This window comes from Alloprevotella rava (assembly GCF_014195585.1).
GTDB lineage: Bacteria > Bacteroidota > Bacteroidia > Bacteroidales > Bacteroidaceae > Alloprevotella > Alloprevotella rava.
The window spans coordinates 461,373-514,928 of the sequence record NZ_JACICA010000001.1 but is presented as its reverse complement, the minus strand read 5'-3'; the positions used below and the strand labels follow the sequence as shown (position 1 = coordinate 514,928).

The 53,556-nt window shown below is 42.1% G+C and carries 49 protein-coding genes, 1 tRNA gene and 1 rRNA gene (1 of these 51 cut by a window edge); 34 read left to right on the top strand and 17 right to left on the bottom strand.

Features of this window, described 5'->3' with window-relative positions:
- Positions 1–288 (bottom strand): 16S ribosomal RNA (locus FHS60_RS02025); the annotation flags it as partial.
- Between the two features lie 357 nt (positions 289–645).
- Here FHS60_RS02025 and FHS60_RS02020 point away from each other — a divergent pair.
- Genes FHS60_RS02020 through rd form a run of 3 tightly spaced genes read left to right on the top strand, consistent with a single transcriptional unit; the run spans position 646 to position 1,863 of the window.
- The gene (locus tag FHS60_RS02020) at positions 646–1,032 is read left to right on the top strand and encodes a hypothetical protein (protein WP_183694297.1); all 387 of its coding nucleotides are present in this window, start codon (positions 646–648) and stop codon (positions 1,030–1,032) included.
- A 25-nt stretch (positions 1,033–1,057) separates the two neighbouring features.
- Positions 1,058–1,657, top strand: coding sequence for a superoxide dismutase (locus tag FHS60_RS02015; protein WP_183694294.1), 600 nt, complete (start codon positions 1,058–1,060; stop codon positions 1,655–1,657).
- 41 nt (positions 1,658–1,698) lie between these two features.
- Positions 1,699–1,863 carry a rubredoxin gene (gene rd, locus FHS60_RS02010; RefSeq protein WP_009347521.1) on the top strand — a complete coding sequence of 55 codons (165 nt, stop codon included), beginning with the start codon at positions 1,699–1,701 and terminating at the stop codon, positions 1,861–1,863.
- A 64-nt stretch (positions 1,864–1,927) separates the two neighbouring features.
- Here rd and glsB read toward each other — a convergent pair whose 3' ends face one another.
- The 8 genes from glsB to FHS60_RS01970 form a co-directional block, all read right to left on the bottom strand.
- Entirely contained in the window at positions 1,928–2,923 is a 996-nt protein-coding gene (gene glsB / locus FHS60_RS02005; protein ID WP_183694291.1) for a glycine N(alpha)-acyltransferase GlsB, read from the bottom strand.
- A 17-nt stretch (positions 2,924–2,940) separates the two neighbouring features.
- Complete coding sequence (glsA, locus tag FHS60_RS02000) at positions 2,941–3,783, bottom strand: lyso-glycine lipid O-acyltransferase GlsA (protein ID WP_183694288.1); 843 nt, start codon at positions 3,781–3,783, stop codon at positions 2,941–2,943.
- A 287-nt stretch (positions 3,784–4,070) separates the two neighbouring features.
- Positions 4,071–4,781, bottom strand: coding sequence for a UMP kinase (gene pyrH, locus FHS60_RS01995; RefSeq protein WP_183694285.1), 711 nt, complete (start codon positions 4,779–4,781; stop codon positions 4,071–4,073).
- Between the two features lie 77 nt (positions 4,782–4,858).
- A complete protein-coding gene (locus tag FHS60_RS01990; protein WP_183694282.1) occupies positions 4,859–6,154 on the bottom strand; it encodes an MATE family efflux transporter in 1,296 nt (431 codons plus the stop codon).
- A gap of 10 nt (positions 6,155–6,164) precedes the next feature.
- Complete coding sequence (locus FHS60_RS01985) at positions 6,165–7,262, bottom strand: biotin--[acetyl-CoA-carboxylase] ligase (protein ID WP_183694279.1); 1,098 nt, start codon at positions 7,260–7,262, stop codon at positions 6,165–6,167.
- Positions 7,263–7,658 carry a YraN family protein gene (locus FHS60_RS01980; RefSeq protein WP_183694276.1) on the bottom strand — a complete coding sequence of 132 codons (396 nt, stop codon included), beginning with the start codon at positions 7,656–7,658 and terminating at the stop codon, positions 7,263–7,265.
- A 1-nt stretch (position 7,659) separates the two neighbouring features.
- Complete coding sequence (locus FHS60_RS01975) at positions 7,660–8,091, bottom strand: nucleoside deaminase (protein WP_183694273.1); 432 nt, start codon at positions 8,089–8,091, stop codon at positions 7,660–7,662.
- A 38-nt stretch (positions 8,092–8,129) separates the two neighbouring features.
- Positions 8,130–10,280, bottom strand: coding sequence for a Tex family protein (locus FHS60_RS01970; RefSeq protein WP_183694269.1), 2,151 nt, complete (start codon positions 10,278–10,280; stop codon positions 8,130–8,132).
- A 571-nt stretch (positions 10,281–10,851) separates the two neighbouring features.
- On the opposite strand from FHS60_RS01970, the gene FHS60_RS01965 reads away from it, so the two are divergent.
- Together FHS60_RS01965 and FHS60_RS01960 are read left to right on the top strand one after the other, a co-directional pair.
- Complete coding sequence (locus FHS60_RS01965; protein WP_244957393.1) at positions 10,852–13,593, top strand: TonB-dependent receptor; 2,742 nt, start codon at positions 10,852–10,854, stop codon at positions 13,591–13,593.
- A gap of 689 nt (positions 13,594–14,282) precedes the next feature.
- A complete protein-coding gene (locus FHS60_RS01960) occupies positions 14,283–14,483 on the top strand; it encodes a hypothetical protein (RefSeq protein ID WP_183694266.1) in 201 nt (66 codons plus the stop codon).
- Between the two features lie 73 nt (positions 14,484–14,556).
- Here the strand turns inward: FHS60_RS01960 and FHS60_RS01955 are convergent.
- Positions 14,557–14,630: transfer RNA gene (locus FHS60_RS01955), tRNA-Met, on the bottom strand.
- 171 nt (positions 14,631–14,801) lie between these two features.
- Between FHS60_RS01955 and FHS60_RS01950 the strand changes: the two genes are divergently transcribed.
- The 18 genes from FHS60_RS01950 (at position 14,802) to FHS60_RS01865 (ending at position 34,735) form a co-directional block, all read left to right on the top strand.
- Positions 14,802–16,754, top strand: coding sequence for an LptF/LptG family permease (locus FHS60_RS01950; protein WP_183694263.1), 1,953 nt, complete (start codon positions 14,802–14,804; stop codon positions 16,752–16,754).
- Positions 16,755–16,803: 49 nt separating this feature from the next.
- A complete protein-coding gene (locus FHS60_RS01945; protein ID WP_183694259.1) occupies positions 16,804–18,021 on the top strand; it encodes a bifunctional 3,4-dihydroxy-2-butanone-4-phosphate synthase/GTP cyclohydrolase II in 1,218 nt (405 codons plus the stop codon).
- Positions 18,022–18,056: 35 nt separating this feature from the next.
- Positions 18,057–18,752: a Bax inhibitor-1/YccA family protein gene (locus FHS60_RS01940; protein ID WP_183694256.1), complete on the top strand. Its 696-nt coding sequence runs from the start codon at positions 18,057–18,059 to the stop codon at positions 18,750–18,752.
- A gap of 43 nt (positions 18,753–18,795) precedes the next feature.
- On the top strand, positions 18,796–19,989 hold the full coding sequence (locus tag FHS60_RS01935) for a pyridoxal phosphate-dependent aminotransferase (protein WP_183694253.1): 1,194 nt from the start codon (positions 18,796–18,798) through the stop codon (positions 19,987–19,989).
- 179 nt (positions 19,990–20,168) lie between these two features.
- A complete protein-coding gene (locus FHS60_RS01930) occupies positions 20,169–21,638 on the top strand; it encodes a TolC family protein (RefSeq protein ID WP_183694250.1) in 1,470 nt (489 codons plus the stop codon).
- A gap of 36 nt (positions 21,639–21,674) precedes the next feature.
- Complete coding sequence (locus FHS60_RS01925; RefSeq protein ID WP_183694247.1) at positions 21,675–22,661, top strand: HlyD family secretion protein; 987 nt, start codon at positions 21,675–21,677, stop codon at positions 22,659–22,661.
- 10 nt (positions 22,662–22,671) lie between these two features.
- Complete coding sequence (locus tag FHS60_RS01920; RefSeq protein ID WP_183694244.1) at positions 22,672–23,832, top strand: ABC transporter permease; 1,161 nt, start codon at positions 22,672–22,674, stop codon at positions 23,830–23,832.
- Between the two features lie 52 nt (positions 23,833–23,884).
- Positions 23,885–25,117, top strand: a complete 1,233-nt coding sequence (locus tag FHS60_RS01915) for an ABC transporter permease (protein ID WP_183694241.1) — start codon at positions 23,885–23,887, stop codon at positions 25,115–25,117.
- 347 nt (positions 25,118–25,464) lie between these two features.
- The gene (gene trpS / locus FHS60_RS01910) at positions 25,465–26,553 is read left to right on the top strand and encodes a tryptophan--tRNA ligase (RefSeq protein ID WP_009347501.1); all 1,089 of its coding nucleotides are present in this window, start codon (positions 25,465–25,467) and stop codon (positions 26,551–26,553) included.
- Between the two features lie 115 nt (positions 26,554–26,668).
- The gene (gene rpmH, locus FHS60_RS01905) at positions 26,669–26,827 is read left to right on the top strand and encodes a 50S ribosomal protein L34 (protein WP_009347500.1); all 159 of its coding nucleotides are present in this window, start codon (positions 26,669–26,671) and stop codon (positions 26,825–26,827) included.
- Positions 26,828–26,943: 116 nt separating this feature from the next.
- A complete protein-coding gene (locus FHS60_RS01900; RefSeq protein WP_183694238.1) occupies positions 26,944–27,624 on the top strand; it encodes a PASTA domain-containing protein in 681 nt (226 codons plus the stop codon).
- Positions 27,625–27,665: 41 nt separating this feature from the next.
- Positions 27,666–28,724, top strand: a complete 1,059-nt coding sequence (locus FHS60_RS01895; RefSeq protein ID WP_183694351.1) for an RluA family pseudouridine synthase — start codon at positions 27,666–27,668, stop codon at positions 28,722–28,724.
- A gap of 15 nt (positions 28,725–28,739) precedes the next feature.
- On the top strand, positions 28,740–29,726 hold the full coding sequence (locus FHS60_RS01890; RefSeq protein ID WP_183694235.1) for a D-alanine--D-alanine ligase: 987 nt from the start codon (positions 28,740–28,742) through the stop codon (positions 29,724–29,726).
- Positions 29,727–29,805: 79 nt separating this feature from the next.
- The gene (locus FHS60_RS01885; protein ID WP_183694232.1) at positions 29,806–30,954 is read left to right on the top strand and encodes a 1-acyl-sn-glycerol-3-phosphate acyltransferase; all 1,149 of its coding nucleotides are present in this window, start codon (positions 29,806–29,808) and stop codon (positions 30,952–30,954) included.
- A complete protein-coding gene (locus FHS60_RS01880; protein WP_183694229.1) occupies positions 30,917–31,573 on the top strand; it encodes a NigD1/NigD2 family lipoprotein in 657 nt (218 codons plus the stop codon). The genes FHS60_RS01885 and FHS60_RS01880 overlap by 38 nt, the downstream gene beginning before the upstream one ends.
- A 63-nt stretch (positions 31,574–31,636) precedes the next feature.
- Positions 31,637–32,548, top strand: coding sequence for a DUF2156 domain-containing protein (locus tag FHS60_RS01875; RefSeq protein ID WP_183694226.1), 912 nt, complete (start codon positions 31,637–31,639; stop codon positions 32,546–32,548).
- A 41-nt stretch (positions 32,549–32,589) separates the two neighbouring features.
- Positions 32,590–33,633: a GNAT family N-acetyltransferase gene (locus tag FHS60_RS01870; protein ID WP_183694222.1), complete on the top strand. Its 1,044-nt coding sequence runs from the start codon at positions 32,590–32,592 to the stop codon at positions 33,631–33,633.
- A gap of 91 nt (positions 33,634–33,724) precedes the next feature.
- Complete coding sequence (locus tag FHS60_RS01865; RefSeq protein ID WP_244957392.1) at positions 33,725–34,735, top strand: esterase-like activity of phytase family protein; 1,011 nt, start codon at positions 33,725–33,727, stop codon at positions 34,733–34,735.
- 154 nt (positions 34,736–34,889) lie between these two features.
- On the opposite strand, the gene FHS60_RS01860 is transcribed toward FHS60_RS01865, so the two are convergent.
- Positions 34,890–35,150, bottom strand: a complete 261-nt coding sequence (locus FHS60_RS01860; RefSeq protein ID WP_009347491.1) for a membrane protein — start codon at positions 35,148–35,150, stop codon at positions 34,890–34,892.
- A 571-nt stretch (positions 35,151–35,721) separates the two neighbouring features.
- On the opposite strand from FHS60_RS01860, the gene FHS60_RS01855 reads away from it, so the two are divergent.
- The 5 genes from FHS60_RS01855 to FHS60_RS01835 all read left to right on the top strand — a co-directional run bounded on the left by FHS60_RS01855 (position 35,722) and on the right by FHS60_RS01835 (position 40,928).
- The gene (locus tag FHS60_RS01855; RefSeq protein ID WP_221189617.1) at positions 35,722–36,117 is read left to right on the top strand and encodes a hypothetical protein; all 396 of its coding nucleotides are present in this window, start codon (positions 35,722–35,724) and stop codon (positions 36,115–36,117) included.
- 58 nt (positions 36,118–36,175) lie between these two features.
- A complete protein-coding gene (locus tag FHS60_RS01850) occupies positions 36,176–37,258 on the top strand; it encodes a helix-turn-helix transcriptional regulator (RefSeq protein WP_183694213.1) in 1,083 nt (360 codons plus the stop codon).
- A gap of 51 nt (positions 37,259–37,309) precedes the next feature.
- On the top strand, positions 37,310–38,158 hold the full coding sequence (locus FHS60_RS01845) for a WG repeat-containing protein (protein ID WP_183694210.1): 849 nt from the start codon (positions 37,310–37,312) through the stop codon (positions 38,156–38,158).
- Between the two features lie 347 nt (positions 38,159–38,505).
- Positions 38,506–40,005, top strand: coding sequence for a reverse transcriptase domain-containing protein (locus FHS60_RS01840; protein ID WP_183694207.1), 1,500 nt, complete (start codon positions 38,506–38,508; stop codon positions 40,003–40,005).
- A gap of 5 nt (positions 40,006–40,010) precedes the next feature.
- A complete protein-coding gene (locus FHS60_RS01835; RefSeq protein ID WP_183694204.1) occupies positions 40,011–40,928 on the top strand; it encodes a hypothetical protein in 918 nt (305 codons plus the stop codon).
- A gap of 252 nt (positions 40,929–41,180) precedes the next feature.
- On the opposite strand, the gene cdaA is transcribed toward FHS60_RS01835, so the two are convergent.
- Complete coding sequence (gene cdaA, locus FHS60_RS01830; RefSeq protein ID WP_183694200.1) at positions 41,181–41,948, bottom strand: diadenylate cyclase CdaA; 768 nt, start codon at positions 41,946–41,948, stop codon at positions 41,181–41,183.
- A 6-nt stretch (positions 41,949–41,954) separates the two neighbouring features.
- Positions 41,955–42,791 (bottom strand): dihydropteroate synthase, encoded by an 837-nt coding sequence (gene folP / locus FHS60_RS01825; RefSeq protein ID WP_183694197.1) that lies wholly within the window; start codon positions 42,789–42,791, stop codon positions 41,955–41,957.
- A gap of 168 nt (positions 42,792–42,959) precedes the next feature.
- On the opposite strand from folP, the gene FHS60_RS01820 reads away from it, so the two are divergent.
- From FHS60_RS01820 to FHS60_RS01800, 5 genes are all read left to right on the top strand, one after another.
- Positions 42,960–44,255 carry a UDP-N-acetylmuramoyl-tripeptide--D-alanyl-D-alanine ligase gene (locus tag FHS60_RS01820; RefSeq protein ID WP_183694193.1) on the top strand — a complete coding sequence of 432 codons (1,296 nt, stop codon included), beginning with the start codon at positions 42,960–42,962 and terminating at the stop codon, positions 44,253–44,255.
- Between the two features lie 13 nt (positions 44,256–44,268).
- Positions 44,269–46,278: a M13 family metallopeptidase gene (locus tag FHS60_RS01815; protein WP_183694190.1), complete on the top strand. Its 2,010-nt coding sequence runs from the start codon at positions 44,269–44,271 to the stop codon at positions 46,276–46,278.
- 127 nt (positions 46,279–46,405) lie between these two features.
- A complete protein-coding gene (gene efp / locus FHS60_RS01810) occupies positions 46,406–46,969 on the top strand; it encodes an elongation factor P (RefSeq protein ID WP_183694188.1) in 564 nt (187 codons plus the stop codon).
- 125 nt (positions 46,970–47,094) lie between these two features.
- Positions 47,095–48,105: a phosphate acetyltransferase gene (gene pta, locus FHS60_RS01805; RefSeq protein WP_183694185.1), complete on the top strand. Its 1,011-nt coding sequence runs from the start codon at positions 47,095–47,097 to the stop codon at positions 48,103–48,105.
- Between the two features lie 13 nt (positions 48,106–48,118).
- Positions 48,119–49,318 carry an acetate/propionate family kinase gene (locus FHS60_RS01800; protein ID WP_183694182.1) on the top strand — a complete coding sequence of 400 codons (1,200 nt, stop codon included), beginning with the start codon at positions 48,119–48,121 and terminating at the stop codon, positions 49,316–49,318.
- Between the two features lie 211 nt (positions 49,319–49,529).
- On the opposite strand, the gene FHS60_RS01795 is transcribed toward FHS60_RS01800, so the two are convergent.
- Genes FHS60_RS01795 through FHS60_RS01785 form a run of 3 tightly spaced genes read right to left on the bottom strand, consistent with a single transcriptional unit; the run spans position 49,530 to position 52,092 of the window.
- On the bottom strand, positions 49,530–50,180 hold the full coding sequence (locus FHS60_RS01795; protein WP_183694179.1) for a hypothetical protein: 651 nt from the start codon (positions 50,178–50,180) through the stop codon (positions 49,530–49,532).
- Positions 50,162–50,782, bottom strand: a complete 621-nt coding sequence (locus tag FHS60_RS01790) for a hypothetical protein (RefSeq protein ID WP_183694176.1) — start codon at positions 50,780–50,782, stop codon at positions 50,162–50,164. Before FHS60_RS01790 ends, FHS60_RS01795 begins: the two co-directional genes overlap by 19 nt.
- A gap of 2 nt (positions 50,783–50,784) precedes the next feature.
- Positions 50,785–52,092 carry a hypothetical protein gene (locus FHS60_RS01785; protein WP_183694173.1) on the bottom strand — a complete coding sequence of 436 codons (1,308 nt, stop codon included), beginning with the start codon at positions 52,090–52,092 and terminating at the stop codon, positions 50,785–50,787.
- A gap of 117 nt (positions 52,093–52,209) precedes the next feature.
- On the opposite strand from FHS60_RS01785, the gene FHS60_RS01780 reads away from it, so the two are divergent.
- Positions 52,210–53,115 (top strand): IS982 family transposase, encoded by a 906-nt coding sequence (locus tag FHS60_RS01780; RefSeq protein ID WP_183694170.1) that lies wholly within the window; start codon positions 52,210–52,212, stop codon positions 53,113–53,115.
- Between the two features lie 21 nt (positions 53,116–53,136).
- Here the strand turns inward: FHS60_RS01780 and FHS60_RS01775 are convergent, their stop codons facing one another.
- On the bottom strand, positions 53,137–53,556 hold the 3' end of the coding sequence (locus tag FHS60_RS01775; protein ID WP_183694167.1) for an outer membrane beta-barrel protein. It continues 2,508 nt past the right edge of the window; the window shows 420 of its 2,928 coding nt (coding positions 2,509–2,928); the start codon falls outside the window, past its right edge — the gene reads right to left on this strand; the stop codon is at positions 53,137–53,139.

Here is a 53,556-nt window from a genome sequence, read left to right as displayed (position 1 = left end):
CGTCGGCTAGGTGGGCCATTACCCCGCCTACTACCTAATCAGACGCATCGCCATCCTTTACCAATAAATCTTTAGTTGCAACAAGATGCCTCATCACAACACTATCAGGTATTAATCTTACTTTCGCAAGGCTATCCCTGAGTAAAGGGCAGGTTCGATACGCGTTACGCACCCGTGCGCCGGTCGACGCCCATCAAAAGCAAGCTTTCAATGTCGTTTCCCCTCGACTTGCATGTGTTAAGCCTGTAGCTAGCGTTCATCCTGAGCCAGGATCAAACTCTTCATTGTAATTATGATTTTGTTTTATTTTCTGTTTTACTCAGAACGTCCGTATCTATAAGAAAATTAACGGTTGATTTCTACAATTCTACCCGAACATGATACATTTCTGCATCTTGTTCTTTCTTTTCTTGTACTTCTCTTCTTAAAAGTTTATGTCAATTCTTTCAAAGATCACAGTTGACAACCACAAGGAATAACCCCCGTTTCTCGGTTGCGGATGCAAAAGTACTACGAGATTTTGGAATAGCAAAGAATATACTGCACTTTTTTTCGAAAAAAGTTTCAAATCGGAGCTTTTCTGGGGGAAAACGACGGGTGCCTCAGAGGGGCTGATAAACCTCACAAATGCGTAAAATACTGATTATGTATATATTAACAAAACAAACAAGATTTCTGAAGCTTCTGGGCTTTTTATTACAACTTTTTTTGAAGAGGGCTACTATAATAATAGAAGTAAGCTTTGGTTTCCTTATTGCGTTTGAAAATACAATAAGGATGTCAGCTCACGCCCTTATTGCGTCAGCTCACAGGCTTATTGTGGTGAAGCTATATTATAAGGAGTGTGAGCTTTTGTGGGTAGGAACGCTCTCCTATGTATTTTTTGTTGGTAAGAGAATATTGAGTTTATTATATAACGAAAGGATAATATTAACGCATTTTGGGGATGAATCAAAAAGGAACAAAATTTCACCTACAATTATAAAAAGGCAGGAAAATATTTGGACGATAATAGAAAATGCTGTATCTTAGCATTCCAATATAAACGCCATAGTCTATGAAGCATGAAATGCCCAAGCTCAACTATCCTCTTGATGGATTGAAGCCTAGGATAAGTGAGGATACGATGAAGTTCCATTATGGCAAACATCTCCAAGCTTACACAGACAACTTAAACAAGCTCATCAAGGGAACAGAATTTGAAGATAAGAGTTTAGAAGAAATTGTTAGAACGGCCAATGGTGCCATTTATAATAATGCTGCCCAGGTATGGAATCACACATTTTTCTTTGAAACTTTATCTCCCACTGCAAAACCTATCAGCGGCACATTGAAAGCGAAATTGATAGCAACATATGGGAGTATAGATAATTTCAAAAACCAATTGATGGCAAAAGCTACGGGATTATTCGGTTCTGGGTGGATTTGGCTTACATACAACGAACGCAATCAATTAAACATTGAAGCGATGACAAATGCAGGTAATCCACTACAAAAGAACATGACTCCGCTTATGACTATAGACGTTTGGGAACATGCCTACTATCTAGACTACCAAAATCGCCGTGCGGACTTTTGCGAAGCCGTATGGGAGTTGACGGACTGGCAGCTAGTAGAACAGCGCATGGAGAAAAATCTTTTCAACATCTATTATTAATTACACGTTATTAAATTAACACTAAAGTAAGACATCACAAAATGAAAAAGTATCGTTGTACAGTATGTGACTGGGTATATGACCCAGAAGTTGGAGATCCAGATGCAGGTATTGAGCCTGGAACTGCTTTTGAAGATTTACCCGAAGATTTCGTATGCCCTCTCTGCGGCGTTGGTAAAGACGACTTTGAAGTAGTTGAAGAATAAAAGCTACAAACTAATACACATACTTATAGTAAAAGGAAGAATTCCATCAGGAATCCTTCCTTTTTTATTCATCACAATGATGTCGATTTATCATTAGAATCTGGCTTAAGTCGCGCTGCCAATCTGGATGTTCCTTTAAAAAGCTATCGATATGGCGTCTACGTTTCTCCTCTAGAATTTCATCTTCGGCAATCAAAATACCTGTCTCTTCCACTTCTCCAAAAGCATGATTTATCGCTGTACCAAAAAAGCGCATTGTCGGCGAAAGATTCATGTAAGCATTAACGAGAGGAGGAATATTATAACCTCTAGCACGAACATTCTTATTCAATATTTTGTAGTCTTCCTTAAAATCCTTTTCCACAAAGAGACGTTCTAAGAAGAAAGCGTCTGTTTCTAGTTTAATTGGGTTAGTTGGGATAATCAAATGATCTCTATCGCCAAAATGCTTATCTAGAAAGTAAAGTATCATATCACGAGCGGGTCGGTCGAAACTCGGATACATCGTCATTTTACCAAAAAAATATTTCAATTCAGGAATAATCACGGTAAGAGCGCCCAAACCATCCCAAAGATTATCCAATGCAAACAAACCTTTGGTCATTGCACGACTACTTTGATATTCCAGCGTTACGAAAGAACGTCCTAATTCCGTAGTACGCGGTGCATAGTCGCGAATGAACTCTTCTGAGAAATGAAACATGTGACTTGTTGCAAGAATAGGTTGTCCAGCATTGTCATATTTCCAATCGCTACCAGGAAGGAAACGATAGCCACCAAGAATCACTTCATTTTCTGGATCCCAAACAAGCAGTTGGTAGTAAGGGTGATCAGACATATCAAACTCGTCTAAATCACAACTTAATCCAGTTCCCCCTCCTGCAGTGCGGAAAGCAATCTCTCTCAGACGACCAATTTCACGCAACACATTAGGGGCTTGTTGCCACGTTACAACATAAATTTCATTGCCGCCTTTATTTGTTGAGCGTAACTTACGATCCTGTGTAAGTTCAGATTTCAACAAACGACGTTCAATAGGAGCTATGATTTCTTCTTCCATATACTTTTTCATACAACCTAAAAGGTTGTTTCTCTGTTCAAATTATAGACAACATTCTGCACATATTCAGCCCACTCAACAGGCTTGCGAGTTTTATCAAAGGTTTGCCATGGAATGGGTTTACCAATGGTGATTGTAAATGTCTTATGACGATTTTTCATCATCTCATCAACTAGATAAAGCATCGCAATATTAACCTTAAGATGTAGGGCTTTACAGATATTGGCGAGACGATAAAAGCGTTCACTATTGGAGCCGCTAAAATGAATAGGAATCACATCACGATGTGTCTCAACACTCTTTGTTACAAAAGTTTTCTGCCAAGCTAAATCGCGTACCACTCCTTTATTCTTCCTACTACACAAGCCAGCAGGGAACATTATGATGGCGTCATCTGAATGAAATCCAGCCTCTACCATAGCAGGGAAATTCCGACTCTGTAAACCTGTTTTATTTATTGGAATACAAAGAGGAGCAAGTCCATGAAGATTCATGAGTAAATCGTTAACTAGATACTTCACATGACCTTCAAAATGTTCTCCTAAAACAGCACCTAGTGCCACACCATCTTGCCCCCCTAGCGGATGGTTACTGACAAAAGTATAGCGTCCAGCTTCGGTTGCTGGAGGAAGATTCTCACGCCCCACAACATTAAGGTTCATATCCAAAAAACGAACACAATCCCAAAGCCAAGGTACTCCCTGTTTTTCTCCTTCATCCTTCAAATACACATTGAGTTCATCTTGATGGATAATCCGCTTCAAATAATTGATAAGAAAACGGGGAACAAAACGGGCCTTCTCACCCATCTTGTCGCGTATAACCTTATCAAGGTCAATCAAATAAATATGGTCAGACATAAATATCTTTACAACTTCTAACATCAACGAACACCATTATTGCTCGTTTAGTTTTGCAAAAATAGTAATAAAATCTTCAGATTAACGGGTATGGACAATAGAAAGTTTACTTCACTTGAAAATAAGATATGCCGTATCAAGACGGTAAAAAGAAGAAATGTACTAAAAAGGAAGCATGATCGAAGTTACGATGATCCCACTTTTTTCAAGCAAAACCTTTACTCTCTTTCCATGCTTCCGCTTTAGCACATTTCCATATTAAATGCCTAAACTATATTAGGAACATTTTAGGCATGTACAAATGTTCCGAGATTTTCTCCTTCAAGAACTTTTTTAAGATTACCCACTTTATCCATATTGAAAACATAGATAGGTAAGTCATTATCTTTTGCCATTGCAATGGCGGTAGTATCCATCACTTTCAATCCACGCTGAAGCACTTCATCGTAACTAATATCATCAAACTTTGTTGCCGTTGGATCTTTCTCAGGATCTGCTGTATAAACGCCATCAACACGCGTACCTTTCAGCATGACATCAGCTTCAATCTCTATACCACGCAGAGTAGAACCAGTATCTGTTGAGAAATAAGGATTTCCCGTTCCTGCTCCCATGATGACTATTTCATTACGTTCCAAGATGCGCAAAGCCTTCCATTTATTGTAAAAATCACCTATCGGTTCCATACGAATAGCAGTCAGAACTCTACTCTTTACACCAATTGCACCTAATGCACTGCTTAGAGCGAGAGAATTGATAACCGTAGCACACATCCCCATTTGGTCACCCTTTACACGGTCGAAGCCTTTACCTGCTCCCTGCAAACCGCGGAAGATATTACCACCACCGATAACTATTCCGATCTGTACGCCCATTTCATGGATTTCCTTGATTTGCTGAGCATATTCGTTCAAACGCTGTGTATCTATGCCGAAACCCTGTTCGCCAGCAAGACTTTCACCGCTCAATTTCAATAAGATTCGATTGAATTTTGCCATTCTATTCCAATATTTAATACTTCCAGAAGCGAAATTAAGGAATCCTATGATAAAAAGCCTCATCAAATGATCCTTATTTAGTTTTTTATGCCAAAAATTCGATGATAATAGATTGCCTGCACACCACCTCTTACTAACATAAAAGTCAAAAAAGCAAGCCATAAACCGCCATTACCAAACATAGGGAAAAGCAAAAAACGAAGAAGGAAGAAACTTGCAGCAGCTAGAGCGACAGCGATTAGCATCAGGCGCGATGACGTTGTGCCGATGTAAAGTCCATCATAGAGAAAAGCAGCAAAGCCAGTTAGAGGAATAAACACTACATAAGGCACATAATCTTGTGCTATGACTATTACGGCCCTCTTATCCGTGAGGAGTTGCAAAAGTCCGTTTCCTCCTATCACATATACTATAGTAAAAAGAAGCATCAGTCCTATTCCCCAAACAAAAAGGTAGCGAGTAAGACTTTGGAACATTGAGAAATCTTTAGCTCCATAGGCTTTTCCTCCAATAGCTTCCCCCGCATAGGCGAAACCATCCATCACATAGGAAAATAGGATATAAAACTGCAAGAGCAGAGCATTTGCAGCCAGAATCGTGTCACCTTGAACCGCTCCCGTTGCAGTAAAAAAGAGTTGCACAGCTACTAAACAAAGTGTTCGGAGGAAAATGTCTCGATTTACAGATAAAAACCGTCCCCATGGAAGTTCCGCCTGAGATGACAGCTTACGCCAAAGAACGTCTATAGGACGATGATTTGCAAGCGGGAAGAACATATACATAAAAAAAGCGATCCATTGCGACACTAGCGTACCGACGGCTATACCTTCCACTTTCCAGTCAAAATACATCGTTAGCAACATACTAACCAATATATTGATAACATTTTGCAGAATAGCTACCACCATTGGTACACGAGCGTTTTGCTGCCCCAAGAACCACCCAGTCAAACTGTAAATACCCAACATAGCTGGCGCCCCCCATATGAGGATTCGGAAATAAGAGCCAGCCATGATTGAAACGTCTGGAGAGCTTTTCATCACCCATAAAGAGAATCTAAGCAATGGTTGCTGCAACAGAATAAAGGCAAAAGCAAGACCGAAAGCCATTCGCAGCGAGCGCTGGAGAATATGATTTATCTCTTCCACATTGCCACGGCCATAGGCTTGCGAAGTGAACCCTCCTGTTCCCATTCTAAGGAAACCACAGAGCCAATACAACATATTAAAAATCATACCGCCCACAGCGATAGCTCCGATACAATCGGCGGATCCAATATGTCCAGAAATCCACAAATCAACTAAGCCGAGCAAGGGAACTGTAACGTTCGAAACAATACTTGGGATTGCAATTTTTAGAATTTGGCGATTCATAAAATTGTTGTTAGTGAAGAACAAACTGGATTTCCTTAAAAGTATAGCGCCGCAAATGCCCCTCTACGTCTCTCAGCAACAGTAGTCCATTTGGTTCTATATCGGCTATTTCTGCTTGAAACTCTCCACCTTCATCACGATAAGTATACACACCTTCACGACGATAGAGACAAGCCTTATACTCCTCATTGATAGCTTCTCGTTCTCCTTTTTCCAAACGAGAATAATAATGTAAAAAACTTTTAAGCCAACGTTCAAGAACAAGATATCGGTTTACTTCAAAACCTACAATCTGCGCCACTGAAACAGGATTAGGAGCATCACTTAAAAAACTCTGTTGATTCACATTGATACCAGGTCCCACAATGGTGTGGGCTACCATCGAACCTTGCAAATCATGCTCTAAGAGCATTCCACAGATTTTTTTATCGCCATAATATACATCATTAGGCCATTTCACTGTCGTCTCACAATAAGGGCGCAACGCATCAACAACTGCCAAAGCTGCAATTTCTGAAAGATAAAATTGCTCATCAGCCCGAAGGAAATTAGGATGTACTAACAAACCGAATGTCATATTCTTTCCGTTGTCAGATTCCCAATGAGTACCTCGTTGCCCCCTCCCTGTTTTTTGTTTATCAGCATCAACAAGCAGAAACTTTTCTGTTCGTTCTCGCACTTCAGGCGTTCGGAGATAGAGCATTATTGAGTCAGTCACATTGAGATGTACGTAACCTACTTCTGGCGGCAAACCTTCAGCAAAAAAATCGATATTGGCTTTTTTCGTTAACTTATGTAGTACCAGTTCATAAGATAAATCTATGAGTTGCAAAATGAGCTCATCGCTTACATCACGCTCCACATAGACTGCATTCCAATGCAGTTTCTCAAAATGAAATGCTTCATCCACACCTTCATAATGATCCCGAAGCTTTTGAGCATATTCGGGGTCACATTTCAGCACAATACAATCAGCGCGCTCCAGTGGTAATACAGCAAACATCTTATTACAAACCTTAAAGACTAAGGTTGTATCATCAAACGGAAGACTCTCAGAAGCCCCCCGCTTACTAAGACAATACTCACGCAGTTGTTCTATATTGATCATCTAATAAAATTTATGAATGTAATGTTTCCGCCGAGTAAGATCCACGGAATAAGCATCTATGTAGTGCGTCACTTCAAAAGGCTCTTGCTCACCCACCACCGTTATAATGTCAAATCGGTAAGAACAGTTAAGATAATGTTCCTGCATATAAGCTTCTGCAGCCACTGCTAGATTGCGCTGTTTGTGCACATCAACCGCCCCAAGAGCAGTAAACTCCCCTTCCCTACTACGCGTTTTTACTTCAACAAATACTAACTCACCATAATTATCGGCAATGATATCTACCTCTAGATGCCCCACACGCCAATTACGATCAAGTAGGCGATAGTCGAGAGAACTCAGATAGCGACAAGCCACCTCCTCACCCAGCGCGCCAAGCCTGTTGTGGTCAGCCATATCAACGCTTATTTTTGAAAAAATCTTTCATTAGAGCACTGCATTCTTCTGCTAGCACTCCACTGCATACTTCTGTTTTAGGATGAAGTGCTTCAGGAGCAAATTTAGAGAAACCTCTCCTATCATCGCTTGCACCATAAACTAGACGCCCCAATTGTGACCATCCCAAAGCTCCTGCACACATCACACAGGGTTCGAGAGTAACATATAGCGTACAAGGATCGAGATACTTTCCGCCCAAAGCATCAGCAGCAGCAGTGATAGCTTGCATTTCGGCATGAGCTGTCACATCGTGAAGCGTTTCCGTCAGATTGTGCGCCCGAGCAATAATGCGGTCTTTACAAACTACCACTACGCCCACAGGGATTTCCCCTTCTTCGTAGGCTTGTCGCGCTTCAGCAAGCGCTTTCTTCATATAATCTTCGTCGGTCATAATTCTAAAGATTCTAAGGTATAAGAAATAAGTATCTATTACTTTTCACTCGTCACCAATTTCAGCCCGATTCTTCCACGGCACTCATCAATTTCTAACACACGAACTACAACGCGCTGCTGTATATGTACCACCTCGGCAGGGTTACTCACGCGATGATTTGCCAAGTTCGACTTATGAATAAGCCCATCTTTATGGATACCCAAATTAACAAAACAGCCAAAGTCTGTGATGTTCGTTATAACACCAGGAAGTTCCATACCCACTCTTAAATCATCCAGGCTCTTCACATTTTCATCAAAGCGAAAAACAGTGGCATGACCTCGCGGATCTCTTCCTGGCTTCCCCAACTCGGAGATAATATCATTCAATGTTGGCAAACCTACAGCATTCGTACAGTATTTATTTAGATCTATCGCCTTGCGCTTTTCGGCAGAACGTATGAGTTCGGGCACATCGCAATGTTCGTCCTTCGCCATCTGCTCCACCAGTGCATAACGCTCTGGATGTACTGCCGTATTATCCAAAGGATTTACAGCATCAGGTATGCGAAGAAAACCAGCACACTGCTCATAAGCTTTCGCGCCAAGGCGTGGTACATTGAGCAAGTCTTTACGCGAAGAAAAAGGGCCATTTTCCGCACGATAATCCACGATATTTTGTGCTAATGCTGGACCTAATCCTGAAATATAAGTAAGAAGGCTCTTACTGGCAGTATTGAGATTTACGCCGACAGAATTCACGCAACTTTCAACTGTTAAATCGAGTGTTTTTTTCAGTTCGCTTTGGTCCACATCATGCTGATACTGCCCAACACCTATTGCTTTGGGATCTATCTTTACTAATTCGGCTAATGGGTCTGCTAAGCGACGACCAATGCTGACTGCCCCACGCACCGTCACATCGTAATCAGGAAATTCTTCACGGGCTAATTTCGAAGCAGAATACACCGAAGCACCATCTTCCGACACTAAAAAAACAGAAATAGCATCGCCAAGATTAAGACTATTTATAAATGTTTCAGTCTCACGCCCCGCCGTTCCGTTTCCGATAGCTATTGCGTCAGGCTTATACACTTCAACCATATTGCGCACTTTTCTCATGGCAGAACCTATCATCTGCTTAGGCGGATGAGGATAAATAGTCTCATTGTGGAGCAGATTTCCTTGTGCATCCAAGCAAACCACTTTACAACCAGTTCGAAAACCAGGATCTATCCCCATAACGCGCTGCTGTCCGAGTGGAGGAGCTAACAAGAGTTGTTTGAGATTACTTGCAAACACACGAATAGCATCTGCATCAGCCTTAGCCTTGCTCTGCCCTGCAAACTCTGTTTCGATAGAAGGACGAAGCAAACGTTTGTAAGCATCTACAGCAGCTAGATGAAGTTGTGAAGATTCTCGCACGAACTGTGGACGACCATGCTCAAAGAGATCGTCACATTTTCGCAACACAAAACCTATAGCTTGTTCCTCATCATGCGGAGCTATGCTCACGCGCAAACAGCCTTCTGCTTCTCCACGCCGCATCGCTAGCAAGCGGTGAGAACTACAACGGGAGAGCGGTTCAGCATTGTCGAAATAATCGCGATATTTCTGCGCTTCTTCTTCCTTTCCTTTCACTACCGTAGAGCGAATCCATGCTTGACGACTATAAGATGTACGCACAGTGTTTCGAACTTCTTCGTTCTCACTCACCCGTTCCGCAATAATATCACGCGCCCCCTGCAAAGCTGCTTCCTCATCCAAAACTTCATCTGTTAAGTATGGAGCAACGAGAGTATCCAATCGCGCATCGGGATGCTTCATCAGCAAATCGGCTAAAGGTTCCAAACCGCGTTGTCGAGCTTTCTCTGCTCGTGTGTGTCGTTTGGGTTTATAAGGCAAATATATATCTTCAAGAACTGTTGAGTCCCAACAATTCTCGATACGATTGCGAAGCTCATCTGTCAGTTTTCCTTGTTCATCAATGGTGAGCAAAATCGTTTTTTTACGATGCTGCATTTCAGAGAGCCTGTCATTCTCATTTTTCACTGCGGCCACTTCCACTTCATCCAATCCGCCCGTCACTTCTTTGCGATAGCGAGAGATAAACGGAATTGTAGCACCTTCATTAAGAAGTTTAATAGTTCTCAATACCTGCTGCTCGTTGACATTCAACCGCTGCGCTATTATATTAGCAATCTCCATTTGTCTATCCTTTTTATCGAGCGAAGATAACAATAAGTTTTGATAGGCCATTCAAAATAGATCACATCTATCATCTCTACACATTATAATCACAGAAAGAGAAAAATAAACAATACACTTAATCCAACATTTATAAAATAGAACAACGAGGAGCATTAGTATAGACTTTGGAGCTAAAAAACTTTCTTCAATACTATAAACGTAAAAGATATATAAATACCTAAAAATAGAAAACATAATAGTTTTTTGTACATTTGCTAGCGAGCTTTATGGAAGCATCTTTTATTTTTAACTAATTATTGACAACTATAAACATGTAAATCATGAAAGTAAATACAAAGAAACCCTATTTTTTCAACGTAAAAAAGGAGCAGAAATGTACACTTATACAATTAAAAGCACCATTTTACCCCCCAAAAAAACAAACGTAACAAAGTACTTTTCAACAATCTAACTTTTTTGGAAAAACATTTCAAAATTATTGATAGTGACAGATCTTTACAAAAGTCATAGATTTACAGAACTCCTAAGTAGACCATCCTTTATACAAGGCTTTTATCTTACAATATCAATGAAAACATTAATTCTTCTCACATTCTTTGCGCTATATAGCTCTATATCTATAGCACAACAAAAGGGAAAAACAGACAGCATCTATATTCATGGGCGTGTTGTTGAAAAATTGAGCCAAAGGCCGATAGAGGACGCATCAATTATGGCTATCAACACGCAAGGAGACATTGTTTCTTCCACCAAGACAGTTGATTATTATAAACTCTATGGCATAGACGGAGGAGGTGATGTTTTGATAGAATTTAGTTTGGCTGTGCCTAATTTCGGAAACTATACATTGCTCGTACAAAAAGATAAGTTTCTGGATTTGAGTTATCCTATTACTGTTCCTGAAAAGCAATATAGGAAAAGAACTACCCTCTATGAAGTTGGCGATCTCTCCCTAGAGCGCGTGATTGAGCTTAGCGAGGCAACGGTCAAAGCCTCAAAAGTGATGATGCTCGTAAAAGGAGATACAATTATCTATAATGCTGATGCTTTTCAGTTATCCAATGGCTCTCTCTTGGATAAACTCATAGAACAACTCCCTGGAGTTTCGCTAAAAAACGGCGGACAGATCTTAGTCAATGGAGAATTTGTAAGCAGTCTGCTAATCGATGGTAAGGATTTCTTCAACGGAGATGCAGCAGTGGCTCTACGCAATCTTCCAGCCTATGCAGTCAACAAGGTAAAGGTCTATAGAAGAGGCGCAGAAGACAGCTATTTAACCATGAAAGACACAACAGATAGGAGGCAAGACCCTTTGGTTATGGATGTGCGTTTGCGCAAAGACTATCATAGTCGTTGGCTGGGAAACATTAGCCTTGGCGGAGGAACTCATAGTCGCTACAATCTGCGAGGCTTTGCTATGCACTCAAGCGACATTTTACGATTCACAACCTATGGGCGCCTCAACAATGTGGGAGATACTCGCCGCCCTACTGAGGGAGACACTTGGAGCATAGAGGATTTTTCAACTTCGCCTACTATAGATAAGGAGGGAGGAGCTGACATTTATTGGCAATCCCTACGCTCAAAAGCCTATATAACAGCTTCGCTCAAAGGAGGACAGCAGATTGAGACAATAGGAAGCGGCACTATGAGTCACCATTACCTCACAGATGGCACTTCTTATGATGGACTGGAGAAAACTATTGGAGACAATCGCTCGCATAGCTTTGAATATAATGGTCGCTTTGTTTTGCCATTACGCAAAGTCTTTATAGAATTTAAATCCCTCCTTGAATATCAAAAGACTGAGCAAAACACAACCTCCCAATCAGCTCTTTTGAAAACACTCCCCTCTGCTATTACCATACCTATAGACTCTGTACGTTCTCCGATATATGCGCCCTATCTTATTAGCGACTCCCAATCAAAAGACGCGGGTATGACCAAAAATTTAACCACAGCGCTTGGAGGTTTGGTAAAATTCGTTTCTCCACTAACGGGAAACACTATCACACTAGACACAGATGCCTCTTTCTATGATGGAAAAGCGTCTAACCACTATCGAGGCGACCGCTTCACCTGGAATGTAAGTGACAGGATGATAAAAGAGAACAGAGCTTCACTTCCTTCTCAGACATACTCATTGGGAACTAAGATAGATTACGAAATCTCTTTAAAAGCCTTCCGATGGAAACTATCTTATGGTTATTCCTATCTTTACACAAAACAAGACAGAGACATCCCGTTTGATATTATCAACTCTTACAGCTATAATGCTCGGCACAATAGGCATAATTTACAGAGCGATTTGGAGTGGATAAAGGATAGTCACATCCTACTACTTCGTTTACCACTAAGTTTTGAAAAAAGGACGGCAAACGACACACGTGCCACACAAATACAGAAGCATTACACTCTTTTCACTCCCTCTTTCACGTGGTTGTCCCCCTTTGGACTATATGCTTATTATAACTTGAGCGTTGACCCTCAAAAAATGTCGCAACTTTTCGACATCACTGATACCTATAACATGCAACAAATCTATAAGGGAAATCCGCATTTAAAGCCCTCGCAGCAGCACACTTTCGAGCTGAACTATTCCTCAAAAGCAAAAAAATCTGCTCAAGCGTGGCATGCAAACACACGTTATTCAATAGGGCATAACGAAGTGGTTTATACCTCTCTGCTCAACACTGCCACGGGCGTCTATACCCTCACACCAAAAAACGTTAGTGGAAATTATCTTGTCAGTTTGGATGCTGGCTATAGCCGCAGCTTAGACACTCAAAACCACTGGATGCTTAGCTCTGAAGTAGGAGCTTGGATACAACGTCAAAGTTATTTTACCACAACCTCCCTAACCAATATGGAGCGAGGCTCGTCCAACTCTGAAAACTTCAAAGCCAACCTACGCTTAACATGGCGTCTGCCACAACTACAAATCAATCTAAAAACAGGTGTACAGACGCTCTCTGCAACCAATAATCGTGCTAACCATTATGGTGGAACAGACTGGGTCAATGGCATCCTTCTTAACTACAATTTACCCTATGACTTCCAAATAAACTCCGATTTCACGCTATTCTTACGGTCGGGGTATTCTTTGGCAGGCATTCGACACTGTAGCAGTCTATGGAATGCCTCCATCAGTAAATCTTTTGGCAAACATTTAGGTTTTCGTTTAGAAGCCTATGACTTACTCCATCAGTTGAACAGTATCGAACGAATAGCCACCGCCTCCTATTGGCAAGAAAAGAATAAACTGACGCTTCCAAAATATTTTATGCTAAATGCAACATGGATATTTTGAAGTGTTAGTAATACTTAACGTGAGTTCAACGAATTCAGAACAATGCAAGCTGCGTGTCAATGGTCTTTGTACATTGACACACGGCTTTTGGGGAGAAAGACTTCCTTAAACTGAATTGGGGATAGTAACTTACACCAGTAAAAAACAGTTTTTTTGTTGTCACGTTGTCACAGAGAACCGAACACACTAATAGACAGAAGCTTAGGTGCGTGACAACAAAAATATTTCCTCTTTTTGTTGTCACCCTGTTGTCACACGTGTAATAAAAACGTTTTCAATTGCTTACAACACAACTGTGACGACATGACGACGTGACAACACAAAAACAACATAGGAAGAGGAGGGTATATATCCTCATTGCTTAGCTCCCTTATCATGCGCGCCGCTACAATAAGGATGCTGGTTGACGGAATAAGGCTGTCGGCTGATAGGCTTATTGTATTCTCAAACGCAATAAGGATACAGACAACGGCAAACGTAAAAGAGGATACGACAAGAGGTGATTTGGTAAGACTCTTGAAATATTCAGAATTTCACCTATAGTAGAAAGCGAAAAGGATACTATATTTCATATCATAAAACATTTGCTACTTTTCTAATATTAGCAGACAAGAGCAAAATAAATACTTAATTTTGTGGACAGAAAACATCAATCGTCATTCTTAACTTCGATAAAAATTATTTCTATCATGATAGCTCCAAAAATTGACTTTTCAGATCGCGAAGAAAGACTTTTCTTTATCCACGAACGATATAAATGCCAATATCCAGACTGCGGAGGCTGTGGATCGTGCAATCTCCCCGACGGTATGCCTGCCATCGAGATGTTTGCTGATTATATTGACGGAAAAGTAGAATACGCTACGATCGCAGCCAAATTGTGGACATAAAAGTATACAGAAAAGAAAACGCAAAGAAAAAGGTCTTAATGCAGTTAAATAACTGAACTAAGACCTTTCTTTGTAGCGCGGCCCAGGATTGAACTGGGGACCTCATGATTATGAATCATGCGCTCTAACCAGCTGAGCTACCGCGCCAGGTATTGCTGATTTGCGAGTGCAAAAGTAGTGCATACTAATGATACTACCAAACGTTTCTTGAAAAAAAACAAAAAAAAGTGCTAAACGCCCCATCGCGCGGTTTTATTTTATATAAGATGAGTACACATGCGAAAAATATGCTACTTTTGCTCATACAAAGAATTTACGATGACTATATTAAAGAAGCTCGATATGTTCATACTGAAGAAATTCCTTTGGGTTTTCTTCGGTTCCTTCTTTATCACTCTTTTTGTTTTTATGATGCAGTTCACATGGCGCTATGTGGACGAGCTTATCGGAAAGGGGCTCACCGTTGACATTCTTGCTGAATTCTTTTGGTACATGGGATTATCCTTGGTACCAACCTCTCTCCCTCTTGCCATTTTGTTGGCGTCGCTCATTTCCTTCGGTAATATGGGCGAACAGTTGGAACTACTTGCGATGAAAGCTGCAGGTGTTTCCCTGCTACGCATCATGCGACCTATACTAGTTTTAGTGGTCTTTCTAACAGGAACTTCTTTCTATTTCCAAAACAAAACAGCTCCAGAAGCTCAGCTCAAGCTCCGCACTTTGCTGCTGAGCATGAAACAAACTTCTCCAGCACTGGAAATCCCCGAGGGGGTTTTTTATAATGGTATACCCAACCTAAATTTGTTCGTAGAGCATAAAGAAATATCAACAGGAATGCTCTACAACTTGATGGTGTATAAAACTGACGAAGGTTTTGATAAGGCACAAATTGTTGTAGCCGATTCTGGACGAATGGAGGTTACGGCTGATCGTATGCACCTCATATTAGACATTTGGAATGGTGAGCAATTTGAGAATCTTCAGAGCAATATGAGTGTGCTCAGTTCACCTAACGGCACGCCCTACGACCGCGAGACTTTTAAATACAAAAGATTTATCATTGATTTTGACAGCAACTTTGAGAAAATGGACGAGGAACAGTTGCGCGGAATGGCCTCAGCAAAGAATCTCACACGTCTTCGCAACGACATCGACTCGATGGAAACACAATTAGACAGTGTGGGAAAATCATACTATGCGGAAGCAGAATCTCGCTATTATCAACATCCCAAACTCAATGCTGCACAAAACAAACTGCTCAAAGTTGCGCTGGCATCACGCGGGCTCAACTTCGATTCTCTCCTAGCCCACAACACACCGGAACGCGTACAATCGGCACGCCAAATGGCCCAAGCCAATGCCGCAGCTTTTGCTGCTGACCTAGAATGGCGAAGTGCGGTGACCAACGATGGCGACCATTTCATCCGTACCCACTGGATTGAATGGCATCGCAAATTCACATTATCCCTAGCTTGCTTATTTTTCTTCTTCGTTGGTGCTCCTCTAGGAGCAATCATACGCAAAGGAGGCTTAGGCCTACCTACTGTGGTCAGCGTGATTATCTTCATTTTCTACTACATCATTGACACTTCAAGTATGAAAATGGCGCGCGATGGTTCGCTCAACATGACCTATGGTATGTGGATCAGTTCTGCTATTTTGGCACCCCTGGGAGCATACTTAACATATAAATCAAACAACGACAGCGTTGTATTTAATTGGGAAACGTACCAAAACATATTGATGCGCTTCTTCGGCTGGCGCACTCCTCGTCATCTCTTCCGCAAGGAAGTTATTATTGACACACCAGACTATGCACGATTGTCTACAGATATTCCAAAACTGCGCGAATACTGTCGTAACTACAAAGAGCTAAAGCGGCTACAAATGGCTCCTAATTATATTCGCGCCTTTTTCCGCCCACAAGTGGACAGGCATGCTGAACGCATTAGCAATGAGTTAGAGGCTATGATAGAAGAACTTTCAAATACTCGAAGCTCTCGCATCTTGAGTATTCTCAACACATTACCCGTTATTTACATTCACGCTCACACGTCACCTTTCATAAATCGAAAGTTGAATATCCTTTGTGGCGTTATCTTCCCTATTGGACTTCTTCTATGGCTACGTATATGGCGTTTCCGCTTTCGTCTAAACAAGGATATGAAGCGCATTGACGAAGCATTGAGCCTACTGGAACAATATGTAAGAGAACAAGTAAAGCAGCAAGAAAATTTACCACAAGATACAATTACAACTAATAACGAATAGAAACGTTGCTCGTACTAGAGATGAGTCAACATAAAATAGATTTCTCCTTATGGATAAAAATTTCAAATTGGCAACTATTGACGAAGCGCTAGAAGACTTCCGCACCGGAAAGTTCGTCATCGTAGTCGATGATGAAGATCGCGAGAATGAGGGCGACCTCATCATGGCGGCGGAGTTCGCCACTCCAGAATCTGTCAACTATATGCTCCGCTATGGACGCGGAGTTCTTTGCACCCCTATCACTATTGAACGCTGCAACGAACTAAAACTAGATCGACAGGTAAACGACAACACCAGTATGCTAGGCACTCCTTTTACCATTACGATCGACAAACTGGAAGGTTGCACAACAGGCGTAAGTGCGCACGACCGAGCAGCCACCATTCGCGCTTTAGCAGACCCCAAGAGTCGCCCCGAGACCTTCGGCCGCCCTGGACATATCAACCCGCTGTATGCACAAGATCGAGGCGTTTTGGCGCGCGCCGGACATACTGAAGCCGCTGTTGATTTAGCACGCTTGTCTGGTTTGCAGCCTGCCGCTTGTCTCATTGAGATTCTCAACGAAGACGGAACGATGGCTCGAATGCCGCAACTACAAGAGTTTGCTCAGAAAGAAGGACTAAAGGTGATAACAATAAAAGACCTAATTTCCTACCGCTTAAAAACTGAGTGCCTCGTCGAACAAGGTGAAGAAGTTAAAATGCCCACCGAATACGGCGACTTTCGCCTCATTCCTTTCCGTCAAAAAAGTAACGGAAAAGAACATGTAGCACTTATCAAAGGAAAATGGGAAAAGGACGAGCCCGTTTTGGTACGTGTCCACTCATCTTGCGCCACTGGAGATATTTTCGGCTCTGAACGCTGCGATTGCGGCGAACAACTTCACCGCGCCATGCGCATAGTGGAGGAAGAAGGCAAAGGAGTCATTCTCTATCTCAATCAGGAGGGCCGCGGCATCGGACTAATGGCAAAAATCGCAGCATACAAGCTACAAGAAGAAGGCTACGACACAGTGGATGCTAATATTCACTTAGGCTACGACCCAGATGAGCGCGACTACGGTGTAGGTGCACAAATCCTGCATCTCATTGGTGCGCACAAAATGCGACTTATGACTAACAATCCCGTGAAGCGCGTAGGCTTGGAAGCTTATGGTTTGGAAATCGTTGAAAATGTCCCCATCGAAATTCAACCTAACAAATATAATGAACGCTACCTCCGCACAAAGAAGGATCGTATGGGACACAAACTGCATTTCGAGAAGTAAGTAAACGTAATTCAGTAGATTAGTAAAACACTATTATGGAGAATAGGTATAACAATTATGGAGAGGTAACTGAAACGAAAGTTGCCTTCGGCACTCTTATACGCAAAGTGTATCTTTGGATGACACTAGCCTTAGCGATGACAGGACTGACCGCCGCTTGGGTTGCACAGTCTGGCGCAATTTATCATATTTCACAAGGCTGGTTCTTTGGTGCTATCGGCATTGAACTCTTACTCGTTATTTTTCTCTCCACTCGCATTTGGAAAATGTCGTTTGCCACAGCAGGTATTACATTTGGTCTCTACTCCATACTCAATGGCGTAACGATGAGTTTCATCTTCTTAGTATATGAGTTTAACACCATCGCCACTACTTTCTTTATCACAGCTGGAACATTTGGTGGTATGGCACTTCTAGGCTATATAACCAAGAAAGACCTGAGTATCACGGGCCGTATGTTCTATATGGCACTCATCGGACTCATCATTGCAGGTATTGTAAACCTTTTTGTAACAAACAACACTTTTGACTGGTTTGTATCAATCGCTGGTGTGCTCATCTTCTGCGGGCTCACAGCTTGGGACTCACAGCGCATCAAAATCATGCTACAAGAAATGGGCGATGAGGAAAATGAGAACACCTTGAAGTTAGCACTTATAGGAAGCTTGGAGCTCTACCTTGACTTTATCAACATCTTCCTTTATCTGCTCCGCCTCTTCAAGGACTATTAAAGAAAGCTGAAAAAACAGACTATCATATCTAATCCTAATATCAATGAGCGTACTATCAGATTGCGTGAACCGACTACAGCCTAGTGCAACACTGGCTATGTCGCAAAAAAGTGCTGAACTCAAAGCACAAGGTATTGACATCATTAATATGTCCGTAGGCGAACCTGACTTCCCCACGCCACAACACATCAAAGATGCTGCAAAACAGGCTATTGATGACAACTGGACGAGATACTCGCCCGTGCCTGGCTATCCTGATTTGCGCAAAGCTATTTGTGACAAACTCAAAAACGAGAATGGACTGGATTACGAGCCTGCCCAAATTGTTGTGGGCAATGGTGCCAAACAAGCTGTTTGCAATGCCATTATGGCCCTTGTTAATCCTGGCGATGAGGTTATTATTCCAGCCCCCTATTGGGTGAGCTATCCGCAGATGGTGCTGATGGCTGGCGGTACACCGACCTATGTTGGCGCAACCATTGAACAAGACTTCAAGATCACTCCCGACCAACTTGAAGCTACCATTACGGCACAAACCAAAGCTATCATCCTCTGCTCTCCCTGCAACCCTACTGGCTCTGTCTACAGCCAAAAGGAAATGGAAGCTTTGGCAGCAGTGCTTCGCCGCTATCCCCGCGTATTTGTCATTGCGGACGAAATCTATGAGCACATCAATTACAGTGGAATCCACGGCTCTTTAGCAAAATGTGAGGGCATGAAAGACCGATGCATTGTCATCAACGGTGTGAGCAAGGCTTATGCCATGACTGGATGGCGCATCGGTTTCTTAGCAGCAGCTCCTGAAATCGCGAAAGCTTGCTCTAAGCTTCAGGGACAATACACTAGCGGCCCATGCAGTGTGAGCCAAAAAGCAGCCGTAGTAGCTTTTGCTGGCCCACAGGATTGTATTGAAGAAATGCGCAAAGCCTTTGAGCGTCGCCGCGACCTTATCGTAAAATTAGCTAAAGAGATTCCGGGCTTTGAAGTGAATGTTCCAGAAGGAGCGTTCTATCTTTTTCCGAAATGTAGCTACTACTTTGGAAAGCGCGATGGAGATTACGTCATCAATAATTCTACCGACTTTGCGCTCTACCTACTCGAAAAGGCACATGTAGCCACAGTTGGTGGCGATGCTTTCGGTAGTCCCGAATGCTTCCGTATGAGTTATGCCACTAGCGATGAGAATATCATTGAAGCACTGAAGCGTATAAAAGAGGCTGTAGCTCTTCTGAAATAAGACGAACCTTTTTTAACAAAATAACTTATTAAAACTGCCGCTTACCAAGCTCAATACCGTAAGCGGCAGTTCTTTTTCTTTTTATGCTTTATTTGGTCAAAAAGTCCGATTTTTTATTCCGCCTATAAAAAACATTTTAACTTTGCAGAGTAATTTATAATAGGTAAAAACAAATACTTATGATTAAGCATTGTATCGTTTCTTTGGCAATTGCTCTTCTTTTTCTTCCGCCTTTACAAGCACAGCGCACGCTTTCTTTGGAAGAATGCCGAAAACTTGCCATAGACAATAATAAATTTTTAGCACAAAGCCGACTCAATCAAGAAGTGGCAGAATATACCCAAAAGGCAGCAAAGACCAACTATCTTCCAAAACTTTCGGCCACTGCTGGCTATATGCGCTCGGGAAAGGAGTTTTCTATTCTTAATAAAGAACAGAAAAATGCACTCACAGGAAACGGAACAGCTCTTGTAAACGGCTTTGGACAAACGGCCCAACGACTGTTACAACAGAATCCGAGTCTCGCGCCGCTCATTCAACAACTAACACCTATACTTCAGAGTGTGGGCAACATCATTGATGGAGCTGGCCAACGGGTCGTCGATGCTTTCCGAACAGACAATCGCAATATGGCAGCAGGAGCTGTGATTTTAACACAACCGCTCTATATGGGTGGAAAAATTCGAGCCTACGACAAAATCACACATTATCAGCAGGACTTAGCCAATGAAAAGCTACGCGGCGATGAGCAGGAAGTTTTGCTTCAAACTGACCAAGCCTATTGGCAAGTCGTTTCTCTGGCGAACAAACACAAGTTGGCCACGAGCTATCGTAACACATTAAAAAAGCTGGACGACGATGTGCGGAAAATGATTCGTGAAGGCATAGCTACAAAAGCAAATGGGCTACAAATAGCTGTAAAACTCAACGAAGCAGAAATGCTAGTAACGAAAGTAGAAGATGGATTGGCCCTGTCGCGGATGTTGCTCTGCCAACTTTGTGGTCTACCACTCGAAGAACAAGTAACAACGGAGGACGAGACCCAAGAAGATCTTAAGGTTTGCAATGAAAATGCAACTCCCGATGTTGAAACGGCTTTCAACAACCGCCCTGAACTCTGCCAGCTGCAAACAGCTCAAAACATCTACGATGAAAAAATCAATATCGTACGCTCAGAATTTCTTCCACAAGTAGCATTGCTTGCCGGATACGGACTCACCTACCCCAATGCCTACAATAGTTTTGAAAAGAAATTTCGCGGAGACTGGCATGTTGGTATCACGCTAAAAATGCCTCTCTGGAGCTGGGGCGAAGGACGCTACAAAGTGCGCGCCGCCAAGGCAGAAGCAGCTATCACGACACTGCGTGCCACCGAAGCACGAGAGAAAATCGAGCTACAAGTAAACCAAGAAACATTCCGTGTGAATGAAGCCAACAAAAAACTAATGATGGCGCAAAAGAATCTTGAACAAGCCAACGAAAACCTAAGAGTGGCAACATTGGGGTATAAAGAAGGCGTTATCACCATGACCGATGTTCTCTCAGCCGAAACAGCTTGGCTGCAAGCACATAGTGAAAAAATCGACGCAGAAATAGACTGCAAACTAACACAAACTAGCTTGCAGAAAGCCCTCGGTACGCTCAATTAAACAATCGTTCATTCATCTGTAATTTCATCAATAAATATGGCTACTAATAATAAAGGAAAAGTCAATTTAATTCCCGCAATCCTCATTCTTCTTACTGTGATCATTTTAGTGGTATTGGCAAGTCTCTACGCCTTCCGCAACGAAGACGAAACACTTGAGGGACAAGCCGACGTCACAGAATATCGGGTATCTAGCAAAGTGCCTGGTCGAATCAAGAAGTTCTATGTTACAGAGGGACAGTATGTTCACGCAGGCGACACTTTAGCTGTTCTCGAAGCGCCTGAAGTAACGGCCAAACTGGAGCAAGCTCAAGCCGTGGAGAATGCCGCAGCAGCACAGAGCCAGAAAGCGGACAATGGAGCACGCAAAGAGCAGATCCAAGGAGCCTATGATATGTGGCAAAAAGCCAAAGTTGGTGTTACGATTGCCGAAAAATCTTGGGCACGCGTTAAGCGTTTAGCCGACGAAGGAGTGCTCCCTGCTCAGAAGCTGGACGAAGTCACTGCACAACGTGATGCAGCCATTGCCACAGAAAAGGCGGCAAAGTCGCAATATGATATGGCGGTTAACGGTGCTCGCATAGAGGACAAAGAAGCAGCACGTGCACTTGTCAACCAAGCACGCGGAGCCATTAAAGAAGTGAGTTCATACATCAAAGAAACATATCTCTTAGCGTCGGCCGATGGTGAAGTAACCGAGATTTTTCCTTCTGTAGGAGAACTTGTTGGTACGGGTGCCCCCGTTATGAATGTTGCATTAATGAACGATATGTGGATGACTTTCAATGTGAGAGAGGACAATTTGAAGCTTTTCCGCATGAATCAAACGGTCAAAGTGAATATCCCTGCTTTGAACAAAGAGGTGGAAGCCAAAGTTTTCTATATGAAAAATTTGGGCAGTTATGCCACATGGAAAGCCACAAAATCCACTGGACAATTTGATATGAAAACCTTTGAAGTAAAGGTACGCCCCACAAAAAAAGTTGACGGCCTACGTCCTGGTATGTCCGTACTCTTAAAATAACAATGTTGTCATGAAGGAGATCACAAAAATAGCCAAACGGGAATACCATCGGATGAAGAATAACCCCATCTATTGGTTTTCCATCATCTTTGCTCCCCTTCTCTGCGTTGTCTTCTTCACAACCATCATGTGGCAGGGGCTTCCCACAAACCTTCCCATCGGACTTGTAGACCAGGACAACACCACCACAACGCGGAAGATTGCACGCAACCTTGATGCGTTTCAGCAAACAGCCATCATTCAAAACTACCCAGACGTGAGTAGTGCACGACGGGCTGTGCAGCGTGGAGATATTTATGCGTTCTACTATATCCCCAAAGGAACAACCGCAAAAGCCAATGCGCAGAAAATCCCTACGATCTCGTTCTACACAAACTATGCTTACCTCGTAGCAGGCTCACTCGTTATGCGCGATATGCGTATGATGTCCGAATTGGCCTCTGCCTCAGCAGGGCGTTCGGTTCTTTATGCACGCGGTGCTACAGAACAACAGGCTCTTGCTTTCTTGCAACCTATTGTTGTCGATTCTCATGCTATCAATAACCCTTGGCTCAACTACAACATCTATTTGAGTAATACGATTGTTCCTGGCATCCTAGGTATTTTCCTCTTCATGATGACTGTTTATAGCATTGGTACAGAAATCAAAGAAGGCACAGCACACGATTGGATTCTAAAAGCACGCGGCAATATGCACGTGGCTCTCATTGGAAAACTCTTACCCAATACTCTCCTATTTCTCCTTGTGGGGTGGACCATAGTGTTCTACTTCTATGGATATATGCACTTCCCCTGCAATTCAGGAATTACCGATATGCTGATTCTCATGACGCTCTTCATTCTTAGCTGCGAAGCGCTTGGCATTCTTATGATTACTATACTTCCCACACTAAGATTAGGACTAAGTTTTGCCTCTCTATGGGGAGTTCTCTCGCTGAGTATCTGCGGAATGTCGTTTCCTGTCATGGCAATGCACCCTGCACTCCAAGGCCTATCCTGGTTGTTCCCACTCCGTCACTATTTCATTCTGTATGTTAACTGCGCGCTTGATGGCTACAACCTCACAAATGCTTGGCTATACCTGGTAGCCCTCGCCGGCTTCATTCTCCTAGCTATCATCACAACCCCCATTTTAAAGCGTGAACTCCTCACTGTGAAATATGTACCATAACCTCTGACTCTACATTTACTCTTTTACAGGTAATTGTAAAACTTATATCATTATGTCAATACTGAAGAATGGACGACAAGCCTTAGATGATTGGAATTATATCTTCAAAGCCGAATTGAAGAAAGTATTCCAGGATAAAGGCGTGCTTATCTTCTTTATCTTAGTTCCCCTAGCATACCCGCTGCTCTACGCGTTCATCTATAATAACGAAGTGATCCGCGAAGTTCCCACTGCTGTTGTCGACTACGATAATACGGCTTTATCGCGACAGTATATTCGCAATGTAGATGCCACACCCGATGTTCACATTGTGGCTCATTGCACGAGTATGGCCGAGGCAGAACAGCTCATCAAGAATCGTGAAGTTTACGGCATCGTCCGTATTCCCTCTGACTTCACACGGAACATCAACACCATGCAGCAAGCTCATGTTGGTGTGTATGCAGATATGAGCGGACTTCTTTACTATAAAGCACTGCTTCTCGCCAACACCAATGTGTCGCTAGCCATGAATGCAGACATAAAGGTGCAAAGAAAACCTAGTACAACGGTTGAACAAGACAAAGTAACGCAAATGCCCATACGCTATGAGCAAGTAGACCTCTACAATCCTCAAACGGGCTTCGCAGCATTCCTCATTCCTGCCGTTCTCATCCTTGTGCTGCAACAAACACTCGTTTTAGGCGTTGGACTCTCTGCCGGAACAGACAACGAAAGTAACCGCTACCGCGAATTGCAGCCCATCAACAGTCATTTCAATGGTATGCTGCGCATTGTCTTCGGCAAAGGCTTTGCCTATTTGCTGGTCTATCTCTGGAACATCGCTTTTGTGCTCGAAGTAGTACCGCGCATCTTCTGCCTACCGCAGATAGGCAATCCCTTAGACCTATGGCTCATTGCCATTCCTTTCCTATTGGCCATCATTTTTATGGCTATGACGGTCACGTTCTTGATTCGCCAACGCGAAACAGGCTTCATGCTCATCGTCTTTGCATCTGTTCCACTGCTATTCCTCTCTGGTGTCAGTTGGCCAGGAGTAAGCATTCCCACATTTTGGAAATATGTATCCTACCTCTTCCCCTCCACTTTTGGAGTAAATGCCTATATCAAAATCAATAGTTTAGGTGCAGAAATGGGAGATGTAAAACCCGAATGGCACGCGCTGTGGATACAAACCTTTTTCTACTTCACCACCACTTGTATCATCTACACCCTCAACATTCGCCGCAGCCGTCGTCGCTTCATTGAGATGTATCGAGAAAGGAAAGAAAGAAAGCGCAAATAGAACAACATTTTGTCCTTATCACATCTCTTCCCCCTTTTATCTGCCTCGACTATAACTTAGCATAGCTCTACACACGAAGAAAAATTTCCTTATTGTGTCAGCTGACAGCCTTATTCTATCAGCTGACAGCCTTATTGTAATTTAAAATACAATAAGGATATTTATGGACAGAAAACTACGAGTTGTATTTATAGCGTTCTTTTTATAAAGAGATGCTTTCTAATGTAACAGAATTTGAAAGAGGCCAACTGGTATCATTCGCCCCCTGTTCCGTCTGCAAAGAACGGAAAGGTTTGTCTTGTGGCGAAAATATTGTACTTTTGTCACCGCAAAATACGTATTTTGATATGTCAGACAAAATTTATCTTACTGGCGACCGCCCAACAGGTCGCCTTCATATTGGACACTATGTAGGATCTCTTCGCCGTCGCGTGGAGATTCAGAATACTGATGATTATAAGGATTTCTATGTGTTTATCGCTGATGCTCAGGCGTTGACCGATAATATGGAGAATCCAGAAAAGGTTCGCCAAAACGTGATAGAGGTAGCCTTGGACTATTTGAGCGTTGGCTTAGACCCTAATAAAGTTACGATTTTTATTCAGAGTCAGATTCCAGAACTCACTGAGCTGTCCTTCTATTATATGGATCTCGTTTCCGTGAGTCGTTTGCAGCGCAATCCAACTGTGAAGACTGAAATCTCTATGCGCGGCTTTGATTCAAGTATACCCGTTGGATTTTTCACTTATCCCATTTCTCAAGCTGCAGATATAACGGCATTCAAGGCTACACATGTACCCGTCGGGGAAGACCAGAAGCCAATGCTTGAACAAGCCACAGAGATTGTGCGCCGCTTCAATCATATCTATGGCGACACCCTTGTAGAGCCGCAGATAATCCTGCCAACAAATGCAGCCTGTTTGCGTCTGCCAGGAACAGATGGCAAGGCCAAAATGTCAAAGAGTTTAGGAAATTGTATCTATTTGAGCGAAGATCCTAAGGACATGAAGAAAAAAATTATGTCGATGTACACTGATCCCGAACATTTGCGCGTGGAAGATCCAGGACATATTGAAGGCAACACAGTTTTTACTTATCTTGATGCTTTCTGCCGCCCCGAACATTTTGAGGAATTCTGGGCAGACTATAAGAATCTTGACGAAGTGAAAGAGCATTACCAACGGGGAGGATTGGGCGACGTAAAGGTGAAAAAGTTCCTTAACAATATCTTGCAAGCCGAACTAGAACCTATGCGTTTGCGTCGTGCTGAATTTGAGAAAGACATCCCGGCCGTCTACGAGATGTTGCGCAAGGGAACAGAACACGCTCGCGAAGCCGCAGCAGCAACGCTTTCGGAGGTAAAACGTGCAATGAAAATAAATTATTTCGACGATACAGCACTTATTGAAGAGCAAGTGAAGCGTTATGCAAAATAATTTTGCAGGCTAACTCTTTGAGAGTTCGAATATTCTTCTTAACTTTGCACCCCGAAACGCATAGACTGCGTCAGCTGAAAAGAACGAAACAAAAAATAAAAAAGACAAAATAAAAATGAAACGTACATTCCAGCCCCACAACAGAAAGAGAAACAACAAGCATGGTTTCCGTCATCGTATGCAGACCGCTAACGGTCGTCGCGTGCTCGCTTCACGTCGCCGTCATGGCCGCAAGAAGCTCACTGTTTCTGACGAAGTTCATGGTAAGAAGTAATTCTCTTTTTGAGACTTTGAGATTTACGAGAGAGGCAAATGCTTCTCTCGTTTTTTTATAGTACCTTTGCAAGAGAATACGAGGTTATACCCCATAAGTCAAAGATAACATCACCCATGACGGTTAAGGAGTTTTTCAAGAAAGTTTGCAGCAAGAGCATTGTAGGCAATATACTAGCTATGATACTGCTCACGGTGCTGCTGATAGTAGGCGTTTCCTCCTTCCTTGGAGTTTATACACGCCACGGACAAGAAGTAACAGTCCCCGACCTGCGCGGTAAGAGTTACGAAGTGGCTGTAGCAGAACTCAACGACATGGGACTCAAGGCAGAAGTTCGTGATACGGGCTATGTTCGCACACTGCCTCCTAATTCGGTCCTAGATCAATCCATCCGTCCTGGTGTGAAAGTTAAAGCAGGGCGTGTCATAGAATTTACTATCAATGCGGCTTCAGCACGTGCTGTTGCTATTCCCGATATTGCCGACAACTGTTCTCTTCGTGAAGCCGAGGCCAAGTTGCAAGTTATGGGCTTCAAGTTGACAGCTCCGAAGTATGTTACAGGCGATAAGGATTGGGTTTACGGCATTGAGGTGAATGGTCGAAATGTTGTGAAAGGGCAGAGAGTGTCGGTTGACGTACCCCTTACGCTTGTTGTGGGTGATGGAAATTCCCAAGACGAGTATAATGGTAACGACAGTCTTGACTATGTCATCAACGGACCGAGCGAAGCCGAACTCGACGCTATGCGTTCGCTCTATGAAAACAACGATTACGATTCAATCCATATTTCCGAATGACGGAGTTTTCAGCAGAAACAGAGGACACTCTTCTTCCAAATATGCCGGAAGAAGATAATAAAGAACTTCTTGACGAGTCAGAAGACGACTCGATGGGCGGAGGCCTCTACGAGCATTTCCGCGTGGTGGCCGATAAAGGTCAGCAACTTTTGCGTGTGGATAAGTTCCTAATGATTCATCTGCCCGATACGTCTCGTAATCGTATTCAGTTGGCAGCCAAAGCAGGCTTTATTCACGTCAACCAAAAGCCTGTAAAAAGCAATTATCGCGTAAAACCCTTCGATGTTGTTACGCTACTTCTTGACCATCCTCGCTATGAAAACAAAATAGAGCCCGAGGATATTCCGCTTGATATTATTTATGAAGACAGCGAACTGATGGTGGTCAATAAACCCGCAGGCCTCGTGGTTCATCCAGGGTGGGGAAACTACACCGGAACACTTGTGAATGCCATTGCCTGGCATCTGCGCGACGACACCAACTATGACCCCAATGATCCAGGAGTGGGGCTCGTCCATCGAATTGATAAAGATACTAGCGGACTTCTTGTTGTAGCCAAAACACCCGATGCCAAGACCAAACTGGGCTTGCAATTCTTCAACAAAACAACGCGGCGTCGCTATAATGCCCTTGTGTGGGGAAATTTCCAGGAGGAGGAAGGAACAATTGTTGGTAATATCGCCCGAAATCCAAAGGACCGATTGCAGATGGCAGTATTCCCTCCTGATTCGGAAATAGGTAAGCACGCCGTTACTCATTATCGCGTATTGGAGCGCTTTGGCTACATCACGCTTGTAGAATGTATTCTTGAAACAGGACGAACCCATCAGATCCGAGCCCACATGAAACATCTAGGACATCCGCTCTTCTGCGACGAACGCTATGGAGGGGACAAAGTTTTACGTGGCACACAATCAAGCAGCTATAATAGCTTTATCCGCAACTGCTTTGAAATCTGCCCGCGTCAAGCTCTCCACGCTCGCACACTCGGTTTTAAGCATCCCACAACAGGGAAAGAACTCGATTTTACGTCCGAAATACCTTGCGATATGGCCCAGCTCCTCGAGCGTTGGCGAACATATTTTAATGGAATTAAGTAAACATACAAGATAGCAATGAAAAAAGTTATTGCAATTGTAGCCGGAGGTTATTCCTCTGAGCATGATGTCTCTCTGCGTAGTGCAGAGGGAATTCTCTCTTTCATGGACAACGAGAAATATGATAGCTACGTTGTTGACATAGAAGAGAACAGTTGGACAGCACATTATGGTAGTGAGCTTTGTCCTATCAATCGCAGCGATTTCTCCTTTACGGCCAGTGACGGGCAGCATAAGTTTGACTTTGCATACATAACGATTCACGGAACGCCAGGTGAAGATGGTATCCTTCAAGGCTATTTCGATCTGATAGGAATGCCTTATTCCACGAGTGGTGTACTTGTCGAGGCAATTACTTTCAATAAGTTTGCCCTGAACAACTTTCTTCGTTCCTTCCCCGAACTGCACATTTCTGACAGCATCATGGTGCGCAAAGGCGACACAATGCCTGTGGAGACGGAAGTCGTAAGTCGTTTAGGGCTGCCGTGCTTTGTAAAGCCCAATGCAGGCGGTAGCAGCTTCGGCGTAACAAAGGTAAAGACTGCTGAAGCCCTCATACCAGCCATTGAGAAAGCAATGAACGAAAGCGATGAGGTGTTGATAGAGAAAATCATGGTGGGCACTGAAATCACTTGTGGTGCGTACAAACAAGGCGATGAGATCGTAACTTTCCCCATCACAGAGGTAGTGACTAGCCAAGAGTTCTTCGACTACGACGCGAAGTATAACGGCAAGGTTAGTGAAATCACGCCAGCCCGCATCGCCGATGAAACTGCGAAGCGCGTAAGTGAAATGACGAAGCGCATCTATAAAATTCTCGGTTGCTACGGCATCATCCGTATCGACTATATTCTGTCGGGCGAAGCAGGCAATGAGCAAATCAATATGCTTGAGATAAATACAACTCCTGGTATGACCGTCACCAGTTTTATCCCGCAGCAGATACGCGCTGCAGGGCGTAAGCCTGGAGATGTCCTTTCCGAGATTATCAAAGGTAAATTCTAATTTTCAACATATCGGCTCCATACCAACAACTCTTAAAGGCCTGTTGGCGTGGAGCTGTCTTTTTTAAAACCGAAACAATATGGAAACACCTGCAGAATATGACGATATTCGCTGCTATGAAGCGAAAGATTTGAAAGCTACGTTCGATGCGCTGCTCGCTGACGAACAGTTCTGCGGCATCCTGCAGCAACTCTTTCCCGAAATGGCATTTGAACAGCTCAAAGCTGGGATCTATTCGTGTAAAGAAGTGATCGATTTTCAAGAGAAATTTATCTATACGTACATAGATAAGTTGATGAGCAAAGTAAGTTTGGGCTACGACCTCAACTGTGAGAAAATAGAGAATAAGCGCAAAGCTTACACGTTCATTTCTAACCATCGAGATATTGTTTTAGACCCTGCGCTTTTGGCTATGTTGCTTATAAAGAATGGTTTCTCTACAACGCAAGAAATAGCGATTGGTGATAATCTCCTTATTTACCCTTGGATTAAGCATTTTGTACGTCTTAACAAAGCGTTTATCGTTCAGCGGAGTCTCGGTCTTCGTGAAATGCTTGCAGCAAGTAAGAAAATGAGTAGCTATATGCACTTCGTCATTCGCGAGAAGCAGAACCCTATTTGGATTGCACAACGCGAAGGGCGCGCGAAGGATAGTAACGATAAAACAGCTGAAGCCGTCTTAAAAATGGTAGCCATGGGTGGAACAGGAACTCCGTTGGGTAATCTGAAAGAAATGAATATTGTGCCAATGAGTCTTTCTTACGAATATGACCCTTGCGACTATCTCAAAGCACAGGAATTCCAACTGAAACGAGACAACGCAGATTTCAAAAAGAGTAAGCAGGATGATTTGCTAAATATGCAAACAGGAATCTTTGGCTTTAAGGGACACGTACATTTTGCTATGGGTACGCCTATCAATGATTGGTTAGACGAACTGGAAGATGCTCCTAAGGGAGAATTCTTTGGAGAAATAGCTCAGCGTATGGACCGAGAAATCTATCGCAACTATCGTTTATTCCCTGGTAATTATGTTGCTGCCGATCTGCTTCATGGAAATGCTGATCATGCCAGTCATTACTCAGCAGACGAAAAAAATCATTTTGAGAAATATTTGTCAGGCCAGTTGGCCAAGATAATTATCCCGAACAAGGATGAAGCTTTTCTGCGTGAACGCATACTGGAAATGTATGCCAATCCTGTTTTCAATCATGAAAGCGTGCTTTAGTGCATTTCTACTGCTCTGCACCTTGTTGTCGGCTTGTTCCGACGATGAGGGCAGACCTTTGCAGAATTATGAGCAAGGATTGGTTGAAGCAATGTCGCGAGGGGATAAAACAGTGTCTCAAATAGTCTTAGATAATGGCGATACCCTTTCAGTGACCAATCGGATTATGGCGGCGCAACCAGACTCAGCTTTTCGAGCCTATGCGCTTTATGTACGCACGGATAAGACAGTTGAACTGACGCGCCTTTCGCCTGTATTAACCTGTTCCATTCAGCAAATCCCCGATACTGTTCTCCGAACTGATGCCCTGCTACTGCGGTCGATGTGGCTGGGCGGTCGGTACCTTAATTTCTTTGTAGCGCTGCCCACTGGTCCAGCAAAGCGTAGCCATTATCTGGGTGTTGTTGATAAGGGATTTTCAGAAAACGGAGCGCACACGCAGACGCTGAATTTGCAGCTCTTTCATTTTCAGAATGGAGACGGAAAAGCCTACTATCGTGATACTTATTTTTCTTGCCGCCTTGATTCTCATCTCCCACACCTCTCGAAGGGGGACAGCATCCGCTTGTCCTATGTGGACGAGAAAGGTAGGCGAACCTCAATAACACAAGTTTATTGATTCAATCCTTTAGGCAGTAGCTTCTTTAAGTACTGCCATTTTAAACTAAACTACCAGAACTAAATGGATTTCCATCCTATAGAATTGGCTGATCGAGAACGTATTCAAGAGGTTGTTCGTGAGAGCGAATGCCGAAATTGTGATCTCAACTTCTTGAACTTGATGAGTTGGCGTTTTCTTTATGATACGCAAGTGGCCTATCATGATGATTGGCTGCTTTTCCGCTTTAAAGCCGAAGGACATAACGCCTATTTAGCCCCAGTGGGGCATGGGGATTGGGCCGCTGTTGTTGGCGATTTGCTCGAAGATGCTCGCCAACAGGAAGCCCCTTTCTTGATGTTGGGCTGCCCAGAAGCGCAGTTGGGCTATATTAACGCAGCTATGCCCGACTACTTTTATGCTACGGCTGACCGTAGTTATACCGACTACATTTATTATCGCGAGTCGTTGGCTACGTTGGCCGGAAAAAAACTCCAGCCAAAGCGCAATCATGCCAATAAGTTTGAAAAACTCTATCCCAATTATGAATATCTCCCCCTCACATCTGAGTTCATTCCAGAATGTTTAGAACTTCGCGAACAATGGGAGGAAGAGAAAGATGAGATTCCTTCGGGGCGGCTCTCAGCTAATGCCGAGCGGCGCAGTATTGAGTACGTCTTTTCTCATTGGGAAGAGTTGGGAGCCTTTGGTGGAGTGCTCCGCGTAGAAGGGAAGATCATCGCTTTCACCTATGGTGGGCCAGTCAACTATGACACTTTTGACACCTGTGCAGAGAAAGCCGATTTCAACTTTGAGGGAGCTTTTGCCATGATCAATCGCGAATTTGCGCGTCACCTGCCTGAGCAATACGTCTATATAAATCGAGAAGAAGATTTGGGGCTTCCAGGCTTACGCCGCTCAAAGGAGAGCTATCGTCCTGCCTTTTTGCTCAATAAATTTACCGTTATGGAACGACATCCAATGAAGATGGATTAAATTTGCACACATCTATTCATCGTAAAAATAATTCTTTCGATATGCTTCTTACTCCTGAAGAACTCAAACAACAGACTCGCGAACTTTGGAAAACTTGTTTTCCAACAGATAGCGAAGAGTTTCTAGATATTTATTTTGAGGATAAATATACCGATGCCTCCAACATAACACGCCGCGAGGGGACTCAAGTGGTTGCTGCAGGACAGTTGTTGCCCTATAGTATGAATTTCTACGGCAGTACTGTTCATACAGGTTATTTCAGTGGGGTAGGCACTTTGCCCGAGTATCGTGGGTATGGATTGGCTTCACAGATTATTAGTGAGGGTCATCGTCGACTCTATGAGCAGGGAGGCGTTTTGAGTTATCTCATTCCTGGTAATGAAGAACTACGCCATTTCTACGAACGGCCGCAGCATGGTGCTTTTTGGACCTCTACTTTCCGTGCAGAAGTGGAGCTTACGCCCACGGGCGAAGAAGATGCTCACATCGTGATTGAGGAGCCCGAAGAATGGGGAGAAAATCTTTATGTCTATTACCAACAACGCTGTCGTACTTATCCTTTTATTTTCAAATCATCTCTGAACGATTTTTTTGCAGCCTTAGAGACCTGCGATTTAGAAGGAGGATTTGTTCTTGTGGCTCGTAATAAGTCGCGGATTGTTGGTTTGTGCTGGGGTGTACAAGAGTCCGACGGTCGCGTGATGCTGCGCGACATTGTGGTGAGTGACTATCGGGTTCAGAACCTCTTTGTGACGTACCTCTGTCGTAAGTATGCAGTGGAGCACATCTACGATCGTGGTGCTTGCGCGGGAGCCATAAAGGGAGCACAACCTTATGCTATGGCTCGTGTTGTTAATGTTGTTAAATTCTTCAAGACCATTTTGCTCCAGCATCCTGGTTTTGAGCTGAGCATTGGTATTGATGGCGATCTAGATGTGCCTGAAAACAACGGATATTATATGCTGCGTGGCGGAGAAGTCTTTATTGTGGAGGATCGTCCCAGTCAGATTATTACCCCTGGTGGACTTGCTGCGATGTTCCTCGGCTCTCAGCCCGTGATAGTCAGAAATATGCTCGATGAGTAAGTAGGCAATATTTGAGGACATTATAGCGTTAGACAATATTATGCGACTCACAATATTTTTTTCAGCATTCTTTTTGACCGCGCTAGCAGTTATGGCGCAACCTGTGGTCCAACTCAAGCAACAACGCCTTTCAAAGTGGGGAGTGGGTACTGCCAATTTCAGTGGTATTGCTCCGATTCATGGCGATCGTTATGTCATGGTCAGCGACAAAGAACCTGAAGATGGTTTTTTTGAATTTCGCATTGTGCAGAATCCCATCTCAGGGCAAGTGGAGTATGTCGGTCTTTCTGAATTCAAAGGAAATCCCCGTCCACAACTCGACAGTCGCGGATTTACCCTGCGCGATTGTGAGGGAGTGGCCTATAATCCATCACTCAATACAGTTTTCATTAGCGGAGAAGGCGATCAGCAGATTCTGGAATATGGATTGAATGGTGTGCCAACAGGGCGCGGCTTGAATATCCCTGATGAGTTTGGCGTTCCTAATATTCGCCACAACTACGGCTTTGAGTCGCTCAGCTATGATGCAACAACTGGTCGTTTCTGGACTACCACCGAAAGCACATTGAAATCTGACGGCGACTATGTCCATTCTAGGAACATGACGGCCACAAACCTACTGCGCTTGCAGAGTTTTGGTAATGATCTTCAGCCTGTGGGACAATATGCTTACCGGATGGATGCACCTGGTTTGCAAGCAACAGGGAGATACTATTGTTTTGGGGTGAGTGATCTCTGTGCCTTGCCTGATGGTAGACTCATTGTAATGGAACGAGAACTCAATGTTCCTAACGATTATATAGGAGCAAAGAGTGTGAGCCGTCTTTATATTGTTAATCCGTCGCGCGAACATAAGATAGATTCATCCACACCTCTCTCGAAACTATCAGCGGACAAATTCGTGAATAAAGAGTTTTTGTGTAGTGTTGAGACGGAGATAACGCCACTTTCTTTTTCTTATGCCAACTATGAGGGTATGTGTCTTGGTCGCCGTCTCGATGATGGCCGACAGACTCTCCTGCTTGTCAATGACAGTCAAGCATCTGTTGGCAAAGGCATCTTTCATTTGAAAGATTACATCAAAGTTATTGTTTTACCATAGCCACAAATCCTGCATTTTCAATACTTTAATAACGAAAAGAGTAAGATCTTTTACGCTTAGAAATATAAAAGGCGCACATTTGTGCGCCTTTTGTTTTAGAAACATCTTCCTTTCCAGCACCGATAAAAGCTGCAGAAAGGGATATATTTATATATTAAAGTGCTGTGAAAGCTGCGGCAAAACCAAAGATAATACCTGGGGCATTGGCAATGGCTACTGGCCAATCGCGCTTTTCTTTGAAGAGCCCGTATGATACCCAAAGCACACAGTTGACACCTGCCATAAATGGTTGAATGAAGGTTCCTTTATGACCTGCTAAATTGTTCTCAATTTGCGGGAAATAGAATACATACATTAATACTGCTGTTACTGTACCAATCCATCCCATCATTTCAAAAAACTTTTCTTTCTTCATTAGTTCTTGCTTTGTTTTAAGAGTAAATAAAACTTAAGTTCTGGCAGTCCTAAAAACTTCATATTTTAAGCATTGTTATCCCGAACTACCGCAGCAAAGGTAGAAAAAGGATTTTGGAACGAAGAAAAAGAAGTGCCTAAAAAGCGTGTGCAAAGTAAAAAAAACATTGAAATCTTTTTGAAAAAAAACGGCGTTATAGAGCTATGCCTTTACCCAATAAGCAGTCTCAAAAATACAATAAGGATATCGGCTGACACAATAAGGAAGCCAGCTGACACAATAAGGCTGTCAGCTGACAGGCTTATTGTATTTTGCTCTGTACTGAAAAAGGTTGACAGTTCTGTTTGTTAAAATATATTTTGGTTGACAGCTCCTGAAATTAAGTTTATAGGAGGTTGTCATTGTTGTTTCCTAAATCTGTTTTAGGTTGACACTTGCCTTATGGTGGCAAAGATAAGGATTTTTAATTTATTTGGCTTTCTAGGTTATTTGCGGTGGCTGCTTGAGGAATGAAAAACACCGAGGGAGTGCTGTGCCCTTGCAGTCTCGCCTTTATGATGATGAGAAATATGTGGATAAGATTGTTGACTCCTTTACGGAACTTGCCAATATGTATAACACCGTTACAGCTAACTGCAATAAAAATGCAGAGACTCTTAATCGTAATATCCAACTGACGGAAAAGCGATATACTGCAATGATGAAGCTTATGCAAGCGAAGAAATCCAAGGTTATAGAGCCACCATCTATGCCAAAGACATTGAATGACTTACCACGCTTCATATTCATGACATATCCCTGGTATTGGATAAAAAGAATGTATCGAAGTAAGCACTTTTGTCAGTTCCTGATTATCTGCATGGCTTGTGCCCTTGCCGTTTCTGTGTTCTTGACGATATTCTTGGCGTATGATAATGCGCAGTTGAGGAAAGAAATAGATAGAAAAGATTATACTTCAACACAATAATACGAATATAGAGTTCGTTATATCTATGTATCTTTTGTACCATTAAAATGGAGAAGTAATGCCAGCTAATAAAAATGCGATGACTCGATATAAGATACTTGACGATCTGCTTAGTTGTCGGTATCATAACTATTCGCTTGATGATTTAACAGAAGAAGTCAACAAGCGTCTTGCCGAATTGTATCCTGATACAAATGGCGTTGGACGTCGTACTATCGAGAAGGATCTTTTCTATTTAGAATATGAGGGACCTTTCTTGGTAGAAATTGAACGTTATAGTACTCCTGGTTATAATAGCGAGAAGCAGAAGTCATACAACAAACGCTGTCTCAGATATACAAGCCCCTCATTCTCTATTTTCAAGAAAGATTTGAGTGATGATGAGGAGTATCTGCTGAAAGAAGCACTTTCATTGCTTGGACAGTTCGAAGGACTTCCCAATTTGGATGCTTTGGAAGGGTTAAGACTCGGATTAGGTGTAAGAAGAAATGAAAGAAAGATAATATCTTTAACAAAGAATCCTTTGGAAAATTCCAATTTGCTTGGTGAACTTTTTACCACTATTTCACATCGACAGGTTGTGGAATTGCATTATCATAAGTTTTCTTCACCGCACACAGGGTTAACAGTCAATATACATCCGTATCTTTTGAAAGAATATAATCGACGTTGGTTTCTGTTTGCAGCAGCTGAATCAGATAGGAAACTACTTTGTTTCAGTCTTGATAGAATCGACAATGTGGTTCCGTTACCTTCGCATAAATTTATAGATTATGATGGTGAAATAAGCGAAATCTTTGACGATACACTAGGTGTAACGATAAACGAGGAAAGTCCTGTGTACAATATAGTTTTCTGGGTTAGTGATATCTCAAAAGATTATGTTGCAACAAAACCTATTCACGATTCTCAAAAAAACATAAGCGGAAGTGAAGAAGAGAAGCTTAGGAAAATATATCCGACACGTTCTAATGGAAGATTCTTCAGCATAGATTGCAAGGAGAATTATGAACTTATTCGTGAACTTACAAGCTTTGGCAAGGAACTTATAGTCCTTACACCAGTCATAATACGGAAGAAGATAGAAAACAGAATAACGGAAATGGTTGATAATTATAAATCTCTGGAGATGCGAACTTAGAATTCGTACTACATATTTAACTTTGCATCACGAAACATAAAATGATATAATATGGAAAAGAAAGAATTGCTGTCAGTTAATCAATATACTAAAGTTTTAGTACCAGCATCTTCATATAATATGCAAGATGATGATAGGCTTCTTATTCCTTTCACAAGTGGTGACAAAATAGGGTTTGTAAATAAAGAAGGATACATCGTAGTAAAGCCGCAATTCAGCATGTACTATGGTGAGTGTTATGAAGAAAACGATAATATAAGGGTTACTGTAGACGACCTCTATGGGTTCCCTCGCAGTGGAGGAAAAGTTTCCACATATAAGCGTCCGATGTATGGACTTATTAATTATAAAGGCGAGACAATCTTTGAACCATCATTTTATCTTTTGCTACCAGCTATTGGAGACAAGAAACTATATACTGTCCAAAATAATCATTTTGAATATGCAGTTTTAAATATAGATGGAACAGAAGTTGTTCCTTTTGGAAAATATAATTGGATTGACGGATTCGACAAGGGTCTTGCAAGGGTAAAAATAGGAAACGTGACAAATGGGCAAAAAGAGAATGGTAACAAGTGGGGATTGATAAATGAAAATGGCAAAGAAGTCCTCTCTTTAGAGTATGATAATATATGGAATTTTTATGACAAGAAACGTGTTACAACCAAGGTCGTAAAAGGTAATGTTGCCCATGATGTCATTCTTTCTGAACTATTGGATATGGATAAAACCCAAGAAAAGGACAATCACTCGGATAACTATGATATCAATGTCGATGATTATGGTACAAACTTTGGTGAATACGCTGGTTCGTATGCCCAAGATGTGGAAGGATATAGTGACGATGTGATAGACGATGCTTTTGATGGCGATCCTGACGCTTATTGGAATATTGATTAGTAATATTGCAATTTACGCATAACAACGAACAAAGAATTCGTGACAATGTAGAAACTTTGCATCAGAAAATAAAAAGAGGTCTTTGACATTCGGGGCGGCAGACATAAATTTGAATTCGTCTTGCGGGTGAAAGCCATGCTTTCTTTTAAGAAGGTATATTCGCATGATGTCTCATTATCTTTCGGGATATAGAGATAACAATGTTATCACGTTAACGTAGACTTGCACATACGTTGTATGTGCTTTCTATTGTGTTATGTTGTTTTTATATTTAATAGTCTTATTTTCTTATATAAAGAAATGAATGTCTGTCGTTTCCGATGTCACCTTCTTAAATATAAACAAGTATGGATAAGAATAGTATATCAAAAGCCACACAACAATTGGAGACAAAAGAGGATCTCCTTCGTCTTCTCAACCAGATAAAGCAGGATGAGATGACTGAATATGGTATGTCTGATAAATTCTATCCATTCACGATGAAACACCTGAATTATTATTGCAACCCCAACAATTCGTTTCATCGATATAAGCAATTCAAGATTAAAAAGAAATCAGGAGGCTTTAGGCTGATAACGGCACCGAGAAATCAAAGTTTTATGTTGCTATTGCGATATGTAAATGAAGTATTCAAGGCTGTATACACCCCTTCTGATTATGCCATGGGATTTACCGAAGGTCGTTCCGTTGTGACTAATGCAAACAAGCATAAAGGACACAACTATGTTTTCAACACCGACCTGAAAGATTTCTTTCCAAGTATCCATCAAGCGAGAGTATGGAAAAGGTTACAATTGAAGCCTTTGCTTTTCAAACAATCGATAGCCAATATCCTTGCAGGTCTGTGCTCTATGAAAGAGAAAACCGAAGATGGCAACATCAAGTTTGTCTTACCTCAAGGCGCACCAACATCACCTATCATAACAAATATGATTTGTGACAATTTGGATCGCAGGCTGGCAGGATTGGCAAAACGCTTTAGCGTTGTGTATTCCAGATATGCTGATGACATCACATTTAGCTCAATGCACAATGTTTATCAAACTTCAGGGGAGTTCAGAAAAGAACTAAAACGAATAATCGAAAGCCAAGGCTTCACAATGAATGAAGCCAAGACAAGGCTACAGAAGTTTGGCTCACGACAGGAAGTTACAGGCATCATCGTTAGTGACAAACTCAATGTGTCCCAAAAATATGTTCGCGACATACGCAACATTCTCTACATATGGCATAAATACGGCTATGACACCGCATTCAATAAATTCTTCCCCAAATACAAAGAAGCCAAAGGACATGTGAAGAAGGGTAATCCTGACATGGTGAACGTGTTGGACGGTAAACTTATGTATCTTAAAATGGTGAAGGGTGAAGACGACAGCGTTTACAAGAGACTGAGAAGCCAATTTGACGCATTGTGCAACTCACTTCATGACGATACAAAGACGACTCTACAAGGAATCACATACGTTGAGACATTGCCAGTATTGGAGTTTGAGAAGAAGAATAACACGACAATCACTATAGTGACAACTAAGCCCAAAGAGTTCTACACCGAACATACGTCCCAAGAGGCAACAGAAGATACACAAAAGAGTATCTCTGAGAATTTCATTCCTCATCGCTATGTATCCTTTAAATTAGGTGGGAGAATGCAAAAGGCATCAGTGAACAAGTCATTGAAAAAAGAAGACGAAGACCGAAAGGAGTTGTTGTCAATATCCAATTGTCGAGATGCAAAAGGAAAACTCTTCTGGCTCGTTCATCGTTCAGACAAGGTAACTGTATCACCAGCTCAACCTGTTGACATAGATGAATTGAATGATGATTTGGACAAACTATTAAATTAGTGCTTATGGACGAGAAACTGAAATCAACAATAGATAAAATAGTACAACTGAGCAAACAAAATCCAGAGTTTGACGCAGAATTGCGGAAGAGGTTAGAAAGAACCTCCTCCGCAAATGTTATTTCATCCCAAATGTCAATTTGCGATGATGTTCATGCTATTCGTGAGACGCTAGAAATAAGAGCCAATAACAGCATTTCGTATGATTTTATATTGGCAAAAGGAAATCAAAGATTAAGAGACCAACTTCTCATTGATAATCTTCGCATGGAAAATGCCGCTTTGAACCTGAAGGAAAAAGAACTAGAACGTTTTTATTCCTTTTGCGCAAATGCGTTCTATCAAATAGAAAATGTCGTAAATTTCTATTTTTATGTAATGTTTCCAGATATTAACAATTTGTTGAGTTTTATAGAGAATGCGACAAATGTTGATGGAATATATTCTTTCAAGTGTAATGCTAACAAAGAATATAAAAGCGTAAGTGATATTGAAATTACTCATAAACTCAATGCGATATGTAACACTCTTTTTCCTGATGACAAAAATATAAAAGCTACATATTCACAATTAAGGCAAGTACGAAACGAAGGAGCTCATCGCTGTATGGTAATCGTGGAAGAACACGATGAAAACAATGCCTTATATAGGTTTTTCAAATACAATACATTTAATAGTATTAGAATTGTTTTAATCAAATTGGTAGGAACGATAAAACAAGAAATAGAAAATGTAGGTAAAATCATAAAAAAACGAGGAGTAATAGTAAATGTTTTGCCCAGTATAGCTTTTATAAAAGTAGAAGGAAAAAGCCTACAGGTTTCACTACAACAACTGAAGAATGTCTGTAACAAAACGGCAAATTCTCAAATAGAAATCATCTATAAGAACTCTTCGATTATAGATATAGTAGATATAAAGTGAGAATAATTCACATAGAAAACATGTATCATCGGTACCTCATGCAAAAACAATAGTACCGATTACATGTTAGTAATAGACATTTTGGGGTTTTTCAAAGAGAGAGAAAAAGGGCTTGTTTCTGTATTCCGTTTGTTCTGGCCAACGAATCGAGAATTATGCGCTGCTAAGAAAGTCTTTGCAGGGAAATGATGAAAGAAAGGTTTTAGGAAATAAACAAAAAGAGTTGGGAAAAATCTGAAGTTCTTATAGGAATCAGTCCTGCCATTCCTCTGTGAGCATTCGTTCAAGCTCTTCAGCATTTAAGCGGAGATGGAAATGGCCATTTTCGGCTATTGAGATGCCGCCCGTTTCTTCTGAAACGCAGATAGCCAGACAATCGCTTTTTTGCGAAATGCCTAAGGCTGAGCGATGCCTCAGGCCGAGGGCCTTAGGGATGTCGGTGTCGTGAGACACGGGGAGGATACAGCCCGCAGCAGTGATGTGGCTATTGCTAATAATCATAGCACCATCATGGAGTGGAGAGTTTTTGAAAAAGATGTTTTCGATGAGTCGTTGGCTGATTTTGCCATTGATGATTTCCCCAGTGTTGATGTATTCTGCAAGGTTGACCCCCCGTTCCACTATGATGAGTGCGCCCACCTTTTGTTTCGACATGCTCAGACAAGCCATAACGATTGGCATAATGTCAGTGCGGTGGGATTTGACCTCTTTATTTAAGTGGAAAATGCGTGCAAGATACTTTGCATTCTTTTGGTTGCCAATGGTAGAAAGGAAATGTCGAATCTCGTCTTGGAAAAGAATGATGACAGCCAGCAAACCGATGTTCATCAAGTTGTCCATGATGCCTCCAATCAGTCGCATCTCAAACACGCGTGACACAAGAATCCATACTACAGTGAAGATGATGACGCCGCTAAAGATGTTGGCAGCGCTGGACTGCTTCATGAGTTTCCAAATGTAGTAGAGCAACAAAGCGACAAGGAAAATGTCGATGATGTCTTTAATTCCGAGTGAGAGCATGAGAACTTACTGAACGGTTTTAGTATATAACTGTACGGCTTCAACAGCTTGCTGAACGTCGTGGACGCGCAAAATATTTGCCCCCTTTAGGAGAGCGATGGTGTGGAGTACACTTGTTCCGTTAAGGGCTTCTTGCGGTGTGGTGTTGAGCAGCTTGTAGATCATGGACTTCCTAGAAACGCCAACGAGCAAGGGTAATTCAAATTCGTGGAAGTCCTGCAAGTGGTTCAACAACTCATAGTTTTCATCGAGCGTCTTACCAAAGCCAAAGCCAGGATCAAGAATAATGTCCTTTACGCCCATATCGCGCAACCTATTGATGCGTTGTGCCATATAGAGAAACACTTCGCGTAAGAAATCTGAATATTGCGGGTTGTCCTGCATTGTTTGGGGGGTTCCTTGCATGTGCATGAGAATGTAAGGAACATTGAGTTGCGCTATGGTACGAAACATTTGCGCATCCATTTCGCCTCCCGAAATATCGTTGATAATATCGGCGCCATATTCCTCTACAGCCATTCGGGCCACATCAGCTCGGAAAGTGTCGACACTAACCGGGAGTTGTGGCGCAAGTTTGTTGACTATTTGCAGACCATGCGAGAGGCGGCGCATTTCTTCCTCTGGGGAAACATCATCAGCCCCAGGGCGCGAACTATATGCTCCAATGTCGATCATTTGTGCGCCTTCGTCCACCATCTGCTGTACACGTCGGTGGATTTCCTCGTCGGATTGTTTTCTGCTCTCTACAAAGAAAGAATCTGGCGTTACATTTAAAATGCCCATCACTTTAGGCTGACTGAAGTCTATAAGCTTTCCGCTGCAATTTATTGTATAGGTCTGCATGATTTCCTTTACTTTATTTACTCGCAAAAGTAGTTAAATTCCGCTGACCATGCTTGTATCTATCTCTTTTTTTACTGCTAAAGCTCCATAAAGGTAAGGTATCTGTCGGAAAAGAAGTAGGCTGCGAAAAAAAACTTGTAACTTCGCACGATATTTAGAATGAAAGAAATGAATACAGCAGACTTGTACAAACTGTTCTGCGAGCATCCTGTCATTACGACGGATACGCGCGAGTGTCCGAAAGGGGCAATCTTCTTTGCGTTGAAAGGAGAAACTTTCGATGGTAATAAATTTGCAACTATGGCCCTCGAAAAAGGCTGCGCCTTTGCTGTGGTTGACGATAAGAAAATGGTGAGCAATGATGACCGCATGATTCTCGTTGACGATGTTTTGACAGCAATGCAGGAACTGGCCTCTTACCACCGCCACCAGTTGGGGACACCAATTTTGGAGGTGACGGGAACAAACGGTAAGACTACTACGAAGGAACTCACCAGTGCTGTCCTTGCTGAGAAATATCGCGTACTCTATACTCTCGGCAATTTGAACAACCACATAGGAGTTCCCAAAACGCTCCTGCGTCTGACAGAAAAGGACGAAATAGCTGTGATTGAAACGGGAGCAAATCATCCTGGAGAAATCAAAGCGCTGGCAAATATCGTAGATCCTGATTGTGGCTTAATAACGAATGTTGGTAAGGCTCACTTAGAAGGCTTTGGAAGTTTCGAGGGCGTTATCCATACGAAGGGAGAGCTTTACGATTATCTCCGCTCGAAAGCAGGTGGCTATATTTTTCTCAATGGTGACAACGAATATTTGCTCAATATAGCAAAAGGTTTGAAAGCATACACTTACGGGCGTCCAGGACAAGGCTATGATGTGGAAGGTGAGGTGCTGAATTGCAACCCCTTCCTGCATTTTCGTTGGCGTGTGAAAGATGGTGTCTGGCAAGAAGTGCAGACGCAGCTCATTGGCGCATATAATATAGACAATGCTTTGGCAGCTGCTGCCGTTGGCGTTCATTTTGGCGTGACGCCAGAACAAGTGACACATGCTATTGCAGCTTATGAACCGACAAATAACCGAAGCGAGTTGAAGCGCACAGCTAAGAATACGCTTGTGGTTGATGCTTATAATGCCAACCCCACCAGTATGAAGGCAGCTTTGGAAAACTTCCGCCTAATAGAGTCTCCACACAAAATGGCCATCTTGGGCGGTATGCGCGAGTTGGGAGCAGCAAGTGTTGAAGAACACCAAAAGATTATTGATTTGCTCAATCAGCTGAATCTCGAATCTGTTTGGCTTGTTGGCGAAGAGTTTAAACCCTTTGCCCATCAATATCGCTATTTTGAAAATGTGGAAGCTGTAAAAGAAGCACTGGCAGCAGCCCCCGTAGAAAATCACATGATACTCATTAAAGGCAGCAATTCTCAGAAATTGTTCCAATTGCCAGATGTGCTATAATTGCTCAATGAAAATGATAAGAATAAAAACGCTCTTTGCTGCTATAGCTTGCGTAGCCGCCACTGCAACAGCACAGAGTATAGATCCAATAGTTTCGCATATCAACACATCTGTTCGCCCACAAGACGATTTCTTTGAATATGCCAACGGCGCATGGTTTCGTGAGAATCCTATCCCTGCAACAGAAAAGGACAACGGAATTTTTACGGTGATACAGGATACCATTGATGATCAAATTCGTCGTATCTGTCAAGACGCCAGTGTTCGCAAGCAATTGAGAGGCTCCGCTCGCCAAAAGATAGGCGATTTCTATGCTTCTTATATGGATAGCATAGGGCGCAATAAGCGTGGTATTTCAGAACTGCAAGGTGACATTCGACGGATTCGTTCGGTGAAGGATGTTAATGCGCTGATTCGTATGTTAGCTTATGTTACGCGTGTAAGTAGTAGTGCGCTGTTTTCTTTTGGCGTTTGGCAGGATCAGCAGCAAAGTGATAAGTATGCTTTCTATTTGAATCAGGGTGGCTTGTCGCTACCCGATCGTAGATATTACGTGGAGAACGATGAGGCTACACGGCGCATTCGTCAGCGTTTTGTGGAATACGCAACGATAGTTTTCAAGCGTGCAGGTTTTGTTGAAGAGGAAGCGCGAAAAGCAGCAGAGACGTTGCTTAGCATAGAAACTGAATTGGCGCAGCACAGTCGCAAGCGAGAAGATACGCGCGATCCTCTGACCAACTTCAATAAGATGAGTGCGACGGCCTTTGAGAAACTGGCTCCTCATCTTGCTCTGTCCCTCTTGACAAAGACTTTAGGGCTGAAAGATGTTGATACGGTTGTTGTGGGACAACCAGAATTCTTCACGCATCTTGACGGAATGCTTCTTCGCATCTCGATGACTAATTGGAATAATTATCTTTTGTTCCATTATGTCAATGGGCTTGCAGCTTCTTTGGATGATGCTCTTTTCCAAGCTCAGTTTGACTTTTATTCAAAGACATTGCGTGGTATCGAACAACCTCGTTCTCGTTGGCGGCGAGCCGTTACGAGCACGGATCATGCCTTGGGCGATCTCGTGGGACAAGTTTACGTGCAAGATTTCTTACCAAAGGGAACGAAAGAAAAGTTCTTAGAAATTGGTAATGCTGTCAAATCGGAGCTTGCTACCCGCATCCGCAATCTTAGCTGGATGAGCGAAGAAACAAAATTAAAGGCACTTGACAAACTCAATGCAGTGGTGATGAAACTGGGCTATCCAGACAAGTGGAAGGATATGAGCCAGTTGGAGATCTCCCGTAAGTCCTATGTTCGTAATGTGATGAACGTAAACATTTGGGAGATGCAGCGACACTTGTCCCATTATGGCAAGAAAGTAGATCGTACTGAATGGGACATGGAACCGCAAACGTATAATGCTTATTACAATCCATCGAACAACGAGATAGTGATACCTGGTTGCAATATTTTTGTACCAGGTTTTACGGGAATGCCAGACGATGCTATCCTCTATGCCATCGTTGGTGGAACATTTGGACATGAAGTTACGCATGGTTTCGACGATCAAGGATGTCTGTATGATAAAGATGGTAACCTTCATAACTGGTGGGCCGAAGCTGATAAGAAACAGTTTGATGCTCGCACCGCACAAATTGTTAAACAGTTCAACGAATATGAAGTGGCTCCAGGCTTGCATATAAATGGTAGTTTGACGCAAGGTGAGAATATCGCCGATCTCGGTGGTGTTATTGTTGCCTTAGAAGCATTTAAGAAGACACCACAATATCAAGCTGGAGAGCAGATTGGCGGTTTCACTCCGTTGCAACGCTTCTTCCTTGGTTATGCTCAAGCTTGGATGCTACAGATGCGCCCCGAGGCTTTGGCAACACAGGTGAAAAGCAACGAACATGCACCCGCAAAATGGCGAGTATTAGGTCCGTTGTCCAATATCCAAGAATTCTATGACGCTTTTCATGTAAAGCCAGACGATAAAATGTATCGTGCTGACAAAGTGCAGATATGGTAGCCGTTGCTAACTGCTATATTACAATCGCGCAGAGCTAAAAAAGGCAGAATTCCGTTGCTTGTTAGTTAAGTAATTAGTATTTTTGCAGCCGCTTATACGAATATAAGAATAAAACAATACATATCAGATGATTAAATCACAAGAGATTAAGAAAGGTACTTGCATCCGTTTGGATGGTAAACTGTATTTCTGCATCGACTTCCTTCATGTGAAGCCAGGTAAGGGTAACACAATTATGCGTACGACTTTGAAGGATGTTGTTTCTGGCCACGTGTTGGAAAAGCGCTTCAATATCGGTGAAGCTCTCGAGGATGTACGCGTAGAGCGTCGCCCCTTCCAATACACCTACGCTGATGGTGATGATTTCCACTTCATGAATCAGGAAACATTCGATGATGTTATGATTGAGAAAGAGCTTATCACAGGTGTGGAGTTTATGAAAGAAGGTGATATTCTCGACGTCGTTAGTGATGCTTCTACAGAGACCATTCTGTATGCTGAAATGCCGGTCAAAACACAACTTAAGATTGTCTACACAGAACCTGGTTTGAAGGGTGATACCGCTACAAACGCAACAAAACCAGCCAAGCTTGAAACCGGAGTTGAAGTTCGCGTACCTCTCTTTATCAATGAAGGCGAAGTTATCGAGGTAGATACTCGCGATGGTTCTTATCTCAACCGCGTGAAGTAAGCTACTTTTGAGCAGATAATCCACTCCGAAATAAGTTTTTATACTAAATGTGCTAATGTACCTATGTGTGCATTAGCACATTTTTTTATACCTTTGCATCATACATAAATTTTTTTTAATAAATAATGGATATCTTAGAAAATCTTATTGTCCGCGCTAAGGCCAATAAGCAGCGTATCGTTCTTCCAGAAGCTGAGGAGGAACGCACTATTAAGGCTGCTGACCGCGCTCTTGCCGACGCTCTCGCCGACATTATTCTTATTGGAAATCCTGCTAAAATTCAGCAACAAGTTGAAACTTTCAACTTGACGAATATCAGCAAAGCTACTATTATCGCCCCAGAGAACAATCCAAAATCTGAGGAATATGCACAACTGCTCGCAGAACTTCGTAAGAAGAAGGGTATGACAATTGAGCAGGCTCGTGAATTGGTGAAGAATCCTCTCTATTTGGGCTGTCTTATTATTAAGAATGGAGACGCCGATGGCCAAATCTCTGGTGCACTCAGTACTACGGGCGATACGCTCCGTCCCGCTCTTCAAATTATCAAGTGTGCTCCTGGTATCACTTGTGTGAGTGGTGCTATGTTGCTCATTACTCAGCAGCATCAATACGGTGAAGATGGCGTTGTTGTGATGAGTGATGTCGCTGTCACTCCAGTTCCTACAGCTGAACAGTTGGCTCAGTTTGCTTACTGCACTGCAGAGACTGCAAAGTCTGTAGCCGGTATTACCGATCCTCGCGTAGCTATGTTGAGTTTCTCTACTAAAGGCAGTGCTTCTCATGAAGTAGTTGATAAGGTGGTTGAGGCTACTCGCTTGGCCCATGAACATTATCCTGAATTGAAAGTAGATGGCGAACTCCAAGCAGATGCAGCTCTTGTTCCCTCCGTGGCAGAGAAGAAAGCCAAAGGCAGTGAGATCGCTGGTAGAGCTAACGTGCTGATTGTTCCTAACCTTGAGGTGGGTAATATAGGCTATAAGCTTGCTCAGCGTTTGGGCAATGCTATTGCAGTAGGTCCAATCCTCCAGGGTATAGCTCGGCCAGTCAATGACTTGAGCCGCGGTTGCTCTATCGATGACATTTATTATATGGTAGCCATCACAGCTTGTCAAGCACAGGCGGCTAAACAGTAAAATTCCTCTATTTATGAAAATCCTTGTTATCAACTGCGGTAGTTCCAGCATCAAGTACAAGCTGTACGACATGACCGACAAGTCCGTCCTCGCAGCAGGCGGCATTGAAAAAGTAGGTTTAGCCGGCTCTTTCAATAAAGTAGCTCTTCCCAATGGGGAAAAGAAAATTATCAGCCACGAGTGTCCCACTCATACGGAAGGTATTAAATTGATGTTCGACACTCTTCTCGATCCTGAGATTGGTGCAATTAAGAGCCTTGATGAGATTGATGCAGCGGGCCATCGTATAGTGGCTGGTGGTACTTACACTAAGAGCCAGATTGTGACAGACGAAATGCTTGAAGGATGGAAACCTTTTATGGAATTAGCTCCCCTTCATAGCCCCGCCCATCTGAAAGGCTATCTTGCAGTGCGTGCACAGTTACCCAATCTTCCGCAGGTGTTCGTTTTCGATACAGCTTTCCATCAGACAATGCCGCCTAAGGCTTTCATGTATGGTCTGCCTTATAATTATTATACAGATTATAACTTCCGCCGCTACGGAGCTCATGGCACGAGCCATCGCTATGTGACTGCACGAGCAGGTGAGGTGCTCGGTTTCGATCCGAAAGACGTACGTATGATTACGTGCCATATCGGAAATGGTGCAAGTATCTCTGCTGTTGATCATGGCAAATGCGTTGATACCTCTATGGGACTTACCCCTTTGGAAGGTGTAATGATGGGTACGCGCACGGGTGACATCGACTCCAGTGCCATTCTCTATATTATGGAGAAAGAGCACCAAACTCCGGAAGAAGCCATCGACCTGCTCAACAAGAAGAGCGGTCTGCTCGGCATCAGTGGTGTGAGCAGTGATATGCGCGAAGTGGAAGATGCAGCCGAAAAGGGCAACGAGCGCGCTCAACTGGCTCTTGATATGTATTCCTATCGCATTAAGAAGTACATAGGTGCTTATACGGCCGTTATGGGAGGTGTTGATGTCATTGTCTTCACTGCTGGCGTAGGCGAGCATCAGTGGGATGTGCGTAAGGCTACAATGGAAGGAATGGAATACTTAGGTATACAGCTTGATCAAGAAAAGAACGAGCGCAATAATGGTGAAGAAGAACTTATTTCTCTGCCTGAAAGTAAAGTAAAGGTAGCTGTTATCCCGACGGATGAAGAATTGATGATTGCTACTGATACGATGCAGCTTGTTGCTAAGCAGTAGATTCATTTCTTTAATAGTTGGAGGAGAAACTTACCTACTACTTATAATTTCAACTGCCACTTATCTTTTTTCAGATAAGTGGCAGTTTTGTTTTATCCCTCGGATAGCTATATAAGAGCAATAAAAGAGTTTGCATTTATATTAACGTGAGTTCGACGAATTCACGTTAATATAGCGTATATCTAAAAAAACTCCCAATACAATGTTGGAATCACAAAAGATGCTTGTTATTAGGCATTGGCATAATCTGTGTGATAATACCATACTCTTCAACATCTTTATTGTCATTTATATTATACATATCTATAACCGTATCACCATATTTTATCCATTCCTCTTCTGAGATATTGAAATAGCCTAATGCTTTTCGAAGTGTATCTGGATAAACCTTCATATGAGGGTCTTTACCCCACTCATTTAAGATTCTTTTACGAATGAAATCTTGATTTTTCTTAATGTAATCAGAATGTTCACGTGACAAGTATTTAATAACACCTACATAGAAAATGTGCTTACCAATCTTCTTCCAGCGTTCTGCTGAAAGTCCAAGTAAATTCAATGATTTTTCAAAAGATTCGTCCACATCAAGCAGTTCTTTAATACGCTCTTTTTCTGAATAATATTCAAATCTATACAACTGTCCGTTCCTATATGCAAGTGTCTCTCTGGCTAGACGAATTTCCTTTTTGCTTGCAGGCTCTGCAATATCATGTGCTATACCTGCAATTGTGCTTGCGGCAGAATGAGCAACTTGTCCTATAGCTTCGCCATATTTTTCTCTTGTTGTTTCCTTTTTTGAATCCTGTGCAAAAAGATAAATAACAAAGAATACTATAGCTACAATTACAATAACCGTTTCCATAATCTACTTGAATAAATCTTCCGTTCTTTTCTTTTGTATACTCTTTGAAATGTATTCTTGATACCCCTATCTATTGCCGATATTAAAAAGGGAATATCTTTTGGTGATAGATACCAGACATTGTAATTAGGCGTGCGATCATAGAAATATTGCCAAATTCTTATTTCGCAACGTGGTACGTAATTTCGTATGACAAAATAAGGCTTTACTATTACCTCTGTTGCATTTCCTGCATAGGCATCGCAATCAAAGGTGGAATAACTAATTTCACAAGGCATTTCTTTTTCCACCTCTTGTACTTTGTTTGATTTAGCTGTAGCTATCCATTGTTCGTATTTTGTTTGCAAGTTCTTTAATTCTGACTTAAAAATTGTCATATTATTTCCCAATGATGAACAATGGATACCACTTTCACCTAACTTTCTGTACCAATCACAAATACTGACAACATTTATCCCATTTTCTGTGTAATAACTAAGTTCGAATCTGTTACCTCCCTCTGTATTTACTACTACATTTTCCATAAGACCATTACTTATGGTCTGGGCATTTAACCATGTACAGATAAATGTCGCCACTAATGTTAATACTATTCTACTCATAATTATAATAGTTTTGATTTTTCTTTTACTTCTATCAATTCTCCATATGTAAGGTTTTCTTTCACAAGAATCGCATAGAGTTCATTTGCTAATGAAACTTTCTCTGCATTGTAAGGATTGATAAATCTCTTTGGATTTACCTTTTCTTTTAAATCTTCCAACTCTGCTTTATCAATAAAGTTAATCCCAAGTTCCGATGAAGCTTGTATTTGGATTTCTATTAAAGCATCATTATTATCTGGAGTTGTTTCAAGCAATCTTTTATAGATTATATTGGCTTTTTCAACTTTCTCCTTGTCATAATTATCTATAAAATTCATTGGATTACATAATCTGACAAGGCGTTGATATAATGTTTCAGACTTTTTCTTGTTCACCTTACTCTCCTTAATAGTCAGTGGAATTATTAGTGACATGAATAAGACTGTTAGACTTATTCCCCACCATAGAAAAAGTTGATTTCGGTTTTTATTTACGGCCCAATCTTTTTCTTCAATCATATAATGCCTTTCTTGTGTTGCTGCAATAAAAACTCTGTAATAACCATTGTGCATCCATCCATTTTCGTATGGCATTGTTCGTTGAACTTCATCATAGCTTTTCTCCTTCGGATGACATATAGGAATCCCAGCTTTCCAACTATTGGGATTTTTATTCTCAACAATCCAGAAATATTCATTGCCGCTATCATGAATCTTTGACCAAAGACGATTACTAGAACCTTTACTAAAACGTTCAGAATAACCAGATTTTGTATTGGTTGTATAAAACTCGAACGCTTCATTAACAGCCTGCTCAACGGTATAAAAGTTTCCCCATTCAGATTTTTTAAGTCCTACTTTATATGGGAAAAAAGTATTGGTTTGAATAAAATCTTCATCAACTCCTCTACAATATATTCTAATGATACTCCAACCATCATCTTCCTGATTTGGATATTTGTCACCCCAGTTGAGTTCATATAATGATGCCAAGTCACCATAACTTTGTTTCCAGTCATCAGTTATCTTCTCGTCAATACTTGGGTCAATAGCTACAAGTCCACCTTTAGACGGTTTAGAAGGTATGGCAACTTTCTTATAGTGTCGCACTGGACTACCACTATAAGCGACATCGAAAAATCCATCATTATTTGAGACAATCATATCCCCACTTGACTGACCTTCGAAAATAGATTCTACATTATCTCTGATTTCAGATCGTAATCTAATGCGCTTGTTATCGATATAGTAGTAAACACCGAACACCATACCAATCATAGATACAATCCACAGAATCCAGAGAATTATAATGATATTTTTTCTTTTCATAACTTCTATTTTAACGTGAGTTCGACGAATTATAAGTGTCTATAAATTTGGTGATTAGCGAAATTTATTGTAATTTTAAGGTGTTGAAATACAAATAATTACAAACAAAAAATCGCTATGATCACCGAGGACAAAATTACAGAAATCTTTTGTATGGCAGACGACTTCTGCAAGTTATTTGATGTTATAACAGCAAAATATACGCTAAAACCTACTGGAAAAAGAAAATATCATCGAAGTTCTACAATGTCAAAGGCAGAAGTCATGCTGATAATGATTCTTTTCCACACTTCCGGTTATCGCTGCTTCAAACATTTCTATCTTGAAAAAGTATGTAAGCATCTTCGCCATCTGTTTCCCAAAGTTGTTTCTTATAACCGTTTAGTAGAATTGGAAAGGGATGTAGTCATACCCTTAACCTTGTTTATCAAGAAGGTACTGTTGGGCAAATGCACGGGCATAAGCTTTGTTGACAGCACACTACTGCGTGTCTGCAAAAACCAAAGAATACATATTCACAAAGTTTTCAAAGGCATAGCCCAAAGAGGGAAATGTTCTATGGGTTGGTTCTTTGGCTTCAAGTTGCATTTGATTTGCAATGAGAAAGGAGAACTTCTCAACTTTATGATAACGCCAGGAGATATTGATGACCGTAAGCCTTTGGAATATAACGCTTTTGTAGAGTTCATACATGGTAAGCTGGTCGGTGACAAGGGGTACATCAGTAAGAACCTCTTTCAAAGGCTTTTCGTTGACGGAATACAACTTATTACCAAATTGAAAAGTAATATGAAAGGAGCTTTAATGAGCGTTTCAGACAGACTTTTACTCCGAAAAAGAGCCATTATAGAAACGGTGAATGATGAACTTAAGAACATTGCACAAGTGGAGCACTCCAGACATAGATGCTTTGACAATTTCATCGTCAACTTATTAGGGGTCATTGCTGCCTATTGTCTGTTTCCAAAGAAGCCGTGTATCAATGTACAAAGGACCATTGACACACAGCTTACATTGTTCTGAATTCGTCGAACTCACGTTATATTATTTTCGGTTGGCTACTTTGTTAAATCTCCATGTCAGTGAGAAGAGGAAATAGCGAGGAATAGTTGTTGCAAAGCTCTCGGTGCGACCTTGTGCATCAATAGAATTAGTAGTGTAGAGATTACGAGCTAAGAGGTCGCAAGCTTGGAACTTTAAAGTAAAATTCTTGATAGAGCGCTCCAGACTTGTCTCGATGTTTGCACGCGTTTCGTTGAGCGATGCGTCGTTATAACCAAACCGTGAGGAGAAGTCGCAGTTCGCATACAGAATGAACTTGGCAGGTAGGTTGACAATTGCCTGAAGGCCATAGAGTAATGTGGTGGTATAAATCTTTTCGAATTGTGGGCGGGAGCCTCTGATATTGTTCATGAAAGCAGAGAAAGAACTGGAGAGATTCAGCCAAGCTGTGGGATGGCTTTG

Bases quoted from the DNA above. Each gene is read 5' to 3' on its own strand.
- FHS60_RS02020 (WP_183694297.1), top strand. From the start codon at position 646: ATGTATATATTAACAAAACAAACAAGATTTCTGAAGCTTCTGGGCTTT.
- FHS60_RS02015 (WP_183694294.1), top strand. From the start codon at position 1,058: ATGAAGCATGAAATGCCCAAGCTCAACTATCCTCTTGATGGATTGAAG.
- rd (WP_009347521.1), top strand. From the start codon at position 1,699: ATGAAAAAGTATCGTTGTACAGTATGTGACTGGGTATATGACCCAGAA.
- glsB (WP_183694291.1), bottom strand. From the start codon at position 2,923: ATGGAAGAAGAAATCATAGCTCCTATTGAACGTCGTTTGTTGAAATCT.
- glsA (WP_183694288.1), bottom strand. From the start codon at position 3,783: ATGTCTGACCATATTTATTTGATTGACCTTGATAAGGTTATACGCGAC.
- pyrH (WP_183694285.1), bottom strand. From the start codon at position 4,781: ATGGCAAAATTCAATCGAATCTTATTGAAATTGAGCGGTGAAAGTCTT.
- FHS60_RS01990 (WP_183694282.1), bottom strand. From the start codon at position 6,154: ATGAATCGCCAAATTCTAAAAATTGCAATCCCAAGTATTGTTTCGAAC.
- FHS60_RS01985 (WP_183694279.1), bottom strand. From the start codon at position 7,262: ATGATCAATATAGAACAACTGCGTGAGTATTGTCTTAGTAAGCGGGGG.
- FHS60_RS01980 (WP_183694276.1), bottom strand. From the start codon at position 7,658: ATGGCTGACCACAACAGGCTTGGCGCGCTGGGTGAGGAGGTGGCTTGT.
- FHS60_RS01975 (WP_183694273.1), bottom strand. From the start codon at position 8,091: ATGACCGACGAAGATTATATGAAGAAAGCGCTTGCTGAAGCGCGACAA.
- FHS60_RS01970 (WP_183694269.1), bottom strand. From the start codon at position 10,280: ATGGAGATTGCTAATATAATAGCGCAGCGGTTGAATGTCAACGAGCAG.
- FHS60_RS01965 (WP_244957393.1), top strand. From the start codon at position 10,852: ATGAAAACATTAATTCTTCTCACATTCTTTGCGCTATATAGCTCTATA.
- FHS60_RS01960 (WP_183694266.1), top strand. From the start codon at position 14,283: ATGATAGCTCCAAAAATTGACTTTTCAGATCGCGAAGAAAGACTTTTC.
- FHS60_RS01950 (WP_183694263.1), top strand. From the start codon at position 14,802: ATGACTATATTAAAGAAGCTCGATATGTTCATACTGAAGAAATTCCTT.
- FHS60_RS01945 (WP_183694259.1), top strand. From the start codon at position 16,804: ATGGATAAAAATTTCAAATTGGCAACTATTGACGAAGCGCTAGAAGAC.
- FHS60_RS01940 (WP_183694256.1), top strand. From the start codon at position 18,057: ATGGAGAATAGGTATAACAATTATGGAGAGGTAACTGAAACGAAAGTT.
- FHS60_RS01935 (WP_183694253.1), top strand. From the start codon at position 18,796: ATGAGCGTACTATCAGATTGCGTGAACCGACTACAGCCTAGTGCAACA.
- FHS60_RS01930 (WP_183694250.1), top strand. From the start codon at position 20,169: ATGATTAAGCATTGTATCGTTTCTTTGGCAATTGCTCTTCTTTTTCTT.
- FHS60_RS01925 (WP_183694247.1), top strand. From the start codon at position 21,675: ATGGCTACTAATAATAAAGGAAAAGTCAATTTAATTCCCGCAATCCTC.
- FHS60_RS01920 (WP_183694244.1), top strand. From the start codon at position 22,672: ATGAAGGAGATCACAAAAATAGCCAAACGGGAATACCATCGGATGAAG.
- FHS60_RS01915 (WP_183694241.1), top strand. From the start codon at position 23,885: ATGTCAATACTGAAGAATGGACGACAAGCCTTAGATGATTGGAATTAT.
- trpS (WP_009347501.1), top strand. From the start codon at position 25,465: ATGTCAGACAAAATTTATCTTACTGGCGACCGCCCAACAGGTCGCCTT.
- rpmH (WP_009347500.1), top strand. From the start codon at position 26,669: ATGAAACGTACATTCCAGCCCCACAACAGAAAGAGAAACAACAAGCAT.
- FHS60_RS01900 (WP_183694238.1), top strand. From the start codon at position 26,944: ATGACGGTTAAGGAGTTTTTCAAGAAAGTTTGCAGCAAGAGCATTGTA.
- FHS60_RS01895 (WP_183694351.1), top strand. From the start codon at position 27,666: ATGCCGGAAGAAGATAATAAAGAACTTCTTGACGAGTCAGAAGACGAC.
- FHS60_RS01890 (WP_183694235.1), top strand. From the start codon at position 28,740: ATGAAAAAAGTTATTGCAATTGTAGCCGGAGGTTATTCCTCTGAGCAT.
- FHS60_RS01885 (WP_183694232.1), top strand. From the start codon at position 29,806: ATGGAAACACCTGCAGAATATGACGATATTCGCTGCTATGAAGCGAAA.
- FHS60_RS01880 (WP_183694229.1), top strand. From the start codon at position 30,917: ATGCCAATCCTGTTTTCAATCATGAAAGCGTGCTTTAGTGCATTTCTA.
- FHS60_RS01875 (WP_183694226.1), top strand. From the start codon at position 31,637: ATGGATTTCCATCCTATAGAATTGGCTGATCGAGAACGTATTCAAGAG.
- FHS60_RS01870 (WP_183694222.1), top strand. From the start codon at position 32,590: ATGCTTCTTACTCCTGAAGAACTCAAACAACAGACTCGCGAACTTTGG.
- FHS60_RS01865 (WP_244957392.1), top strand. From the start codon at position 33,725: ATGGCGCAACCTGTGGTCCAACTCAAGCAACAACGCCTTTCAAAGTGG.
- FHS60_RS01860 (WP_009347491.1), bottom strand. From the start codon at position 35,150: ATGAAGAAAGAAAAGTTTTTTGAAATGATGGGATGGATTGGTACAGTA.
- FHS60_RS01850 (WP_183694213.1), top strand. From the start codon at position 36,176: ATGCCAGCTAATAAAAATGCGATGACTCGATATAAGATACTTGACGAT.
- FHS60_RS01845 (WP_183694210.1), top strand. From the start codon at position 37,310: ATGGAAAAGAAAGAATTGCTGTCAGTTAATCAATATACTAAAGTTTTA.
- FHS60_RS01840 (WP_183694207.1), top strand. From the start codon at position 38,506: ATGGATAAGAATAGTATATCAAAAGCCACACAACAATTGGAGACAAAA.
- FHS60_RS01835 (WP_183694204.1), top strand. From the start codon at position 40,011: ATGGACGAGAAACTGAAATCAACAATAGATAAAATAGTACAACTGAGC.
- cdaA (WP_183694200.1), bottom strand. From the start codon at position 41,948: ATGCTCTCACTCGGAATTAAAGACATCATCGACATTTTCCTTGTCGCT.
- folP (WP_183694197.1), bottom strand. From the start codon at position 42,791: ATGCAGACCTATACAATAAATTGCAGCGGAAAGCTTATAGACTTCAGT.
- FHS60_RS01820 (WP_183694193.1), top strand. From the start codon at position 42,960: ATGAATACAGCAGACTTGTACAAACTGTTCTGCGAGCATCCTGTCATT.
- FHS60_RS01815 (WP_183694190.1), top strand. From the start codon at position 44,269: ATGATAAGAATAAAAACGCTCTTTGCTGCTATAGCTTGCGTAGCCGCC.
- efp (WP_183694188.1), top strand. From the start codon at position 46,406: ATGATTAAATCACAAGAGATTAAGAAAGGTACTTGCATCCGTTTGGAT.
- pta (WP_183694185.1), top strand. From the start codon at position 47,095: ATGGATATCTTAGAAAATCTTATTGTCCGCGCTAAGGCCAATAAGCAG.
- FHS60_RS01800 (WP_183694182.1), top strand. From the start codon at position 48,119: ATGAAAATCCTTGTTATCAACTGCGGTAGTTCCAGCATCAAGTACAAG.
- FHS60_RS01795 (WP_183694179.1), bottom strand. From the start codon at position 50,180: ATGGAAACGGTTATTGTAATTGTAGCTATAGTATTCTTTGTTATTTAT.
- FHS60_RS01790 (WP_183694176.1), bottom strand. From the start codon at position 50,782: ATGAGTAGAATAGTATTAACATTAGTGGCGACATTTATCTGTACATGG.
- FHS60_RS01785 (WP_183694173.1), bottom strand. From the start codon at position 52,092: ATGAAAAGAAAAAATATCATTATAATTCTCTGGATTCTGTGGATTGTA.
- FHS60_RS01780 (WP_183694170.1), top strand. From the start codon at position 52,210: ATGATCACCGAGGACAAAATTACAGAAATCTTTTGTATGGCAGACGAC.